This is a genomic window from Sphaerisporangium aureirubrum (genome assembly GCF_042658925.1).
GTDB lineage: Bacteria > Actinomycetota > Actinomycetes > Streptosporangiales > Streptosporangiaceae > Sphaerisporangium > Sphaerisporangium aureirubrum.
Genome location: NZ_JBHSRF010000009.1, coordinates 1 through 57,307, shown reverse-complemented (window position 1 = coordinate 57,307; position 57,307 = coordinate 1). Strand labels below are relative to the sequence as shown.

Below are 57,307 nucleotides of genomic sequence, written 5' to 3'. Positions count from 1 at the left end.
CCGTGGAAGGTGTCCACGGGCACGCCGTGGAAGGTGTCCACGGGCACGCCGTGGAAATGGCCCTCGCTGCGCTCGGACGGTCTTTATTGGGGCTCCCGCCCCAAACCCCAGGGCAGGGGCTCTGCCCCCACACCCCCGACCCCGAAAGTTGCTCACTCATAACCGTCGGCTGAGTGGACCGGCACTGTCCCGTCCATCGACGGGCTCCTGATGAAAAAAGAGATCCACGTCGAGCGGATCGACCGGCTGGCCGTGTCAGCGTGAAGTACCACGCGCGCCTCTGTCCGGCGCCAGCCGATGATCAATGAGATTCGAGGCACCGATGAGTTTGAGCGCCTTCTTCCGGAATGTGAATGCGGCGGCCACTTCAGGGCAATTGATCAACTATGGTGACCGGCCATGAGAATCCTCATCGTCGGTGGCAGTGGTTTTCTCGGCAGGGAACTCGTCCGGCAGTGTTCGGCGGCCGATCACGAGGTGGCCGCGACCTACCTGACCCACCCAGGCGAGACCTCGGGTGTCGAGTGGTTGCCGCTCGATGTGCGCCGGCGGGAGGACGCCGAGGCGCTGGTCGGTGCGTGCAAGCCAGAGGTGGTCGTCAACGCCGCCTACCGGCAGGCGGATTGGACGACCACGGCGGTCGGGGCCGTGAACGTGGCTCTCGCCGCCTCCGCGGCAGGTGGGCGGCTGGTCCATGTGTCCAGCGACGCGGTCTTCTCCGGGGTCGCGATCCACTATGACGAGACGTGCGTGCCCGACCCGATCACCCCGTACGGTGCGGCCAAGGCCGCTGCCGAGACGGCGGTGAGCGCGATCGTGCCGGCCTCGGTCATCGCCAGGACGTCGCTGATCATCGGGGACGGCGACTCCCCGCACGAGACCCTGGTGCGTTCCCTGGCCAGCGGCAGGACGAGAGGAATGCTGTTCACCGACGACGTACGATGCGCCGTCCATGTCGCCGACCTGGCCGCGGCTCTCCTCGAACTCGCCGAATCCGAGTACCACGGCATCCACCACGTCGCCGGCAGCGACGCGATAAGCCGGTACGAGCTGGGACTGCTCATCGCCCGGCGCGACGGGCTCGACCCGGACCGATTGCCCTCGGGACGGCGAGCGGACGCCGGCGTCCCCGGCCCGCTGGATGTGCGCCTGGACTGCGGCATGACCCAGCGGCGGCTCAAGACCAGACTGCGTGGCGCGCGCCGGTTTCTGGGGTGAGGTCCGGCCCTCAATACTTCACCTGGAACCAGACGGTGCGATCGGTGGCGTACTGGCGTACACCCCAGCCGGAGGCGAGCGCCTGAACGATGCGAAGGCCCCGCCCGCCCTCGCCGAATTCTTCGTCACGCACCTGCGGGACCTCGTCGCCCCCCGCGTCCACGACGTCGACGTGCACGAAATCGCCGCTGTCGGCGATGGTCATGGTGATTGTTCCGCCGTTCCTGGAATCGGAATGCACCACCGCGTTGGTGACCACCTCGGACACCAGGAGCGTCACGGTATCCAGCACCGCGTGATCACAGCCCAGTTTCTCCCGCACAAAGTCACGGGCGATTCCGGCCGACCTGACCTCACCGGCCAGTTCGATGACGCCTGGCTGTCTTCCGGCCCGCATGCGCTCACCTTTTCGTCCGACACAAGGACCGCGCGTCTTGGAGACTTCGCCTCATCAGAGTGGCGTCACTTGACTACGATCGGTAGCGATTAGTACCCACATCGCGCCACATTTTTGCGTGAGCACGTCAGTGAGCACGCAGATATTTCTGATATGCGCCGGGAAAGGAGTGAGTTGTCCCCCATAAAGAACGCAGATCCCCACGAGTCCCCACGCGCCCTGTTCACCGCAGAATTGCGCCGGTACCGGCAGACAGCCAGGCTCTCCCAACGTGCACTCGCGTCACGAATGGGTTTCTCGGACTCCCTGATCGCCATGGTCGAAACCCTCAAACGCGCGCCGACCGAGGACTTCGCCAGGGCATGCGACAGGGCCTTGGGCCTGGACGGCACCATGTTCGGCCTCTACATCGCCACCAGGTGGGACAGGGCACCCGAGCACCTCAGACCCTGGCTCGAAGAGGAGGAGGAAGCCGAAGCACTGCGCACCTGGGAACCCATGCTCATCCCCGGCCTCCTCCAGGCCGAGTCCTACGCACGCGCCATGTTCTCGGTGGCCCCCGGCATCACCCCCGACCAAATCGAGGAACGGCTGGCGGGCCGCATGCGGCGTCAGTCGATCCTGCACAAGGACAAGCCCCCGACGATCACCGTCCTCATGGACGAGGCCGTGATCCGACGCCGGATAGGCAGCGAGGAGGTCATGCGGGAACAACTCCAGTTCCTGCTGGACGTCGCCAAGCGGCCCAACGTGACCATCCAGGTCGTCCCCTACGACGCCGGGGAGCACTGTGGCCTGGCAGGCGGTTTCATCATCGCCGAAAGGAATGGTGCAGCGTATGCCGCCTATTCGGACGCGCAACCCAGTGGACGCACCATAGAAGACCGGCAGGTCATCGCAGAGCTAGCAGCCAGGTATGACGCGATGCGCGCCGAGGCTTTACCGTTCAAGCAGTCACTCCGACTCATACAGGAAGCGGTGAACCAAAGTGGGTGACCTTCAAGGCGCACAATGGCGCAAGAGCACCTACAGCACAGACAACGGCAACTGCGTCGAGGTCGCGTCGAACCTGCCAAGCCTCGTCGCCGTCAGGGACAGCAAGAACCCGGCCGCCCCCGCACTGATCCTCGCGTCGGCCGAGTGGTCCACGTTCCTGAGCGGCCTCAAGGGCGGCGAGCTGGGCGGCTGAGCCCGCGAACCCCGTGGGTGGCCGCGCGCCTACCGTGTTCACCTGGAGGTGTTCGGGAAATACCCATGTTCCGCCGGGCAGCGGAGGTGGAGTATTTCCCGGACACCGACAGGACCGGACCGCCGGTTTCCGCGCGTGCCGACCCTCTGGTGGCGCTGCCGCGGCGGGTGCGGCACGGTCTCCCGGCGGACGTCGAGCACGGCGTGCGGGATAGCCTGCCTGCGGTGCCTCGAACCACGTGACCGGAGGAGTCGATGCTGAGATGACGGCAGGGCGGCCGATGCCAGCACAGGACGACGTGCTCGGGTACTTCGACACGCTGTCGAACTGGGGACGGTGGGGCGACGACGACCAGCTCGGCACTCTGAACCACATCACCGACGACGTCCGGCTGGCGGCGGCGCGGGCCGTGCGCCACGGCAGGAGCGTGTCGTGCGCATGGGAGGTCGCCGTACCGCAGGACATGGAGCGGTCGACGACGACGTGCCCGTGCGCCGCCGACATGCCGGGTGCCGAGAACATGCCGGTGCCCACGTTCCACAACGACCGGCGCTGGGGCTTCTCGTCCGAGCGGCTCGGCATCACGTTCCACGGCAACACCCTCACCCACGTCGACTCGCCGTGCCACATCTTCTGGGACGGCACGATGTACAACGGCCGGTCGCACTCGCTGGTCGACGCCGCGACGGGATCGGCGTGGGCGGCCGTCACGGCGGCGGCGAACGGCATCATCACGCGCGGTGTCCTGCTGGACATCGCGAAAGTCCGCGACGTGCCGTGGCTGGAACCGGGCCAGGGCGTGTTCCCCGACGACCTCGAAGAGGCCGAGCGTCGCCAAGGTGTGCGGGTGGGACCCGGCGACGCGGTACTCCTGCGCACCGGCTACGGCCGCGCCCGGCACGAGTCCGGTGAGTCCGGCGGTTTCGCACAGGCCGGCTGGCACGCGTCCTGCCTCCCCTGGCTGCACGAACGCGAGGTCGCCCTGATCGGCGCCGACACCCCCCAGGACGTCCAGCCGTCAGGATACGAAGACGTACTGATGCCGGTCCACGCCGTGAGCCTCGTAGCGATGGGCCTGTGGCTGCTCGACAACTGCGACCTGGAGGCGTGCGCCACCACAGCCGCCGAGCTAGCCCAGTGGGACTTCCACCTCACAGTCGCCCCGGTCCGCTTCGCCGGCACATCCGGCAGCCCCGTCAACCCGATCGCCACATTCTGACCGGAGCCGCGAGTACATCCGCGGGCATCATGGTCGTCATGCCAGGGTTCATCGATCCAGCGGCCGAGTTGCGGACGTCTTTTCTGTCCGCGGTGGCGGAGTTCCGGACCGGCCGTGACTACCCGGTTCCCTGGTTCGTCGACGACGTCGACCGGCAAGCCCTGGAAGACTCAAGGGCTTTCGAGGCGTATGTCGCGCGTGTGCTCGGCGAGCGGACCCAAGCAGGCGTACGAAGCGGATTCGTGCCGATGACCACGCTGTGGTGGGTCGACGGCGAGCATTTTCTGGGCAGACTGGCCATCCGCCATCGGCTCACCCCGGCGCTGATGGAGATCGGTGGTCATATCGGCTATGACGTGCGTCCCAGCGCACGTCGTCGGGGACACGCGACGGCGATGCTCGCCGCAGCGCTGCCGATCGCGCGGTCGCTGGGCCTCTCCCGGGCTTTGGTGATGTGCGACCGGACCAATACCGCCTCGCGGCGAGTCATCGAAGCCAACGGTGGCGAACTTCTCGACATCACCGCGAGGAAGCGCCGCTACTGGGTGCCGACCACGTAAAGGGGTCTGACGAGCGTCCGCACGACTTCGGGCCCGTGATGTGTTGAACGCGTCGCCGTCTGACCCAAAAGCGTTGGCGTCGCGATTCTCGAACGGACTAGCGTTGCCTCTGTCGTGCGCCGGGAGGGCGTGCCCTCTGTGCCTGTGCGTCAGCGGATTGGAGATGCCGGATGACTTCCCAGCTCGTCGCGCTCTGCTTCGATGCGAACGATCCGCTCGGTCTCGGGCGCTTCTGGGCCGGGGTCCTGGGCTGGGAGATGGTCGACGACCCCCACGATGGCGTCACGCTGCTGCCGAGTGATGACACCGGGTTCCGGATTCGATTTCTGCCGACCCAGGAGAAGAAGACCGGCCCGAACCAGATGCACTTCGATCTGAAGAGCACGTCACTTGAGGAGCAGCAGCAGACGGTGGCGAGGGCGCTCGAACTCGGCGCGCAGCACATCGACATCGGGCAACGCCCGGAGGAGGGTCACGTGGTGCTCGCCGACCCCGAAGGCAACGAATTCTGCGTGATCGAGCCGGGCAACAAGTTCCTCGCTGACTGCGGGTTCATCGGAGCGCTCTCGTCGGACGGTTCACAGAAGGTCGGTTACTTCTGGAGCGAGGCGCTGGGCTGGCCGCTGGTCTGGGACCAGAACGAAGAGACCGCCATCCGCTCACCGCACGGCGGCCCGAAGATCACATGGGGCGGCCCACCGATAAGGCCGAAGACCGAGAAGAACAGGCTGCACTTCGACCTCGCCCCACCCGCGCACGGCGACCAGCAAGCAGAGGTCGACCGTCTCGTCTCCCTCGGAGCGACTCGAATCGACACCGCCCAGTGCGGGCCCGGCGGGGTGGCGATGACCGATCCCGACGGCAACGAGTTCTGTGTGTCGAGTCCCCGATAGCGTGACCGGACCGGGATCGGCGCGACTCCGACTCGCCTCTGTCGGCTCACGCGAGAAGAGGGTCGGGGGTGCGGGGCGGAGCCGGGGGCCACAGCCTAGACCTTGACCGGTGGCGGTTCATCCTCGACGAGGCGGTGACGCGTGTCGCTGGCCGGTTCGTGCGGGCGGAGCCACGACGGACCGCGGGGCAGATCGTGGAAGGACTGCTGCCGGAGGCGGATCGCAAGACCTGCTGGTCGTTGGCCGAGCGAGCTGGCCACGCCGATCCGCAGGCGATGCAGCGGCTGCTGCGCACGGCGGTGTGGGACGCCGAAGCCGTCCGCGACGATGTGCGTGACTGGCTGGTCGAGCAACGCGGCCATCCTGACGCGGTCCTGGTCACCGACGAGACCGGCTTCCCGAAGAAGGGCGAATGCTCAGTCGGGGTGCAGCGGCAGTACACCGGCACCGCCGGTCGGATCGAGAACAGCCAGGTCGGGGTGTTCCTGGCCTACGTGACACCCGCGGGGCGCGCGCTGATCGACCGCAGACTCTACCTACCCGAGACGACCTGGTGCGACCAGCCCGACCGCCTCGCCGCCGCAGGTGTTCCAGACGACATGGGGTTCGCCACGAAACCGGGCCTGGCCCGGCAGATGATCGCCGCCGCTACCCGACCCGGTGAGCATCGGTGGCTGCTCATCCGCCGTAACCGCACCACCGGCGAACTGGCTCGTCCTGGCCGTCCTGACAATCCTCGCCGCCACCACCGCCCAGCAGCCTGACGCCGACCCGGAGATGATCGCGCTGACCGTCGCCGAGATCCGCCGACTCCTCAACGCCTTCGTCCTGGCCGTGGCGCTACCGCCAGAGCACACCCTGCACTGGTCAACCTGGCGACGGACATCCCAAGCCCGAGCCCGACGATCCCACTACCAGCGCAGACTCGGCCACTTAGCTTGAGACTTACTCGTCTAGGGCTCGAGCGTGGCGGGCATGCCGAAGGCGGCGACGTGACGGGCACCGATGAAGGCGTTGCTCTCTACGATCTTCCCGTTCTCGATCCGGAGTACGTCGACGACCAACGCCTCGTAGTGCGGGCTGCCGGGCCGGCGGAGATAGTTGATCAGTGCCGGGCGCCCGTTGGCCGAGGTGGGGAACGTACGCCAGTCGAGCGGTCGGCCGAGGAACTCCACGGCCGCGTCGATCCCGACGACCGGCGGCTCGGGCGGCATCGTGATCCGTACGTCCTCGGCGAGCAGTGCCCGGATCGTCTCCGGGTCCTTCGCGTTGGCGTAGCGGCGCAGGATCTCTTCGTCCTTACTGGTGAGCTGCGGGCGGCGCCAGTCCTTCGGGTCCGACGGAGCGCGCCGCCGGAGGGTGTGGCGGGCCCGCTGGAGGAGGCTGTTGATGGCCGCTACGGCGGTGTCGAGCGCGGCGGCGATCTCCTGCGGCGTCCAGCCGTAGACGTCGCGGAGCACGAAGGCCGCCCGCTGCCGCGGCGGCAGGTACATGAGCGCTGCGATCACGGCCAGCTCGACGGTCTCCCGGGCGGCGAGACCGGTTTGCGGATCGTCGGCCAGCAGGGCGTCGGGATAGGGACCGAGCTCGGTGGACCACTCCAGCGGATCACCGTACGGTACCGTCCGGTGACCGGCCGCCTTGCGGCTGTCGAGGAAGACGTTCGTGGCGATCCGGTAGAACCAGGTGCGCGCCGACGCCCGACCCTCGAAGCGGTCGCGAGCCCGCCAGGCACGCAGGAAGGTCTCCTGCACCAGGTCGTCCGCGTCGGTGACGTTCCCGGCGAGGCGGTAGCAGTGGACGTGTAGCTCACGCCTGTGCTCGTCGAAGGCGCGCTGCAGCCAGGCCGCCTGCTCATCGGGCGAGTCGGACATGTGATTTCCCCGGGGATGAGTGGTCCTCACAACCGTACTGACGACCGCGGACCCATCCGTCATCGGTCACCGATGACGATCGCCGACTCGGTCGTCTGTACCTGTGACCGATCCCCACTCCACGAAGGAGATAGCCATGACGGCAACCCCCGCGTCCAGCGCCGCCGCGCCCCCGGTCGTCGACCGGGAGACCTGGCTGCGCGAGCGCGACGAACTGCTGGTCCGGGAGAAGGCCCATACCCGCGAAGGAGACGCGATCGCAGCCGCTCGTCGACAGCTGCCGATGACCTTGATGCCGACGGTGACGGTGCGGGGCCCTGGCGGGGACACCCCGCTGGTGGAGGTGTTCGAGGGCCGCCGGATGCTCATCGCCTACTTCCACATGTGGCACGACGGCAAACCGTACGAGCATCAGTGTGAGGGGTGCACCTTCTCGACCTGTCACATGCAGATGCTGGACTACCTGCACGCTCGGGACGTCACCTACGCCGTGTTCTGCGAGGGTCCCTACGACGAAAGTGCCCCGTTCGCGGAGTTCATGGGCTATAGGTTCCCCTGGTATTCGGCGAAAGACTCCGACCCGGCTCTGGCCGACGGTCGTGACTTCGGGTTCATCGCGTGCTACCTGCGCGACGGCGACAAGGTCTACGAGACCTACTGGACCACCGGGCGGGGCGTGGAGGCGTTGATGACCACCTACCACGCCCTGGACCTCACGGTGTACGGTCGGCAGGAGAACTGGGAAAACTCGCCTGAAGGCTGGCCGCGGGTCACCGGGCACCCGTGGCGTCTCAACGGCCGCCCCACCGCGCAATGGTCACGCCCCGGCGTCGCACCGCGATGACGTCCTGACGATCGAAGTGATCATGCTCGGGTCGGCCGCGGTGTAAGCCTGCTGCTGCGTCGTGCCGCGCGGGCGGGCGCTTCCCGCAGAGCCCGAATGCTTGCGGGTGCGACAGTGGCTGTCATGGTCGCGGTGACCCTCGACAAGCACCGGTTGTGCAGCACGCGGGCACGCTGCTGCTCCTGGCCCTTGGCGGTGGCAATCGCCGTCGGCGGTCCGACCGAGCGCGGCCCGGAGCTGGAGTGGCACCGTATGGCCGGGGCCGTGCTCATGGCACTCGCCGTGCTGATGCATCAACACGGCGAGTCGATGGCTACCCACCACATGACCGCCGGGCCCCGGACGGACCACGGCACCGTCACCGGCCATGACGCGGCGCTCGTGTTGCTACGCGCCGCCACGGCGGCTTACCTCTGTTGGATGGCGACCGCACTCGTCCGGCTGCGCAATCGACCGATCACGGACCTGCTCCGTTGGGAGCACCTGGCCATGGAGGCAAGCCTCGCGGCCATGATCTTCTTCATGAGCTAGCCGAGCAAGCCAGTCGGCAGATCAAATGACGTTGGAGTACTAGGAGGGGGTCGCGTTGGGGAGGGGTAGTGCGGGGGAGGCTTCGGTGAACTCGAGGGGGGCGGGGCCGTAGCGTTCGGGGAGTTCGGCGGTGGCCTTCTGGAGGTCGGTGGTGCCTATTTCCACGGCGGAGCCGTCGAAGCGGGCGGCCACTGTGGTGATGGGGACGCCCTTGCGGGTCCAGTAGTCGATGTCGTCGGTGATGCGCTGGGCCAGGGCCTCCAGGCGGCGGGCCGAGTGGGCGGCGTCGCGGAGCTCGACGGGGGCGGTGGGGAACTTGGTGCGCAGGGCTCCGTCCAGGGTGGTGGACGGGACGCGGTAGACGATCAGCTTGGCGCCGTCGATGGATATCCCGGCGTACTGGTCGGGGTAGGTCTGGCGTAGGTACTCGCCGACGCGGTCGGCCAGGACGGCCGCCTCGACCTGGCCGGGCCGGCCCGTGGGGGCGGAGCTCGCGGCGGTGGGCTGGGGGGCGGGGGGCGTGGGGCCTTCGGGGGAGGCGGCGGTGTCGCCGCCGGGGGCCGCGCATGCCGCCATGGTGACGGCCAGGCAGAACGCCGCGCCGAGGACGGTGGCGGTGGTGCGGATGTGATACTTCGCATTCATGATGACGCCTCCGATCACATTGCCCGACAAGCAGTAAAACGAAAAGTGACCGCGATGCGTTCGAACCGGTCGCGAAAACGCGTCCCACCGGCCCCGGGGAAACGATCAGATCATGGCGTAAAAGAGGGGCCGGCGCCGAGCGCCGACCCCTTTTCGGTCATTTCATATTATAAATCGGCGCCGATCATCCGGGGATGATGGCGATCCCGGGGAAGGCCGTGGTCGCGTTGCTCCACGGCGAGTAGTAGACGCGCCGGGAGCAGATACGGCTGCCGATGACGTAGCCGGTGCACGCCACCGTGGCGCTGCCGTCGATGGCGCTGAGCGAACCGGCCGCGTACACCTGGGCGGTGTTGCTGGGATTGACGACCTCGACCGGGGCGCCGCTGTCGCCCTGGCCGGCCGCGTTGGTCCCGGCCGCCTGGTCGAGGCGGACCATGCCCTGGAGCAGGTAGCCCACGTTGATGGTCATGTTGACCGCCGTGACCCGGTTGTTGCACGTGGTGCCGGAGAAGGCGCCGGAGACGCAGACGAACATGCCGATGACGGAGCCGGTGGTGCCGATCACGGCGTTGCTGTACTCCGTGGCCACGTTCCCGACCGGGTTGTTGAACACCCGGCCCGCGGAGCTCGTGCCGATGAGCAGCAGGTCGCGGGGGTCGTTGGTGTGCGTGACGGGACCGATGACCTGGCCGGTCGGGTCATTGGCGATCTGGCCGACGTTCGCGCAGTGCCTGCCGGACAACAACTTGGTCGCGCCCTGATAGGTCACCGCGAAACCGGTCGTGCAGAACGCAGTGCCGCCGACACCCCACGCGCCACCGCCCCACCACGGCGGGCTGTCGTCCCACCGGCTGGCCGGCGTGGGCCTCGCGCCGTACTCCAGGGTGACCGGCACCGCCGCGCCGGAGACCGCCGAGCGGGCCGTGCCGAGCGAGGCGGTGGAGGCGGTCAGCCCCGAGCCGTCCTGCGACGGCGCGACGGAGGTGATCAAACCGGTGTTCTCCCGGATGAGGCGGTTCGCCTCGCGCTCCAGCTCACGGGCCGAGTACGGCGCGGGCAGGACGCTGATCGCCACGTCCCGCCGCAACGAGCCCACGAGAGCGTCGATGCGCGCGGGGACCTCGCCCTTCCAGTACACGCGCAGCTCGTGGCTCTCCGGCGCCGCGACGACACCGGCGTAGCCGTCACCGCTCCGCCCCAGCGCGGCGGTGATCCGGTCGGCGGCCCTGACCATCTTCCGCTGATCGAGCAGCAGATCCTTCCAGGACGCGTAGCCGCCCGGCACCGGCCCGGTGTGCTCGACGGACCCGGTGACCCAGGGTTTGACCGGGTCCGGCGCGCTCGCCGCCTGGACCGTGCCCGTCCCGGCGGTGGCGAGCACGATTCCCGTCGCCATGGCGAGATGGCGTAATCGCGGCACTCTGCGGGTTCTTCGGGGGATATTCACCATTGCGGTCCTTAATAGGGGGATGTGTTCGCGCGGTGGGATGACACAAGGGCGCCGGTCACCCGGTGACGACGGTCATTCCGGGATAGGCCGCGATCAGGTTGCTCCACGGGGAGTAGTACATGCGCCAGGCGCAGATACGGCCGGAGGTCACGTAACCGGTGCACGGCACGAGGGCGTTGCCGTCGAAGACGGAGGCCACACCGGCGGCGTACACCTGCGTGGTGTTGCTGGGGTTCACGACCTCGACCGGTCCGCCGCTGTCGCCGGCGCCCATCGCGTTGGTGAAGGCCTGCTGCTCGGCCAGGACCATGCCGAGCAGCCACCCCCCGGGAAGGGTCGGGACGATGAGGGTCACCCCGACCGCGGTGACCCGGATGTTGCAGTTGGTGCCGGAGTAGGCGCCGGAGGTGCAGACGAACAGGCCGACGTAGGAGCTCTGGGTGCCGATCACCGGGTTGGCATACTCCGTGAGCACGTTGCCGACCGGGTTGTTGAAGACCCGGCCTCCGCTACTGGCGCTGATGAGCAGCACGTCGCGGTTCGGGATCTTCGCGGTGATCGGGCCGATGGCCTGGCCGGTCGGGTCGGCCGCGGCCTGGCCCGGGACCCCGCAGTGCCCGGCGGTCCATATCCCGGTGGCGCCCTGTGACGCCACCGCGAAGCCGGTCGAGCAACTGGCACCGGTCACGGTGTTGCGCCACGCGCCGCCGCCGTACCACGGCGGGTAGTCGTCCCAGCGGCTGGCCGGCACGGGCCGCACGCCGTGCTCCAGAGTGACCGGCACCGCCGCGCCGGCGACCGCCGTGCGGGCCGCGCCGAGCGAGGCGGTGGAGGCCGTCAGCCCCGAGCCGTCCTGTAGCGGCGCGATCGAGGAGAGTGTTCCGCTACCGGCGCGGATCAGGCGGTTCGCCTCGCGTTCCAGCTCACGGGCGGAGTACCGCGCCGGCAGGACGCTGATCGCCACGTCGCGCCGCAACCGGCCCACGAGATCGCCGACCCGCGCGGGCGGCTCACCCTTCCAGTACACGCGCAGCTCGCGGCTCTCCGGCGCCAGGACGACGCCGGCGTACCCGTCGCCGTCTCGCCCCAGCGTCGCGGTGATGCGGTCGGCGGCCCTGACCATTTTCTGCTGATCGAGCAGCAGATCCGTCCAGGAGGCGTAACCACCCGGCACGGGCCCGGTGTGCTCCACGGGCCCGGTGGCCTTGGGCTTGACCGGATCCGGCGCGCTCGCCGCCCCGGCGGTGCCCGTTCCGGCGACGGCGAGGACGATTCCCAGCGCCACCGACAGGTGGCGTAATCGCGGTGCCTTGAAGATGCGAGGGGGATTGTTCATGGGGCGCGATCCTTCTGGATGGGGTGCTACCGGGACATACGGGGATCGGCCGATCATCCGGGGATGATGGCGATGCCGGGGAACGCGCCGGTCACGTTGCTCCACGGGGAGTAGTACATGCGCCAGGCGCAGATACGGCCGCTGGTCACGTAGCCGGTACAGGCCACGGAGGTGCTGGTGTCGATGGCGCTGACCGAGCCGGTCGCGAACACCTGGGTGGTGTTGCTGGGGTTCACGACCTCGACCGGGCCGCCGCTGTCGCCCTGGCCGGCCGCGTTGGTGTGCGCCTGCTGCTCGGCCTGGACCATGCCGAAGAGCAGGTAGCCCACGTTGATGGTGACGTTGACCGCGGTGACCCGGATGTTGCAGTTGGTGCCGGAGAAGGCACCGGAGGTGCAGACGAACAGGCCGACGACCGAGCTGGAGGTGCCGATCACGGGGTTGCTGTACTCCGTGCTGACGATCGCGTTCCCGTTCGCGTTGATCGGGTTGTTGAAGACACGCCCCCCGGAGTTGGTGCCGATGAGCAGGAGGTCGCGGGGGAGACTGACGTGCGTGACGGGGCCGATGACCTGGCCGGTCGGGTCCGTCGCGGTCTGGCCGACGCTCGCGCAGTGCGCGGCGGACAGCAGCTTGGACGCACCCAGATAGGTCACCGCGAAACCGGTCGAGCAGATGGCCGGGCCGCCGTTGACGCCCCACGCGCCGCCGGCCCACCATGGCGGGCTGTCATCCCAGCGGCTGCTCAGCTCGGGCCGCACGCCGTGTTCAAGGGTGACCGGCACCGCCGCGCCGGAGATCGCCGTGCGGGCCGCGCCGAGCGAGGCAGTGGACGCCGTCAGTCCCGAGCCGTCCTGCGACGGCGCGATGGAGGTGAGCACGCCGCTGTTCTCCCGGATGAGGCGGTTCGCCTCGCGCTCCAGCTCACGGGCCGAGTACCGTGCCGGCAGGACGCTGATCGCCACGTCGCGCCGCAACGAGCCCACGAGGCCGTCGATGTACCCGGGGGGCTTCCCCTTCCAGTACAGACGCAGCTCGCGGTTCTCCGGCGCGGCGATGACACCGGCGTACCCGTCGCCGTTCCGCCTCAGCGCGGCGGTGATGCGGCCGGCGGCCTCGACCATCTTCCGCTGGTCGAGCAGCAGGTCCTTCCAGGAGGCGTAACCACCCGGCACCGGCCCGGTGTGCTCCACGGGCCCGGTGACCCGGGGCTTGACCGGATCCGGCGCGCTCGCCGCCCCGGCGGAGCCTGTACCTGCGACGGCGAGCACGATTCCCATGGCCACGGCCAGTCGACGTAATCGGGGGGTGTTCATCGGTAGGGCCCTCCTTGGCGTAGGTCGATGGAACGGAAGACGAAAAGGGACCGGAGCCTTGGCCCCGGTCCCCCATCGTTTGAATCAGAAAATCGTCGGATCGATCATCCGGTGATGATGGCGATGCCGGGGAACGCGGTGGTCGCGTTGCTCCATGGGGAGTAGTAGATGCGCCAGGTGCAGACGCGGCCGCCGGGGCGGTAGCCGGTGCAGGGGACCTGGGTGCTGAAGTCGGTGGCGGTGACGGTGCCGGCGGCGTAGACCTGGTTGGTGTTGCTGGGGTTGGGGACCTCTACGGGGCCGCCGCTGTCGCCGCCGCCGGCGGCGTTGGTGAACGCCTGCTGCTCGGCGCGGACGGTGCCGTTGATCAGCCAGCCCACGTTGATGGTGACGTTGACCGCGGCGACCCGGATGTTGCACAGGGTGCCGGAGAAGCCGCCGGAGGTGCAGACGAACATGCCGACGACCGAGCTGGTGGTTCCGATCACGGGGTTGCTGAACTCCGTCGCCACGTTGCCGACCGGGTTGTTGAATACCCGGCCCCCGGCGCTGGTGCCGATGAGCAGCACGTCACGAGCGGAGTTGCTGTGGGTGACGGTGCCGATGGCCTGGCCGGTGGGGTCCGCGGCGGTCTGGCCGACCGACGCGCAGTGCCCCGAAGAGAGGATCTTGGTGGCGCCCTGGTAGGTCACCGCGAAGCCGGTCGTGCAGGCGGGTGACGGGGTGCCCCACACCGAACCGCCCCACCACGGCGGGCTGTCGTCCCAGCGGCTGGCCACCTTGGGCTGCACGCCCTGCGAAAGGGTGACCGGAACCGCCGCGCCGGCGATCGCCGTGCGGGTCGCGCCGACCGAGGCCGTGGTGGCCGCCAGGCCGGAGCCGTCCTGGAGGGGCTCGATGGAGGTGATCAGGTCGCGGTTGGCGCGGATGAGGCGGTTCGCCTCACTCTCCAGCTCGCGCGCCGTGTACTGGGCCGGTAGGACGCTGATCGCCACGTCGCGCCGCAACTGACCCACGAGATCGTTAATCGCCTTGGAGGGCTTGCCCTTCCAGTACACGCGCAGCTCGCGGTTCTCCGGCGCCGCGACGACACCGGCGTAACCGCCGCCGTTCCGCGCCACGGCCGCGGCGATGCGGTCGGCGGCCTTGACCATCTTCTGCTGGTCGAGCAGCAGATCCTTCCAGGAGGCGTAGCCACCCGGCACGGGCCCGGTGTGCTCCACGGGCCTGGTGGTCTGGGGCTTGACCGGGTCCGGCGCACTGGCCGCCTGAGCGGTGCCCATACCGGCGGCGGCGATCACGATGCCCAACGCCACGGCAAGATGACGGAATCGGGGTGACCTGGCGGTTCTTGGGGGGGTATTCACCGTTAAGATCCTCCTTGGTGAATTGCACGGACACACCTCGGTAATGCGAGCGCGTCAGGTCCGATCTCCGAGACAGCCACTTATCGGAGGAGACAGATCCGGCCGGAGGGCTGAATGATCACCAGCGCGCCACGAAAAGGGGCCGGCGCCTGAGCACCGGCCCCTGATCGCTCAAATCAGATCATTCGGATCTCGTCGATCATCCGGGGATGATGGCGATGCCGGGGAACGCGGTGGTCGCGTTGCTCCACGGGGAGTAGTACGTGCGCCAGGCGCAGATACGGCCGGTGAGAACGTAACCGGTGCAGGCGACGGAGGTGCTGGTGTCGATGGCGGTGTTGACGCCGGCCGCGTACACCTGGGAGGTGTTGCTGGGGTTCACGACCTCGACGGAGCCGCCGCTGTCGCCCTGGCCGACGGCGTTGGTGTGCGCCTGCTGCTCGGCCTGGACGGTGCCGTTGATGATGTAGCCGACGTTGATGCTCACGTTGACGGCCGTGACGCGGATGTTGCAGTTGGTGCCGGAGTAGGCGCCGGAGGTGCAGACCCACAGGCCGACGGCCGAGCTGGAGGTGCCGATCACGGGGTTGCTGAACTCCGTGCTCACGATCGCGTTGCCGTTCGCGTTGGTCGGGTTGTTGAAGACCCGGCCACCCGCGCTGGTGCCGATGAGCAGCACGTCACGGGAGTTGTTGTCCTGCGTGATGGAGCCGATGGCCTGACCGGTCGGGTCGGTGGTGGCGTTGCCGACCGCCCCGCAGTGCCCGGCGGAGAGGATCTTCTGGGCACCACCGTAGGTCACGGCGAAGCCGGTCGAGCAGCCGCCGCCGGTGCTGGCGTTGCGCCACGCGCCGCCGCCCCACCACGGCGGGGAGTCGTCCCAGCGGGTGGCCAGCTCGGGCTTCGCGCCGTACTCGAGGGTGACCGGGACGGACGCGCCGGTGATCGCGGTGCGGGCCGCGCCGAGCACGGTGGTGCCGGCCGTCAGACCCGAGCCGTCCTGCAGCGGCGCGATGGAGGTGAGCGTGTCCTTGTTGGCGTGGATCAGGCGGCTCGCCTCACGCTCCAGCTCACGCGCGGAGTACTGGGCGGGGAGGACGCTGACCGCTACTTCGCGCCGCAACTGGCTCACGAGGTCGTTAACCGCTCTGGGGGCCTTGCCCTTCCAGTACACGCGCAGTTCGCGGTTCTCCGGCGCCGCGATGATGCCGGCGTAGCCGTTCGCGTACTGGCCCGAGATGGCGGTGACGCGGTCGGCGGCCTTGACCAGCTTCTGCTGGAACAGCAGAAGATCCTTCCAGGAGGCGAAGCCACCCGGGACCGCACCGGTGTGCTCGATGGCCCCGGTGGTGCGGGGCTTGACCGGGTCCGGCGCGCTGGCGGCCTGGGCGGTGCCCATACCGGCGGCGGCGAGCACGATTCCCATCGCCACGGCTAGGTGGCGGAACCGTGGAAGTTTCAAGGTGCTGGGGGGGTTATACACCGGGGTGATCCTCCTTGGATGAATTACGGTGACAAACCCCGGTATTTCATGCCAATAAGGGCCGATCAATACCTTGACCCTCTTGGTCAGTGATGGTAAATGCTGATTGTTGACCGCCCACATGCCCAGATTCCGGCCATGCGATTATCAGCGGCAGGGAAATGTGATCTCGCTCATCACCTGGGCACACGCATTCACGGCATCCGGAACTGCGCGAAACGGACAGTTACCGAATAATGTCCACATCCGGACATGTCTAAAGTCGCTGGGAGCGCTCCATCAGGACCCGCCGAAACCCCGTCCAGGGAGCCTTCACGCATCCGGCCAGGGACCTGTGCCGTCCGTCCCAGGGACACGGCGCGTCCGGCCAGGGAGGCCGTCGACCGAGCCCAGGGATCCCCTGTCCCCCCGTGGGCAATCGGTATGGAAAGGGGTGGTCACCCGGTGAGCACCCGGGTCTCGCCGATGGCCAGATCCCACAGGTCGGACCGGTCGCGGCCCGCGGATTCCCACGCCTCCCGGGCCTCCTGGACCGGCGCCATCAGCGGCTCGCCCGACAACACGAACGTCCCCCAGTGCATGGTCGCCATCCGCCGGACGCCGATGTCGTCGCACGCCTGCACGGCCTGCTCGGGGTCCACGTGGCTGACGTGCATGAACCACCGGGGCTCGTACGCGCCGACCGGCATCAGGGCCAGGTCGATGCCGGGGTAGTGGTCGCCGATCTGCTTGAAGCGGTCGCCGTAGGCGGTGTCGCCCGCGAAGTAGACCCGCTGGTGCGGCGAGGTCAGCACCCAGCCGCCCCACAGGCTCCGGCAGGTGTCCCGTATCCCGCGGCGGCTCCAGTGGTGGGCGGGCACGAAGTCGAAGGACACCTCGCCGATCCGCGCGCTCTCCCACCAGTCGAGCTCGGTGACGTCGGTGAAACCCTTGCGGGTGAACCAGCTCCCGAGGTTGGCGGGCACGAACATCGGGGTGTGCCGCGGCAGGCGCCGGATGGTCGGGGCGTCCAGGTGGTCGTAGTGGTTGTGGCTGATCACGACGGCGTCGACATGAGGCAGGTCGCTCCACGCCAGGCCCGGAGGGGTGAGCCGCTGCCGCACGCCGGGGATCTTCCTGGACCACACCGGGTCGGTGAGCACCGTCAGCCCGCCGATCCGCAGCACGTAGGTGGCGTGGCCCACCCAGGTCACGGCGGTGTCCCGGGGCCCCACCGGCGGCAGGCCCGCGCGCAGCACGGGGATCTGGTCGGCGTCGCCGATGTCAGGCCGGATGCCGCCGTGCCAGGCGACGCTGAGCACCTCGCGGAAGTCGGGAAGCGGGCAGGTCAGCCGGTCCTTGAAGTCGGCGGGCCAGGTACGCCTGCGAGGTGGAGCCGAGGGGGAGATCTCCGGGCTGACCGTTTGCGACATACGACCCCTCCTGTTCGTCGACCCAGGGCAGGCGAGTGTCATGCGGCGGATATAGCGATCACACTCTGGAATCTGATAATCCCCCGTGGGCGAAAATCATGCGTCGGCCGTACGAGGTATCCGTCATGTCCTTCTTGAAGTGGAGAAATCCCCCGTTCGGAGTAGGTCGTACCCAGACCCGGCCCCGCCGGTCCTCTACTTCAGGGTGCCCCGTCGCCAGCGGGAGGACCGCCGCGGGTAGCCTCCGTCGTCCAGATCGGCCAGGCGTTCGAACACGTTCCACGCGGCGGGATGCCCGCTCAGCGCCCACGACAGCGCCACGGCGAGCACGTACAGCGGCAGCATCGGCAGGCCGACGCAGAAGGCGTACTGCGTGGCGTGGCGGGCCTCGTGCCGCAGCAGCGCGCCGGTGAGGTGGCCGTCGGGATGGGCGGTCAGCACGACGTTGCCCACGGTGAACGCCCCGGCCACCGGGAAGCGCAGGCGGTAGCCGTGCGCGTACAGCAGGCCGTCATCCCCGCGGCGGACGGAGGCCCGGCCGGCCAGGGCGATCAGCAGGCCGAGCGGGGTCGACAGGTTGACGAGATTGACCACCTGTCTGGCCCGATGCCGCCGGAGCATACTTCGATTGTCACCCCGCGCGGCCGTTCCGTCACTCCCTCACGGGCCCGGATCCGGGGGCGTCCCAGGAGGCGCGCCGGGGGCGAGATGACGGTAGTGGCCCTCGTGGTAGACCAGCGGCGGCGCGTCACGCGGGAGCGTCGCGGTGACCACCGCCCCGACGACGATCGAGTGGTCGCCGCCGTCGTGCACGGCGGTCGTGCGGCACTCCAGGGTGGCGATCGCCGTGTCGAACAGCGCCAGGCCGAGGGTGCCCCGGCGGTGCGACCAGCGGTCCAGCCAGCCCTCCAGGGTCCGGCCGCGGGTGGCGAAGGCGCGGGACGCCGCCTCGCCGTCCTCGCCGAGGATCGACACGCCCCACACCCCGGCCGACAGGACGGCGTCGTGGAACCTCGCCACCTTCTCCACGCAGACCAGCACGAGCAGGGGCTCCAGGGACACCGAGGCGAAGGAGTTGACCGTCATCGCGTGGTCCACGCCGTCGGCCAGGGTGGTGACGACCGCGATGCCCGTGGCGAACCGGCCTGCCACCGCCCGGAACACCGACTGGGTCACCTGGTCGTCCACAGATCGCACGGCCGCCAGCTTAAGCCGACATCCCGTCCGAGAAGTTGACCGGGTGCTTGCCCGGATAGGACCCCTGGTGGAGCAGCCATGACCCGGAGGAGGGGATGAGCAGCACCGCGGCCACCAGCGCCACCGCGCCGGTCGCGAGGTACCAGTAGCCCGCGGAGTTGGCGGCGATCACCAGGTCGCCCTCGGGCCGTTCGACCGAGAACACCAGCGCCACGAGCATCCACCCCACGCCCGGCACGAACGCCCCGAGCTTGGACGACATCAGCCGTCCCGCGCCGTACAGCAGGCCGAAAAGCACCAGGCACAGGCCGATCGGGACCAAGGGGATCAGCGGGATGCCGCCGCCGGGGTCCCAGGAGTGCTCCAGCCCGGCCACCACGCCGAACACCAGGCCGAACACGAAGAGCACGGCGTACGCCAGGCCGCCGACGACGGCCGCGGCCACCGGGTGCGGCCGGCCGGCCTGCTCCTCGTCCATGACTCAAAAGGCTAGCCGATGCCCGCGAAGAGATCGTCTTCGCGGTCGAAGGGCTCGCCGAGCCCCCAGTCCTCGGGGGAGAGCTGCCGCCCGGCCGGTCCCCGCTCGCCCGCGACCAGCCGGAAGTACTCCAGGCCGAGCCCTTCTGGACCGAATCGCTCCGACAGCACGAACCACGGCATGTCCTGGCTGATCTGCGAACGGTGGGCACGCAGCGCGTCCAGCTTGGCCGCGCCGTACTCCCTGCCGTCGATCACCGTGCTGATCTCGTCGTCCTGAGACCCGAAGGGCACCTCGTCGATGCTCTCCTCGGTGAAGAAGTCGAAGTCGGTGCCCCGCATCTGCTCGGCGATCCGCCGCATGCTGGACTTGGCCATCGCGAGGAAGTAGAACTTGGCGACCTGCCACGGCTCCCCGGTCCCGAACGACGGGTCGCCCGACAGCTCGAAGGCCCGCCACGCGACGCGGTACGCCTGGATGTGGTCGGGGTGCCCGTAGAAGCCGTTCTCGTCGTAGGTCACGATGACCTGCGGCCGGACCTCACGGATGATCTCGACGAGCTCCCCGGCGGCCTCGTCGAGATCGGCGCGCCAGAAACAGCGGGGGTCGTCGTTGGTGGGCTCGCCCATCATCCCGGAGTCGCGCCAGCGGCCGGGGCCGCCGAGGAAGCGGTGGTCGTCCACACCGAGGGCCTTGCACGCGGCCTCGAGCTCCCCGACGCGGTGCTCGCCGAGGCGGTTCTCCTCGCTGGAGGCGAGGTGGGCCAGGTCGGGCACCACGATCTCGCCCTCCTCACCCAGAGTGCAGGTCACGAGGGTGACGTGGGTGCCCTCCGCGGCGTATTTGGCCATCGTGGCGCCGGTGCCCGACGACTCGTCGTCGGGGTGGGCGTGCACGAGCAGCAAGCGGCGATCAGTCATGACCCGAGACTACGTCCAGGCTCGGCGGGGCCGCGTACCGGCGGCCGATGGGCTGGCAGGATGAGAGGCATGAGTGAGAGCTTTCCCCGCATGTACGCACGCACCCGCCGTTTCACCCTGGGGGTGCCGAGAGGCTTCACCGTCGCCCCGGGCGGCGAGCGCGCCACCTTCCTGCGCAGCCGGTCGGGCACCGACGCCGTGACCTGCCTGTGGGAGCTCGACCTCGGGTCCGGCGCCGAGCGGCTGCTGGTCGACCCGGCGGACCTCGGCCCGGCCGACGAGGAGCTGCCGGCCGAGGAGCGGGCGCGCCGCGAGCGGGCCAGGGAGTCGGCGGGCGGCGTGGTGGCGTACGACGCCGACGCCACGCTGACCACGGCCGTCTTCGCGCTGTCCGGCGCGCTGTACGTGCTGGACGTCCCCTCCGCCCGGGCCCGCGCGCTCACCACCCCCGGGCCGGTGATCGACCCGCGGCTCTCCCCCGACGGCACCCGTGTGGCGTACGTCACCGGCGGCGCGCTGCACGTCCAGGACCTCGCCACCGGCGCGGACCGCGCGCTGGCCACCCCCGAGGCCGAGGGCGTCACGTACGGCCTCGCCGAGTTCATCGCCGCCGAGGAGCTGGAGCGGCTGCGCGGCCACTGGTGGTCCCCGGACGGCACGGCGCTGCTCGCCGAGCGGGCCGACGAGTCCCCCGTGGACCGCTGGCACATCGCCGACCCGGCCAACCCCTCGCGGGTCCCCGCCACGGTGGCCTACCCCGCGGCCGGCACGGCCAACGCCGTGGTGGAGCTGGTGGTGCTGGGCATGGACGGCTCGCGCACCCCCGTGCCGTTCTCCGACGAATACCTCGTGTCGGCCGTCTGGGACCGGCACGGCCCGCTGATCGTCACGATGTCCCGCGACCAGCGCACCATGCGGGTGCTCGCCGTCGACCCCGCCACCGGCACGACCGCCGAGGTGCGTACCGACACCGACCCCGCCTGGGTGGACGTCGTGCCCGGCGTGCCCGCCCGGCTGCCCGACGGCCGGCTGGTGTGGACGGCCGTGGACGGCGACGCGCGGCGCCTGCTGGTGGGCGACGTCCCGGTCACCCCGCCGGACATGCAGGTCCGCGATGTGGTCGGCGTCGAGGACGGCACCGTGCTGTTCCGGGCGAGCACCGACCCCGCCGAGATCCACCTGTGGACCTGGTCCTCCGGCACCCTCACGCCCGTCACCGGCGACACCCCCGGCGTGCACCACGGCCGGATGAGCCACGGCGTCCTCGTGCTGGTCAGCCAGACCCTCGAATCCCCCGCCACCACCGTCCGCGTGGTGAACGGCGAGCGCCGCCTGCCCGTGCGCTCCCTCGCCGAGCGCCCGCGCCTGGAGCCCCGGGTGTCGCTGGTGCGCACCGGCACCCGCGAGCTGACCACGGCGGTGCTGCTGCCCAGCGGGCACGTGCCCGGCTCGGCGCGGCTCCCCGTCCTCATGGACCCCTACGGCGGGCCGCACGCCCAGCGCGCTCTCTCGTCGGGCCGCTCCTACCTGGAGCCGCAGTGGTTCGCCGACCAGGGCTTCGCGGTCGTGGTCGCCGACGGCCGCGGCACCCCGGGCCGGGGTCCCGCGTTCGAGCGCGAGGTGCTGAACGACCTGGCGACCCCCGCCCTGGAGGACCAGGTGGACGCCCTGCACGGCGCCGCCCGCCTGTACCCCGACGACCTGGACCTGTCCCGGGTCGCCATCAAGGGCTGGTCCTTCGGCGGCTACCTCGCCGCCCTGGCCGTGCTGCGCCGCCCCGACGTCTTCCACGCGGCCGTGGCGGGCGCCCCCGTCACCGACTGGCGCCTCTACGACACCGGCTACACCGAGCGCTACCTCGGCCACCCCGGCGAGCAGCCGGACGTCTACGAGCGCTCGTCCCTGCTGGCGGACGCCGAGAAGCTGGAGCGTCCCCTGCTGCTCATCCACGGCCTCGCCGACGACAACGTGGTCGCGGCGCACACCCTGCGCCTGTCCTCCGCGCTGCTGTCCGCGGGCCGCCCGCACACCGTCCTGCCGCTGTCCGGGGTCACCCACATGACGCCGCAGGAGGTCGTGGCGGAGAACCTGCTCCATCTCCAGGTCGACTTCCTGAAGAAGGCCCTGTCCGCCTGATCCCCGCCGCGAGCCCCGCCACGGTCGTGGCGGGGCCCGTTCTTCAGCGGGTGGTGCCGTGCCAGCTCTCCCACAGGGCGGCGTACGCGCCGCCCGCGGCGACCAGGTCGTCGTGGGAGCCGAGTTCGCTGACCCTGCCGTCCTCGACGACGGCCACGCGGTCGGCGTCGTGGGCGGTGTAGAGGCGGTGGGCGATGGCGATCACCGTGCGGCCGTCCAGCACCGCGGCGAGCGAGCGCTCCAGGTGGCGGGCGGCATGCGGGTCGATCAGCGAGGTGGCCTCGTCCAGCACGAGGGTGTGCGGGTCGGCCAGCACCAGCCGGGCCAGCGCGATCTGCTGGGCGTGCGCGGGGGACACCGCGAAACCGCCCGAGCCGACCACGGTGTCCAGGCCGTCCGGCAGCGCCTCCACCCACTCCCACGCGTCCACCGCGACCAGCGCGCCCTTGACCTGCGCGTCCCCGGCGCCGGGACGGCCGATCAGCACGTTGTCCCGCAGGGTGCCGCGGAACACGTGGTGCTCCTGGGTGACCAGCGCGACGTGGCCGCGCAGGTCGTCCAGGGGCAGGTCGACCAGGGAGACGCCGCCGACGGTGACCTCGCCGGTGCGCGGGCCGTGGATGCCGGCCAGCAGCCTGCCGAGCGTGGACTTGCCCGCGCCGGACGGGCCGACGATGGCGAGCCGCTCCCCCGGCGCCACGTCCAGCGAGACGCCGTGCAGCACGTCGCGGCCCTCGCGGTAGGCGTACCGGACGTCGTCGGCGACCAGTTCCTCACCGTCGGGACGGCCCTCGCCCGCCACACGGTCGTCCGGCACGTTGGCCACGCCGAGCAGGCGCGCCATCGACGCGGCGCCGACCTGCAACTCGTCCACCCAGGACAGCAGCCGGTCCAGCGGGTCGATGAGCTGCTGCACGTACAGCGTGGCGGCGGTGACCTGGGCCAGCGACACCCAGCCGTTCAGGTGGAACAGGCCGCCGAACAGCAGCGTGGACGCCACCGGCAGCACGTAGCCGATCTCGACGGCCGGGAACCACACCATGCGCAGGCCAAGGGTGTAGCGCTCGGCGGCCCACGACCTGGCGATGTCGGTGTCGGTGCGGCGGTGCCTGCGGGCCTGGAGGCCGAACGCCTCGACGGTCCGCGCGCCGTCGACGGTCTCGCTCAGGCCCTCGGTCATCTCGGCGTACGCGGCGTTCTCCCGCAGGTAGCCGTCCCTGGCCCGCCGCAGGTACCAGCGGGTGAAGAACCACAGCAGCGGCACGGCCAGCAGCGACGGCAGCAGGAGCAGCGGGCCCACCAGGGCCAGCGCGCCGAGCACGAACGAGCCGGCCACGACCGCGATCAGCGTCTCCGGCACGGCGTGCCGCACGGTGCGCGACAGCGAGTCCACGTCGCGGGAGGTGCGGGTGACCAGGTCGCCGGTGCCCGCGCGTTCCACGGTGGACAGCGGCAGGGCCAGCACGCGGTCCACGAACTCCTCGCGCAGCTCGGCGAGGACGGCCTCGCCGAGCTTGGCGGAGTTGTACACCGCGAAGCGGATCAGCACGGCCTGCGCGACGACGAAGGCGGCGATGCTGATCGCCACCGTGTCCACGCCGATGCCGCCGGTGCCGTCGCGCACGCCCTCCACCAGCTCGCCGAGCAGGCGCGGCGCCGCGAGGCCCGCGACCGCCGCCAGGGCGTGCAGGCCGAGGGCCAGGCTCAGGCGGCCGGGGTACTTCAGGGTCAGCCGGCGCGCGTAGGCCCGGACCTGGGCCTCGTCGGCGACGGGCAGGATTCTCGAGTTGCTCACGGTCAGCCCTCCCCTCGGGTCACGGTGGCGGTGTAGGCGGGTTCGGTGGCGATGAGGGTGCGGTGCGCACCCTCGGCGAGCACCTTGCCGTCCTTCATGAAGATCACGTGGTCGGCGCGGTCCAGCATCAGCGGGCTGGTGCTGCACACCAGGGTGGTGCGCCCGGTGCGGGCCTTGGCGAGCCGGTCGGCGATGCGCGCCTCGGTGTGCGCGTCCACCGCGCTGGTCGGCTCCACCAGGATCAGCACCTCGGGGTCGGCCAGCAGCGCCCGCACCAGCCGCAGCCGCTGCTGCTGGCCGCCGGAGAACTCCCAGCCGCCCTCGGCGACGTGCGACTCCAGGCCGTCCGGCAGCGCCTCCACGATGTCCTCGGCGCCCGCGGCGTGCAGGGCGTCCGCCACCTCGTCGTCGGAGGCAGAACCCGTGGGGTCCAGCTCGTCGCGCAGCCGGCCGCTGAACAGGCGGGCGGCGTTGTCCGCCACCAGGATGCGCCGCCTGACCTCGGCGGGCGCCATCTCGGCCAGCCGGACGCCGCCGTAGGTGACGTCGGCCTCGGCGTAGCGGCCGAGGCGGTCGGCCTCCGCGATGGCGTCCTCGGGCACCGCGCACGCCAGGGCGGTCAGCCGGCCCGGCCGGACGACCACACCCGACTCGCGGTCGGCCAGGTCGCCGCCGGGCTCGGGCGTCGCGTCCGTGGCGCCGGTGCCGCCGATCTCCGGGTCCAGGGACAGGATGCGGACCACCCTGCGGGCCGCCACGTGGCCTTTGGTGAGCTTGTCGGCGGCCTCGGTCATGGTGCGCAGCGGGCCCACCAGGAACAGCGCGTAGCCGTAGAAGGAGACGAGCTGGCCCACGGTGATGGTGCCGTCCAGGGCGTAGCGGGCGCCCTGCCAGGTGACGAAGGCGATGAGGATGCCGGGCAGCAGCAGCTGCGCGCCCTCCAGCGCGGCGTCCACCGAGGCGACCCGCACGCCGGCCTCCCGTACCCGCTGGGACTCCTCGCGGTACCGGTCGGTGAAGACCTGCTCGCCGCCGATGCCGCGCAGCACGCGCAGACCGGCCACGATGTCGCCCGCCCGGGTGGCGAGGTCGCCCTGCAGGTCGCGCTGCACGTGCTGCCTGCGGTGCAGCGGGCGCAGCAGCGGCGCGACGGCCAGGGCCATCAGCGGCACGCCGATCAGCACCATCATGCCGAGCCGCGTGGAGGTGCTCAGCAGGATCACGGTGACCGCGCCGATCGCCACCACGGCGCCGCTGCCGCGCAGGACGATGTCCACGGCGTTGCCGATGTGCGCGATGTCGGAGTTGCCGACGCTGATCACCTCACCGGTGGACAGGCGTTTCGGCAGGGTGGCACCGAGCCGGGTGGCCTGGCGGGCCGTCACCTGGACCGTGCGGTAGGCGGCGCACAGCCAGTTGTAGACCGCCGAGCGGTGGCGCATGACGCCGCCGAACGAGGCCACGGCGCCGAGTCCGAGCACGACGAGCGACCAGCGGACCAGCCCGCTTGCGTCGTGGGCGGTGAGACTGTCGATGGCCCTGCCGATGGCCGCGGGGACCAGGGCCTGCGCCAGCCACCACAGCACGGCGAAGCCCATGCCTGTCAGCAGCGGGGCGGCCTGGCCGCGCGCGATCCACCACAGGTACCGGAACGGGCTGCGGGCATCGGGAACGCCGGGGTCGGCGAGAGGAAGGGAGCGCATGGCCCACTCAGGCTGACCTACCGGGACCAGGGGCGGCAAACCATTTTCCGGGACAATTGGGGTCGTACCAGCGGAAACTCCTGCCACATCGGGTCTTCCCCGATGATCTTCTATTTTCAGGCGTCAACTGTGGTTGACACCGTCCCAGGCGTCAACCTATATTGACACCTATGAGCGACACCGCCCAACTGGCCTCCGACGCCGGCAGCCGCGACCCCGCCGTCGGTCTCCGCGCCGTACGAGCCCTGCGCGTCCTGGTCGAACGCCTGGAGGCCCTCCAGGTCGACAGCGCGCGCGAACAGGGCTGGTCCTGGCAGGAGATCGCCGTCCTCCTCGGCGTCAGCAGGCAAGCGGTCCACAAGAAGTACGCCGGCGGCCGCGGCCTGCTGCGACGCGAGAAATGAGACCCCCGATGTCACCACGACAGGAGAAGTAAGCACATGTTCGAGCGATTCCGCGAGGACGCCCGCCACACGGTCAAGCTCGCCCAGGAGGAGACCAAGCCGTTCGGCCACGACTACGTCGGCACCGAGCACCTCCTGCTGGCCCTCCTGCGCCAGCCCGACAGCGTCGCCACCCGCGTCCTCGCCCGCCACGGCCTGGACCACGACAATGTCGGCGACGCCGTCGCCCGCCTCCTCGTCACCCCCGACGACCTGGACGCCGAAGCCCTCGGCAGCATCGGCATAGACCTCGACGCCATCCGCGAAAAAGTCGAAGCCGCCTTCGGCCCCGGCGCCCTGGACCGCAAACCCGGCTCCCCCCGCCGCCCCTGGCGCCCAGGCGGCCACATCCCCTTCACCGGCCGCGCCAAGAAGGTCCTGGAACTCTCCCTCCGCGAAGCCATCGCCCTCAAACACAACTACATCTGCAACGGCCACATCCTCCTAGGCATCCTCCGCGAAGGCGAAGGCCTAGCCGCCAAGGTCCTCTCCGACGCCCACCTCGACTTCCCCACCCTCCGCCAGGAAATCAAGTCCGAACTCAACTGATCCGACCCGGATCACCCCGACCGCGCGCGCGGTCCCCGACGAACACCGTATTTTCTGTAGTATCGGCAAATATCGCGATGAGCACGGGGGCGTTAATCAGATCCAAAGTAATGGATCTACTAGAGATTTCTACCGATTTATCCCACGATCCGCGAAAGAACGCGCGCCATGCCAACTGGAGCCAGGGACCGACGCATACGGGTCAAGCCCGCGACCGTGCGCGTCACCGGCTTCCTGCTCAGTCTGATCTTCGCCTTCGTTTTCCTGGGGCTGATTTTCGACGCCAGGCAGGCCGCCGTCTTCACGTCGTTGCTGATCGTGCCGTGGGGACTCACCGCGTGGCTTCTGCACCGGCAGGCCAACCGCGTCCTCTGGACCAGTCGCCGCGAACTCCTGGGTCTCACGCTGCTCCGATTCCTTCCCTTGCTCCCTCCCATGTGCTCCTTCATCACGGATCACGACGCCGGGATCGGCTACACCATCGCGACGGCGGCGGTGCTCGTGCCGATCACGGCCGCCGGCGCGTACATCAGTCTTCGCGGGGAAGAGCGATTCCGTCTGCGACAAGGCCTCGCCGTCGCGCTGAGGTCCGGCGACAGACGGCGGATGATCGCCGCGTGCGAGGCGGAACTGCGGAAAGCCGGTGCTCCCGCTCATCGTTCCTGGTTGACCATGAACCTGGCCTACGCGCTGTACAACCTGTCGCTGGAGAGCTATGACCGGCATGCCCTCGAACGAGCGGCACGTCTCCTCACGAGCGTCGCCGAAAACGACACCGATCCCGAACGCCGATTCTCCGCCGCGGATCTCCTGGTGGACGTCACGGACTCGTTCGAGCGATCCGAAGGCGACAACCTGGCGATCGAGCAGGCGACGGAGCGAATGATCGCCGCCGCCGAAGGCCTGCTACATATTCCAGAGGTGCTCCATGCCGTCAACCTTCGGCGCTTCGACATGGCTTTCATCCGTTTGTCGGTGGACCTGGCCCGCATGGCGAGTGGCCTGTCGCCCTCGATGCGCTTCGTGGACGACTTCAAAGGACTCATACGGCAGGGCGAACAGTACTTGGAGGCCGTTCCATCCTCTTTACACACATCTCCACGCGTTAACTTTCTGATCGCACAGTTGGCGGTACTGAGGTCGTTCATCGCCCAGATGGAAGAAAGGGCACCGTCTGCTTCGCGCATCGACGACCTGCGCAGGGTGCTCGACGAGACACCCTCCTATCTCAGAATGGCCGCCCATGCCTGGCTACCCGCGCTCGTCATCCTGGTGGACATGAATGATGCCACTCTCGCCGACGTGACCGATGCCGAACGCCGGATCCGCGCGGCACTGGCGGCAGGGATGGATAACTTTTCCTCCGTGGCCCTGCACAGAGGGCTCGCCAAGCTGGCCGCGATCGAGGCTGACCTGAGCCCCGGACGGCCCGGGTATCTGGTCTCCGAAATCATGAGACGACACAGATCCGCCTACGAACTGGCCATGGCGAATTCATTCACGGAGGCGACAAGCATCGCCATGGACTGGGGCGAAGTGGCGGCGCAGCATGATCTCGCCGATCAGGCTGCGGAGGCTTATCTCATCGCCTTGCGGACGGCGCGGCGTTTCGCGCACGGGTCGCTGACGCGCGGCGAGCGGACCGCGCGCGTGCGCGAGGCCAACGGCGCGGCGGTGGAGGCCGCGTACTGGCTTACGGCCTGCCACAAGAACCACGAGGCCGTGCTGGCGCTGGAGACGGGCCGGGCGCTGCTGATGAGTGAGGTCATCGAGAGAGATCAGATCGAGGAGCGGTTGCGCGAGTACGGGCACACCCGGCTGGCCGACCGATACCGCGAAGTGATCGCGGAGTTGCGGGCGCTCGAACCCGGCGGCCGTGACACCGCGTGGATGTTCACTCCCGAAGGGCGGGCCCGGCGCGCCACGCTGGACGCGGCCAGGTCGAGATGGGACGGCCTGGTCCAGGAGATCCGCGGGCTTCCGGGCTTCGAAAGCTTCTCGCCGACCCTCGCCAAGGACGACTGAATCCCGTGGCCGGCTCCTCCGATGTCCGGCGCGCGGCCGGACGGGTGAGGTCTCAGACGAGTTCCGCGGCCGGTCTGCCGCCGCGTGTGGCCAGCCAGCCGGCCACCTCCTCGGCGCCGCTGCGCCGGGCCGCGTCCAGGGGGGTCAGGTGGTCGTAGCCGATCCAGTTGAGGTCCGCGCCATGGGCGAGGAAGTACTCGGCGGCTTCGCGGCTGCCGCCGTGGCAGGCCGCCCACAGGCCGGTGGTGGCGTCCTCGCGGGTGAGGGGCGGGGCGGCGGCGATGCGGTCCATCAGGCCGAGGGCGGCGGACTCCCATAGGTTCGTCGTGGCGCCGCGGGCCAGAAGGCGGCGGGCGGCGTTCCACTGGGCGAAGGCACAGGCGTCCGAGATGGCGGTGCCGTCCGCGATCACCGCACCCCGGGCCTCGATGTCGGCACCGGCGTCCAGGAGGGCGTCGAGGACGCCGATGTCGTCACAACTCGCCGCCCACATCAACGGCGTCTCGCGGTGCGGCCCTTCGAAGCGCCCGTCGACGTCGGCCCCCGCCTCCACCAGCAGCCTGGCGGTCTCCGGTCCGTTGGGGAAGTTCCCGGGCCAGTCGGTGAGCACGTGCAGCAACGTACGCGACATGCCGCCCTCGTCCCCCAGCCGCACGGTGACCAGCTCGGGATGCGCGCTCAGCAGGCGCCGCAGCTCGCCGGTGTCACCACCGTGGATCGCGTCCGTCACGGCTCGCGCGAGGGGAGTGTCGGTGTCCAGATAGGTCATGCCGACCATCCTGCTTCACGGTTCGGGAGGCGAACCGGCTCACGGTGGTGCGCATGCGTCGTATCGCCAAGGGAAGGGAGCCGTCACCCAGTCGACACCGGACGTCGCGCGCACGCCGACGAGCCCCTTTTAGGGTGGAATTCATGATCCTCGCATCGGCAGTGAAGCGTCTGCGTCGGTTAGGCGTGCGTGCGCTCCGGGCGGCCAACCGCCGCAGGGCGCGTGGTGCCGCGGAGCCCGGCACGCGGCAGATCACGTTCCTGCTGCTGCACGCGCACGGGATGGGCGGGACCATCCGCACCGTGTTCAACCTCGCCGGCATGCTGGCGGCCGACCACGACGTCGAGATCGTCAGCGTCATCAAGACCAATGAGGATCCGTTCTTCGAGGTGCCGCCGGGGGTCCGCGTCACCTTCCTGGACGACCGTGTGGGCCGCCGCGACCTGCCCGCCTGGCTCGCCCGGTTGGGTGCCAGCAGGCTCATCCCGCGCGAGGAGGCGGCCTACGCGACCTTCACCCTGCGCACCGACCTGAAGATCCTTCGTTTCTTACGCGGCCTTCGCGGTGGCGTACTGATCACCACCCGCCCCGGCTTCAACCTGGCCGCCGCCCTGCTGACCCCGCCCGGGGTGATCACCATCGGCCAGGAGCACGTCGGCTTCGCCTCCCACCAGCCCGACCTCCAGAAGCTCATCGTGCGCCGCTACGGCAGGCTCGACGCCCTCGTCACCCTGACCGAGGCCGACCTGAAGGCGTACCGCAAGGCCCTGCGCGGCCGCCGCCGCCCGCACCACCTGTCGCGTATCCCCAACGCGGCCGTCCCCTTCGCCGGGGGCCCCTCCCCCCTGACCGGCAAGACCGTCCTCGCCGCCGGCCGGCTCACCAAGGTGAAGGGCTTCGACCTGCTCATCAAGGCCTGGGAGCAGGTCGCCGCCGCCCACCCGGGCTGGACCCTGCGCATCGTCGGCGCCGGCCCCCAGCTCGAACGCCTGCAGGCCGCCATCGAGGAGCGCGGCCTCACCGGCTCGGTCCAGCTTCCCGGCCCGAGCTCCGACATGGGCGCCGAGTTCGACGCCGCGTCCGTCCTCGTCCTCAGCTCCCGCCACGAGGGTTTCCCGATGACGATCCTGGAAGCCTTGGGCAAGGGCGTCCCCGTCGTCAGCTTCGACTGCCCCCACGGCCCCCGCGAGATCCTCACCGACGGCCACGACGGCTTCCTCATCCGCCGCCGCGACATCGACGGCCTCGCCGCCGCCATCGGCCGCCTCATCGAGGACGAGCCGTTACGCCGCCAGATGGGCACCCGGGCACTCCACACCTCCCGCCGCTACACCCCCGCCACCATCCACGCCGAATGGAACGCTCTGCTGGCCGAGCTGTCCGCGGCCGCCTCAACCCCCACCGCCCCGGCACCCTGATCGGCACGATGGCGCCCCGGTGACGGACGCCCGGAAATGTCGGCGGCGTCGCCTAGCCTCGGACCATGGACATCATCTTGATCCCCGGGCTCTGGCTCGACGGCACGTCGTGGGACGAGGTCGTTCCCGCCCTCCGGCAGGCCGGGCACCGCACCCATTCCCTCACCTTGCCCGGTATGGAGTCCAAGGACGCCGACCGCTCCCAGATCACCCTGCGCGACCACGTCGGCGCCGTCGTCCAGGCGATCGACTCCGTCTCCCCGTCCGGCGGCGAGATCGTGCTCGTCGGCCACTCCGGCGGCGGCGCCATCGCCCACGCCGCGGCCGACGCCCGCCCGGACAAGATCACCCGGGTGGTCTACGTCGACAGCTGGCCCCTCGGGGAAGGCGGGGCCATCAATCCCTACTTCCCCGCCGAGAACGGCGAGGTCCCCCTCCCCGACTGGTCCCTGTTCGACGAAGAGGACCTCATCGACCTCGGCGACGAGTCGCGCGCCGCGTTCCGCGCACGCGCCATCCCCTCACCCGCCGGGGTCGCCCGCGGGCAGCAGCACCTCACCGACGACCGCCGCTACGACGTCCCGGCCACCGTCATCGCCTGCGAGTTCCCGAGCGCCCACCTCAAGAAGTGGATGTCCCAGGGCGAGCCGAACCTCCTGGAACTCTCCAAACTCCGCGACGTCGAGTACGTCGACCTCCCCACCGGCCACTGGCCCCAGTTCACCCGCCCCGGAGACCTCGCCCAGGCGATCCTCCACAGCATCACCCCGGCCTGATCACCCGGCGCGCCGTTCCTCAGGACGCGTGAACGGGGATCACGCCGCCAGGACGCGCGCGCGGGTGCCGACCCCGGTCAGGGAGGTGGCGTCGAGGGAGTGGATGCCCCTCGCGTCCAGGGTGCTGACGAGGTCGTCGCGGACGCGACGGGTCGCGTCGGCGTCCAGGCCGCGGATGACACCGCGGAAGCCGGTGCCGAGGACCAGCAGCCAGGCCAGGTCGGCGGTGAGGGGGACCGACAGGGGGATCCGGCGTACCGAGACCTCCTTCAGGGCGAGACGGGCCAGCCAGTTGCGCATGCCGTCCTCGGAGCCCAGCCTGACGACCGGGCCGCGGGCGGGCGGGGCGGCGAGGGGGCCGCGCTCGCGTTCGGCCGCTCCGTAGAGCGCGACGCGGAACTCCTCCAGCGCGCCGTTCGCCCAGGTGGTGACCGCGAAACGTCCCCCCGGGCGGACCAGCTCGACCAGGCGCGCGGCGGAGGCGTCCAGGTCGGGGAGCAGGAGCACGCTGTGCACGCACAGCACGACGTCGTAGCGGGAGCCGTCGGCGGGGCGCCAGCGTGACGCGTCGGCCCGGACGAACCGCAGGTGATCCATGCCTTGCCGTGCCGCGCGTTTTCGCCCCTGCCTGAGCAGGGACTCGGCCAGGTCGACGGCGTCCACCCGGCCGCCGGGGCCGCTCGCGGCGGCGGCGGGCAGGGCCGAAGCACCCGCGCCGCAGCAGACGTCGAGCACGCTGTCACCTGGCTCGACGCCCGCGACCCTCGTGGTCGCCTCGCCTATGGGGTCCCACAGGACAGGACTCAGCTCGGCGAAATCGCTGTCGGTACTGTCGAAGAGTGCGCCGATCTCGGCGGGATTCACGCGTCCTCCGTTCGCATTGACTTCGAGGCTCTGACGCGAGTTCTTCTTCCAGTTGACACGACATCACCCCCGTCCGCGAACTCGGACGGGGGTGAGCCGGGGATTCGGTCAGGCGTCGAGGCGGCAGCCGTCAGTGGTCTTGCCGTTGTTGCAGTGGTTCAGCTGGAGGCTGTCCAGCAGGTAGGCGAAGGTCTGGCCCGAGGGGGTCATCACCGAGAGCTGCACGGTGGTGGCGCCGGTGGGGGCCAGGCCGGAGACCGAGTACTCCTGCCACCCGGAGTTGAGGGCGATCAGCGAGCTGTCGGTGCTCGACAGCAGGGTGCCGGACGAGTTGTACCAGGACATGCGCAGCCTGACGTTGCCCGAGGTGCCGGTGGTGGCGCGGGCGAAGAACTTGTACCGCTGCCCCGCCGTCACCGGCGGCCTGCGCGTGAGCGAGACGAACCCGTCGGCGTACGACTGCACGTTCATGGTCAGCGACCGCCGGCCGTCGTAGTAGCGCGCCGACACCTGGTTGTCCGGCCCCGGGGGTGTCACCTGCATCCACCCGCCGCCGGACACGGTGAACGACGACGGGTATCCGTACGGCGCCTCCGCCTCGATCGTGCGTTCCTGGGCGGTCAGCAGGTCGTTGCTGTACCCGACGTCACAGCAGGTGGGTGTGGTGAACACCGAGTAGCCGGCCACGTTGAGCTTGCGCGGGTCCGGGTACTTCGACGTGTAGAGCATCGCCGCGGGCTCGCTCGGGTCGTAGTAGTTGTTGAAGTCCGCGTCCAGCTGCCAGTCGTTGTACTGGCTGGTCATGACGTCGCTGATCTCGTCGATCCCCGCCTCGGTCACCTTGGCGTGGTCCACCTCGTGCAGGTGGATCAGCTCGTGCAGCAGCGTGCCGCTGTCCCATTCGTCGGCGGTCCCCACGCAGACCGGCCCGCAGTGGGCCGTTCCGGTCCCGTCGAAGTCCTCGAAAACCACGTACCGGCGGTTGGCGTTGTCGTACCCCGCCGCTCCCAGGTCGTCGGCGATGACGTCCGGGGGCGTCTCGCCGCCGATCACGCCGTTCTCGATCTTCTCCGGTATGACGAGGGCCTGGGCGTAGCCGGCGTAGGTGCTGGTGTTGTATCCGGTCCGGCAGCTGAGGTTGATGTGCTGGTCGTAGTTGGTCGACTCGTCGACCGACCAGTCCATCCGGTCCACTATCTTGGCGATCCGCTCCACGAAGGCCGCGTAGTTGTTCCCGTTCCCGTCATGCCAGGCGTAGATCACCTGGACGGCCGGGATGCTCGACGAGGCGTTCGTCGGGTCGGACAGCGTCGTGGTGCAGCCCCGCTTGGGGACGTTCGCGTCCACCGGCTGCGCGTAGGGGCCGGTGGGCTCGGTGCCGATGGGGTCGAACACGGCGTGCGCCGGATTCGCCATCATCGAGATGACGAGCGCCGTCGTCGCCATGACGGCGGCGACACGCCTGGGTCGTAAAGACAAATTGAGCTCCTCCCGTTATTTGCCATTAACCCATATCAAATCGATCATGGCGTTAAGGGATCATTACGGACGGAGCAACATCAGCGCAAAACCGCAGCTCACGATGAACATCAGTTGTCGAAAACATGTCATCCACAATTTGAGATGCGATCCTTTTGGGCCCCCGGGAACAAACAGGACGAATAATCCTTATAGCGGAAACCAACCTGAATATCGGTAGTGTTTGCTCCAGCCATGACGTCCCCCGTCGAAACTCGTCAGGCGCCTCGCCGACGGTGATACGGGACGGCGCGCTCAGCTCCCGAAGATGAGCCGCTGCCGACGCCGGTAACCGGGCCTGACCAGCATCAGCAGCACCCCGAGGACCGGACCGGCGACCTCGCGGACGCGCGCCATCTCCTCCGGACCGGCGTACCGGTCCACCCAGGCGAGCTCGAAGCGTCGGTGCTCTTGAGCGACTTCTCCATCGCCTTCCAGTCGGCACGGGACACGTACTGCTCGATGACCGGGAAGATGGTCCGCTCCTCCTCCTCGGTGTGCTCGTCGATCAGCTCGGCGACCGTACGGATCGCGGCCGCCAGCCCTGCGGCGTCACCCTCACCGCTCGCGAAGCGGCCCGCCGCCGAACGGACCCTCTCCAGCAGGCGATCGAGCTCGGAATGGTCCTCGGAGAGGTCGCCGAGGAACTCCGCCAGCCGCCCGAGCACCAGCCCGGCGGGGCCGAGCGTGATCCCCGCGGTGTGCAGGCCGATCATCTCGCCCTCCGCCGGGAGGACGAGCCGGTAACACTCCTCCGCCACCTCGCGGGCCCCGAGGGCCATGGCGTTGCCCCCGCGCAGCGCGAGGTCGATCGTCGAGAACACGCTCGGTGTCGTCATGCGCTCGGCCGGCCAGACGGACCGGGCCGCGTCCAGCCGCCCGGCGGCGACCAGCGCGCTGACGTAGAACTCGTCGATCGCCCGCGGTATGCGCTCGCGGGCGGCAGCCAGCTCGTCCACCGACTCCTCGGCGCGACCACTGGCCAGCCGCACCGTCAACCGCGCCAGGCTCCGGAAGACGGCGACGTTGGGCCCTCCCGCCTCCCCCATCCGCTCGGCGAGAACCGTGTACGCCGCCAGGGCCAGCTCGAACTCCCCCTTCACCACCGCGTCGACGGCGTCGCTGCGCCGGCTACCCGCCTTCTACACCGCGTCCTGATCCCGCCGCGCGAGACGACGACGCACCGTCGGGAGCACGGTGCCAATCGTCGCCGAGTGATCCGCTGATTCGCTGATCCACTGATCCACTGATCCGCGAACGAGCGCGGCGGGACCGCACCGGCCCCGCCGCGCTCACCCCGGTCCGCAGCTCAGGCTGGCAGCCCGAGCAGATCGGTGTCCCCCGTCATGAACGCGGTGAGGAACCGCTCCCGCCCGAGGATCTTGAAGATCTCGTCCGCGTGCACCCCGTTCTGCGCGTAGCCCAGAGCCACCTTCCTCTTCGGTTTCACCAGGTCCCCCGACACCCCGATCATGAGCCGTGCCGTCGTCCCCTCGTCCCCGTGGTCGATCATCCAGTTGAACACCTCCCGGGTGACCACCTCGACGAACCCCTCCAGGATCACCAGCGGCCTCGTGACCTTGCCCGACTTCAGCTTGATGTCCGGGTGGAGAAGCGTGTGCACCATCTCGTGCACGATCACCTCGACGAGCTCCCACCGATGCTCCGACTGCGGCCGATCGGTCTTGAACTCGGTGACCAGCCCGACCCCGCCCCCCGGCTGCCCGTGGGAGTTCGACCCGATGTGCCGGCAGAAGAAGACCGCGGCCCTCCTCGGCTTGTCCTCGATGATCCACTTGCTCAGCAGGTCCCACAGGAAGACCCTGTCCTCCTGGCGGGTGGCGTCGTACGCGGCGGCAGCGAAGATCGACTGCCCCGCGGAGTCGTCCTCCCCCAGCAGATGGGCGCGATTCATCAGATGCTTGACGATGTCCTCGTCACTCGGCATGGTCGCCGTCTTGTCGAAGACGTTGTCGAAATAGTCGAACCCCGTGAAGAACGGGCTGTTCTCGTTGGCCGCCGCGTACGGCTGGAGCATCTCCCACGCCGTGAACTGCGCCAGCTCCGCGATCGCCTTGAAGTCCCCCAGCCGCTGATACGCCGCCGGCACCTCCGCCGGACGCATCCACTGCCGAACGTGATCAGCCATGTGCGCGTACAACTTCGGCAGAAGCTCCTTGAGCACCTCCCCCTTGAGCGGCGCCCCCTGCCCGCCCTGCGCCCCCGACGGCGGCGGCCCGTAGAGTGCGACGACCCGGTCACGCTCCCCCTGCGTCAACCGCTGCGCGCTCGCCCGCAACGCCGCCCGCAACCACCCCGTCCGGCCGAGCACCATGAGCTCGAACTCCCGCCCGGACGGCGACGGCATCACCGGCCGCACCTTGCCGACGTTGGCCACCAGCCACGCCAACGCCTTCTTCACATCGAACCCCGCACCCGGATTCCCGAGCACCATATTGGCCGCGTACACCAGCCATAACCGCAACTGCCGATCCGTCAGCCCCAGAGCCAGAGCCGGATCCTGCCCCCCCGCCTTGAAGAGCCGCCCGAGCGTGTCCGTCACCTGCGTCTCGTTCCAGCGCGCCACATCCCCATGCTTGACGACGACCTGCACCGGCCCGAGATTCACCGTCCGATTGACCGGCACCTCCTGCTGAGCCACGGCGATGAGGACGTCGTCGATGGAGGACTTCGGAGCGAACATGACTTTCCTCCGTAACTACCGGTCTTCTGCGACGCCCCCCATCAAATCCGCCCCGCGCCGAAATCGCGATAGCAATCCGCCCCCGCGAAGGCCCCGCCCCGCCCGATCACGACGGCAGGACGGGGCGTATGCCGTCCGGCGACTAGATCCGCACGAAACGCAACGAGGACGTCCCGCCCTCGTCATTGAGAATCTCGGCGATGGCGGCCGCCCCCTCCAGGTTGGCCCAGAGGACCTGCACCCGGATGGCCGTCGGCCCGGTCACAAGAATGTCCTCATTGATCGGCGCAGTCTCCCGCCGGCCGATCTCATCTCGAGCCGGGTTCTGATCGGCCACATGAACAACGGTCCGGACGCTCCCCGGCACGGCGGAGTTCGCCGTGACATTGAAAAGCCGCGCCCGGATGAGCGTGTTGAACGGAGGCTTCCCCCAGACCCGTCCATGGATGTTCGCGTCGAGCGCATAGCTGCCAGGCAACGGAAGGGTGACCTCCAGCGGGATGTCGATCCACGTACCAGCCGGCAAGGTCAGCAGATCGACGGTCTTGGCCAGATGCACGGTGTCCCCCGGCAGGTCCCCCGCACACGGCTTGGCAACCGGCGGCACCGAGCCGGCCCCGGCATGCGCCGGAAGGACACCAATCCCGAGCAGCGCGGTCACAGCGGCAGCAACGAAGAGTCGACGCATGGATGTTCCCCCTGTTGAGAGTGCTTGTAGCCGGAACGATCACTACCCAAAGATCTTGCCTCCCCCACACCCACAGCGATCAATCACCTACGCAATGCGTACCCACCCATGCCCAGCTGCTTGCCAACGCCCCCAGCAACGATTCCGACGCCCCCCAGGGCATTCGACCCTGGACACCCCACCCCACCAGCCGGAAGGACACCGATGTCCGAGGGCTTCACCACCGAAGCGATCCAACTCAAGGACTCACCGGTCTTCGTCCGCCACACCGGAACCGGCCCCCCGGCCCTCCTCCTACACGGCCCCCCAAGAACCTCCGCCACCTGGCACCAAATAGGCCCCCCGCCTGGTAACCGAAGGCTTCACCGCAATCTGCCCCGCCCTACGCGGCTACGACCGCACGGCGCGTCCCGTCGTCCGTCGGTGTGCGTCCCGGGACCATCCCCGCGTGCGCGGGGAGCACCTGGTTGGCGGCGGCCTGGCCGTGGTCGTGGTCGTGCTCGGACCATCCCCGCGTGCGCGGGGAGCATCGGCCGTGCAGCAGCGCGTCGAGCTCGCGCTCGGGACCATCCCCGCGTGCGCGGGGAGCACAAGGGGAGCGCGAACACGCTGTAGTCGTAGCCGGGACCATCCCCGCGTGCGGGGGGAACACGAGTCGTACCCCGACAGGTCGGCGGAGGTGCCGGGACCATCCCCGCGTGCGCGGGGAGCACGCCGACGCGATCAACGGTTTGGACACGGGCGTGGGACCATCCCCGCGTGCGCGGGGAGCACTCCGTCCCCCGATCGGGCCGCCCTGGGTGCTAGGGACCATCCCCGCGTGCGCGGGGAGCACAGGTGCCCTCGGGCAGCCTCTCCAGCTCCGCGAGGACCATCCCCGCGTGCGCGGGAGCACACGACCGACGAGAACTCGCCCTTGACACCCTCGGGACCATCCCCGCGTGCGCGGGGAGCACACGTGCGGCACCTCGGTTCGGCTGACCTGAAGGGGACCATCCCCGCGTGCGCGGGGAGCACGAAATACCTGACGCGTCCACACGCGCCGTGTTATGGACCATCCCCGCGTGCGCGGGGAGCACCTCGAGCGCGACCTGCTTGCGCTTGCACGTCAGGGACCATCCCCGCGTGCGCGGGGAGCACCTGGGCCCTTCGTCTCTCTGGTCCTCGTGCCAGGGACCATCCCCGCGTGCGCGGGGAGCACTCGAAGCCGCCGGTCTTGTGCCAGGAGTACAGGGGACCATCCCCGCGTGCGCGGGGAGCACGGCACCGCCATGGCCCAGTCCGGGTTGACCCAGGGACCATCCCCGCGTGCGCGGGGAGCACTCCGCTGGCGGGCTGGGTGAATGGCAGGGCGCTGGACCATCCCCGCGTGCGCGGGGAGCACCCGGCAACCCCCCTCGCGCTGAGGGTCGCCATGGGACCATCCCCGCGTGCGCGGGGAGCACCTGCTCTTTGCTGGTCAGGCCGCTGCTGGTGAGGGACCATCCCCGCGTGCGCGGGGAGCACTTCGCCCCCCGGTCGATGCTGCGCGCGGCGCCGGGACCATCCCCGCGTGCGCGGGGAGCACGCGGCACTTTCGGCGCCGCGTCGAACTTCCGAGGGACCATCCCCGCGTGCGCGGGGAGCACACGCCTCTGGGCTGACGCATCGCAACGACCTAGGGACCATCCCCGCGTGCGCGGGGAGCACGAGGGGGTCAGCGCCCCGATTGATACCCCGGACGGACCATCCCCGCGTGCGCGGGGAGCACACTCGCTGACCTGCGGGTCTATCTGGCGTTGGGGCCTGTTTTTATTACTTTCATCGAATCAGACTTTCCCGCCTTGGAGAGGCAAACACCTCTAACACTTCCCAGGCACCAACAGACCGCACCTGACGTCACGATGATCATCTCTCGCTTCCCCCACCTACCCTGACACCTGGCTCGACACTGTGACCCAAGTCGCCAAGCGGGTGGCGTCCCTAATCATCACCACCCCAGCGGGCCTGGTCCGCGTAGCAAGCGTCTACATCCCTCCCGCGACGCCAGACCCGCCAAGATCGAGTGTAAACGCCGTTTCCTCGACACTTTTGTCGTCGTCGCTATCTGCAAGGCCACCGCCGATATCCCCCTCATCCTCCCCGGCGATCTCAACATCCTCGAACCAACCCGCCAACCCAGATATCCCTCTTCCAGCCCTTCGAATACGATGCCTATCGCCACCTCATCGAAGCCACGCTGATCGACGCCTTGCGCCTACTCCACCCCGACGGCAACCAATACTCCTGGATCGGCAAAAACGTGCAACAGCCACCGCTACGACCACCCCATGACATCCACCGCCTAGCCATCCACATCACCACTGCGACTAATTGCACAGCTGCCGATCCGGCCCTGAAGCCTTTAACGACCATTCCGCCATGACCCTCAATTTCACCCACTCCCGGTGATCACACCCCAACCCCCACCACCCAACAAGAGCTGTTCTGAACCATCGCCCCACCAGCCGCGCTAGCCTCACGCCCATGACCCTGGACATCTGGCAGCCCATCGAGGACCTCGTGACCTGGCTCGACACCCACACCACACAACCCGCCGACGTTGAGCTACTGCTCCGCCTAATGAAAGTGGTCGGCGAAGCCGGCGAAGTAGCTGACGCCATAGACGGCGTCTACGGCCACAACCCACGCAAAGGCATCACTCACACCTGGGAGGACGTAGACAGCGAGCTTTGCGACGTCATCCTGACCGCCATGGCCGCCCTACGCTCCCGCACACCAGACGCCGCACAGACCTTCAAAAACCACCTATCGAGAGTGACCGCCCGCTCCATAGCCACATCCGTCGAAACCTGACCACTGGGCTACCGCCCCGGTGCTCGGGTGGCCGATTTCCGGAAGACCGAACCCAGCTGTGGTTACACTTGTTGCAGATAGCCGCTGAGCATCGTGAGGTGGTCATGGCCCGTACCGGCGTCCTGGCTCGTGCCACTCATGTCGAACCTGTCAGCTCCGACCATGACGTACTCGCCGAACTGCAAACCACCCATCCGCGTGCGCAACTGGTACTCCGCGAGTCCGGTGGCCACGACATCGTCCTGCCACAAGGACTTGTGCGGCTGGTCCTAGCCGTCGCCGAGGATCTCGCGGCAGGCAACGCCGTACTGGCCCTGCCACTGGAAACCCTCCTCACCCCACAAGAGGCCGCACAGTTGCTGGGCCTGTCGCGCCCCTTCGTCTCCCGACTCCTTAACGACGGCGAGATCCCCTCCCGGCATCTTCCTGACAGCCGCCACCGCTTGATACGCCTCACAGACCTGCTGGAGTTCCAGACCCGTCGCGAGCAGCGAGCCGAAGGCCGTCGCAGAATCATGGAGATCGCAGAGGAGGCAAATCTGCCTTACTGATCTCCCCGGAAGTACCGCCCGATGGCACGGGTCTGCCCGGGACCATCCCCGCGTGCGCGAGGAGCACTCATCCCACGGGCGGCGCGGAGCAGCCGCCAATTGGGACCGTCCTGGCTTTGTTCGCGAGCGCTGACCGCAGTTGCTCGTCAGGAGTGACCGCACCCGTATTCCGGTGAAGTCGATGTTCATGAGAGATGACCGCACTGGGACGGCTTGCCGCGAGAGGAGCGGTGCGTTTGAGATCAACGTACTTGAGGTCAAGGATCTCAGGGATCTTGGTTCGCGCGGCGGGTCCTCTCCTGGATAGGTGGTGGCGCCTCGGGGTCGATGCCAAGTGCGCTGAAGCGCGCCGCCAGGTCGTCAATCCACTGCGGTGGCGTCCGGTGATCCGGCAGCGGGATGCCGGCTTCGCTGCGCCACAGTGCGTCGCCGAGGGCGTTGCGCAGATGCCAGGCCATGACCCGCTCACGGGACAACTGGCGGCCGGTGAACTGCTGGTAGTGGCGCATGGTGGCAGTCAGTAGCTCCACGCCGGGGCCCATCCCCGGACCGGGAAGGGCACGCAGCTCGTACTCCGGCTCGGCGGCTGCGACGGTCTCAAAGTCCACCACCAGCCGGAGCTGGTCACCGTCCCACACCTGGTTGTCGCCGTGCAGGTCGCCGTGCACGAGCACGGCCGGGCCAGGGGAGGCCAGCGTGGTGTCGGCCCAGTCGCACCAGCGTGCGACGGCCCGGCGCTGATCCGGCCGGGCCCATCGCCCGAACTGGTCGCGCAAGGTGCCCGTCGTGGCCGGCGGCAGCTCCACTACGGTGAGCCTGTCGACGGCGGCTCCGGCGCGCTCGCGGACTGAAGGGTGGTGCAGGGCCGCCAGGAACGAAGCGAGCTGCCTTCCGGCGAGGTCCCTGTCGATCGAATCGACGATCTCGAACAGGGACTTCCCCGGCACGCGCCTGGTGATCAAAAGCAGGGGGTCGGTGCCGCCGGCGACGACCTCGGGCAGGAACGGGACCACCGGCTCGCGCGACAGCGCGGTCAGAACGCTGATCTCGCGCGCCAGGCGGAGCGCCGCCGGACGCGACCACGCAAACTTCACGATGAACTGCTCACCGATGACCACGCTGGATTTATGCCACAGCGGGTCGCCGCCTGCCGTCAGGGAGACCGCGATCGGATATCCGCTCAGCTCCGGCGCCACGGCTTGCAGTGCCTCGCCGAGCGAACCGGCCGAGCACTCAGCCAGCCATCTCATCTCGGGTACCCGGCCACGCCAACACAGTAGAGCTTCCCGCTTCCGGACGGTCGCATGTGGCTGGCGGCGCTCGCCCGTTTCACCGAGGCGCGGTCAATCCCCCGCGAACATCGATCATGATCCGTCCCGCAAGCATCCCAGCGTGCTCAGGGGGAGCACTCGCCCGTTGACGTCCTACGGTCGCAGCGGGAGGGACCATCCCCACGTGCGCGGGAGCACAGGGCCCGGATCGTTGGGCACGGATACGGCGCGGGACTATCCCCGCGTGCGCGGGGAGCACTTTACGCGCGCCGCGCGGAAGCACCCGAAATGGGACCATCCCCGCGTGCGCGGGGAGCACCCGGTCACGAGCACGGTGTACAGGTCCGTCGTGGGACCATCCCCGCGTGCGCGGGGAGCACTTCTCCAGGGAGAGCGCGAGGTAGGGATCGGTGGGACCATCCCCGCGTGCACGGGGAGCACATCCCGAAAAAGGCGAAGATCGTGAAATTCCAGGACCATCCCCGCGTGCACGGGGAGCACAGCACCAGGCTCCGGCCGCCGAACGCCGGGATGGGACCATCCCCGCGTGCACGGGGAGCACCGTTCTTCTGGATGTTGGCGAGAAAGTGGTCGTGGACCATCCCCGCGTGCACGGGGAGCACCAGGTGTACCACCCGGGCACGCGGGCACAGCCGGGACCATCCCCGCGTGCACGGGGAGCACTCCCGGTTGGCATCGCGGAGCGCGGGAAGCGAGGGACCATCCCCGCGTGCACGGGGAGCACACGGACTCGATGGTCGTCACCACGGGGAGCCCGGGACCATCCCCGCGTGCACGGGGAGCACACGGCGACCGGGACTTCGCCCTCACGGGCTCGGGGACCATCCCCGCGTGCACGGGGAGCACGCGGGGCCACAGCGCACCGGCGCCCGTGCTGAGGGACCATCCCCGCGTGCACGGGGAGCACCCGCTCAGGGGCGATGCTCATCCCGAGGTTCCGGGACCATCCCCGCGTGCACGGGGAGCACACTCGTTGACCTGCGGGTCTATCTGGCACAGGTGCCTATTTTTATTACTTTCATCGAGTCGGGCCTTTCCGGCCCGGAGGGGTAAATACCTCTAATGTCTTATCGGCAGGACAGAACGGACTATAAGGGCATAGCCGCTTAAGAGGATGTGAAGGCGACAGTTGGATCATGATTTAAGGGAGCGATCAGTTTTTGCGGTAGCGGCGGCGTTTGGAGGCGTTGCTCCAGCCGGAGGGTGGGGGTGTGGCGGCTACCTTGGGGGTGTCTTTGGGGCGGTGGATTAGGGTTAGGCCTTCGTGGTCTAGGGGGTGCCATTTGTGGTCGTGGGTTGCGAAGGTGAAGCCCTGTTCGTTGTTTGTGGTGTGGGCCATTAGGGCTCGGCCGGTGTTGGCGTATTGCTGGACTTCGGTCCATAACGCTTCTCGGATTCGGGTTGAGGGGGAGCCTATGAAGACGCCGGGGGAGATTTCCATCAGCCAGCGGGTCAGGAAGCCTCTTAGGCCTGAGGGGCAGTTGGTCAGGACGATTATCGTCACCAGTCGACCTCGTAGATGTCGGCGTGGTTGTGGCCGGATTCCACTTCGGTGCCGTGGTCGGATTGGAGGGTGACGCGGTCTGCGTCCTCTTGGATCGGGGTGTCGGGGAGGAGGAGGTGTTTGATGTCCTCTACGCAGCGGCGGAGCAGGCCTGCCTTGTTGACGTGGTCGCGGATGGCGCGGCGGGTGCGGGAGCCTACGTCTTCGGGGTCTTCGGCTGCTACGTCGAAGGCGATCGGGAGGGCGATCTCGGTCTTGTAGAGGTCGGCGATGTCCAGGACGAAGGACAGTTCGTGGCCGGAGTGGATGAAGCCCAGGCCGGGGGCGCAGCCCAGGGCCGTCACGGTGGTCTGGGCGATGCCGTACATGCACTGAGCGGCAGCGGTCACGGCTTGGTTGACCGGGTCGCCGGCGGTGAAGTCGCCTGGCTGGTAGATGCGGCCGTTCCAGGGCAGGCCTACGCGCTGCGCGTGGGTGCGGTAGCAGTCTTTGACGCGGCGGCCTTCTCTGCCCAGGAGTTCCTGGCGGGTGAGGCCGGTGACGTCTTCGCCGGGGAAGCGCATCTGATACATGGTGCGAGCCACCTCCAGCCGGGTTCGGCGGTTGGCCCACTTGGTGGCCTGGGCTTCGACCAGGGCGGACGAACGGTTGAGGGATCGTCCGCCCGAATAGAAGCGCACGCCCTGTTCGCCTACCCAGACCACGCCGGCGCCGCTGTCACCGAGCACGCTCATCGCCTGGTGGGTTACCCGCGTGCCGGGGCCGAGGAGCAGAGTGCCGATGGTGGCGGAGGGGATGTGGGTCACGCCGGTGGCGTCCTCGGCGGTGAGGGCGTTGTCGTCGCGGTGCAGGGTGCACCGCTCCAAGTAGATGAAAGAAATGCGGTCGCCCATCCGGGTGAGCTCGCGCGGCGAGGACGCGCCGCGCCGGCCGACGGTGCTCACGGTTGCTATGCCTCGGCCAGGGTCATGAGCCCGCAGCCATACGCCTTGGCCTTGCCGAGCCCGGAGATCAATGTGCGGCGGAATGCGTCGGCGTCGGTGATCTGCAGGCGCCCGTCGTAGGTGACGGTGACCAGCGTCACCGGCTTGCTCTCGCGGCTCTTCCTGAAAGAGAGTTGCCGTCGGTCCTGGATGACGAGTTCGTGTTCGTCCTGGGGGGCAAGGCGCCGCTCCTCAGGCTTCTCCATCACTTTGAAGCCGGCGTTCTCCTGGCGCTTGAGCAACCAGTCTCGCTGGTGGTGCAGACCGACGTGCGCGGTCAGCTTCGTGGGCTCATCGTCGTTGCGCCGGACGGTATGGACGGGGTTCGCGGTGAGCCGGAAGGCCCACTGGTCTCCGGTGGCGAGCCGGGACAGGAAGCCTCCGTAATCGAAGGTCTGCCAGCCCCCGGTATGGGGCCAACCGGCCTGCTCAACCAGATGCGTGAGGTCAGGCTTGTCCGGGCTGACGAGGTAAAGATACGTCTCGGCCCTGCTGTTGCGGTCGACGCGCCATAGGACGCGTGCGCCATCCTCGCCGGGCTGGGGTATCTCGGCGAAGGACGACATGACCGCGGCGTGCAGGATGTGCGGCGAGGAGAGTACGCGACGGGCGCCGACGCGCGCGGTGTTGAACCGGAAACGGGTCAGATGCATCATGCACTTCCCAGTACGGACGTCGGGTCGTGATCGGGACGCGCGCTCCGGGGAGCACTGAACGCGGGGTTGGGCACCGGCCATCGCCTGCTGCGCACGCCGCGAAGGGCGTACTGGCGGTGCAGCGGGTCGAAGCTGAGCGGCTGGTCGCGCAGCGCGTCCACCGAGCCGTCGGCGGATGTGGCCTCTTCTACGATCATCAGGTCGACGTGGGCGTCGCCGCGACGGCGGCGCTGGTACCAGGGGGCGGCACGCCACGGTTCGTCGTCCAATGCCTGGCTGAGCGTGAGTTCGTGATGGACACTCAGATCCACGGGGCGTGACGGCGGACAGGAGCGGCGGCCTAGGTAGGGCAGGAAGCAGGGCTCCCGCACCGCCCGGTGCAGGTCTTCGATCAAGTTACTGTCATCGCCTTCGACCGCCGCCACGAAGACGGCATCGGCCAGGTAGAAACGCTCCGAGATCGGAAACTTCTCTTCGCTGACGAAATGATGCGCGGTCTGGAAGTCCCGTAGCGGCGTACCGGGCTGGTCGACCCGTACACCGAAGCGCAGCGCCGCGAGATCGCTCACGTCGTCGGTACGGGCGCGTCCCAGCGCGGCGGCCAGGAGCCCGATCACTCCGCTCTTGGTGGGCGAGGCCTCGGTGCCACGCCGGGCGAAGCGCGAGGACGACCCCCAGGACTGCAGAGGGCCGGCGAGTTGCAGGACGAGGACGCTCATGCGCCGTCCTGCCGGGAGGCGACCTCCGCGCCCACGGCAGTCACGAGTTCGCGCAGCGACAGCTTGGTGCCGAGGTGTTCCACGCTCTTGGTGCTCTTGCCCACCTGCATGACCCAGGTAGGTGTGTCCTGGGCGACGTCGTACGCCTCCTCGATGGCGGGAACGTACTCGGCCAGCCGTTCACACGCCTCGCGCATATGCCCACCGAGGTCCGGGTCGGCGAGGCACGGCTCCTCGAAGGCCCCTACGAGGCTGATGGGCCGCGACGTACGTAGCTTCACCACTACCGCCTCCGGCATCGTGTGGTTGCCGAAGGTGTTGACCTTGCCGGTGGGCAGCGAGGTCAGGAAGCACTCGACGAACACCTCCGCGGCCCGGCGGACGGGCTCGGTGAGCGGCTCGTCCTCACGCAGTCCTTTGCCGAGGTTCTTGCGAAGCAAATCGATGTCGACGGCGGCGTAGCGGTAAAGGGTGGCGGAGTTGAACTCCACGGTGCCGATCATCCCGGCGCCGAGGTCGTCGGACTCCCGCGTCTTGTAGTCGTCCACCGCGGTGTAGTAGTCGGACTCGTTCTCCGCCCGGTGCACGCTGATGGCGTGCGCGACCTGCGCGGCGGCGTCGACGTTGATGTCCGCGCCGTCGGCGACCATGCGGCCGAACAGAGCGATGTCGACGGAGTGGCGGCTGTTGGCGAGCTGCTTGGCCAGGTCCTTGATGCCCTTGTCCTTGAAGTAGTCCTTACCGCCGCCGTGGGCCTTGACGGCGAGCTCCGCCAGGCCGTCCAGCTGGTGGGCGCTCAGGAACATCAGGTATTTGGACTCGGGGGCGGGTGGCGGGCCCTGCTTCTCCTTGGACGCGTTCCGCTTGGGGGGCTCGATCTTGGAGCCGGTCGCGGTGTAGATCGTCTCCGCGGCCAGGGCCCACGCCTCCGTCTGCTCGATCGAGCCGTCGAGGTCGGTGATCCTCGCGGCGAGCAACTCGGCGACCCTGCGAGTCCGGACCCCGAGGTCGCTGGGGTCCAGCAGGTTGTGGAAGTCGCGCCGGGTGGCTCGCTTCCACGCCTGGCTGGAGACCCGCGCCCGGGGCACCCCGCCGTAGATGGCGGTCTTGGGGGAACCGGTGTCGTCACGGTTCAGGCAGCTGGGCGGGACCGTCTGCAGGGCGTGGACTTCGAGGATCGTCCGCGTGCGGGTCATCACACGTCCTTTTCGGGGGTGTCGGCTTCGGGGCGGTCGGTGTCGGCAGGCTTGGCCGGCCGGTAGGTGTGGAAGCTGCGGCCCCAGCTCTGGCGTACCTTGCGCATGCCACCCGGGAGCTGGGCCTGGTAGAGCTGGCTCGCGAGAAGCGCGTAGTCGAGCGGAAGGGACTCCCGGCGGAGCAGGGTGACGATCACGCGCAACCGGTCCGCTAGTGCGCCGGGGGTGGTGGCGGTACCCACTCGGACGAACCGGCGGCGGATCGCGTCGTCGATCTCGCCGGGAGGCATCAGTTGGCGTACGGCGGCCCCGAGTTCCACGCCGTGGCGGTGCATCCCTCGCTCGGGCCTGGACTGCTGGTGAAGCGCGTACAGAGTCACCGCGAGGAAGTGAGCGGCTTCGGCGCGTTCCTTCTCCTGCTCGGGCACCTCGTCGTCGGCGAACAGACCCTCCATGCCGGTCACTCCCCACAGCTCGGGCACCTCCTCGGGTACCTTGCCCGCGCCTCGGCGAAGCTGTGCCAGTGCCGCCACCGCGGCAGACTGGTCGGCGAGGTAGCCCTTCTGCAGCCCAGAGATGTATGTGCCGGTGGTTTCGCGGATCACCGCAGTGGTCGGCCGGCGATCCGTAGCGGGGGGTGACGTCATGACAGAACCTCCACAGGGGGCTGCTCGCTCTGGCCGGACGCCGGCTCGGGGTTGGTGCCGTTCAGCATGGCGGCAGGCAGGGCCTTCCGTAGCCGGGTGTGGAAGGTCAACTCCGCCTGTGAGGCGTTAAGCCACATTTCCTGACCTTTAGAGGTTTTGATGACACGTCCCTCCCAGCTGCCATCACTCGCGCCCCTGATCAGGTCGTATCCCAGTCGGCGGACGATTTGATAAGCCTGTGTCTGCCAGGCCGCTCGCTGTCTCTGCGAGTCCTCACCGGGGTTCAGCCGGGCGAGCCAGGCACAGAACGGCTCGTCCAGAGTGGCGCAGCCGACGTAGCGCGCGGCGTCCTCGGACGGCTCGGCCTCAGAGCCAGCGGCGCGTGCCAAGTCGGCGGCGAAGCTGCCCAAGGCGTTCACCGCGCCCTCGGCGTCTCTGACGGCGCCGATCGCCGCATGACCGAGGTCGGTGTCGCGCTGATGCAACAGCACGACGGGCATCGTCACGGCGTCGTCGACGACCTCGTCGATGACCGACTGCTGGGTGCCGTACACGACGCCGACCAGCCGGGCTCTGATCAGGAAATTCCTGGGGAGTTCGCCCTCGACGGTAGTGCGGGCCACCCAGTCCAAAATCCGGGGCCGGACGATCGCCGCGGCCTCGCCGCGCTGCTCGCCCCCCTGCGTATGGCCGGCGACCAGCGCGCCGAGTCCACGCCACGCACTGCGGCTCGGATCGTGTTCACGGGGCATGTACACCTGAGCCTGGCCGAGCTTCTTCTCCTGCGCCGCGCTGCGACGCCACCCTGTCATCGGCTCGCGGTCATGCCGGTTGTGCGGGGTGAGAGCGTCACCGTAGGCGAGGATCACACCGTGCACGCCTTCGTCGTCGTAGGCGTACCGCACTCGCCGGGACTGCCATGTGTAGAGATCCCGGACTCCGGCCGGACGACGGCTCGACTCCAATGCGTCCATGGGCCTGGCATCGGCCGGTGGCCGCCGCCACGCCGGAAGGTCACGTTCGGGGGCGAGACGGAGATTCTCGGTGTCGAAGGCGATGAGATTGAGCAGCAGTGTCTCGCGTAAGTTGTCGCCCTCGGCGCAGACTCCGCCCAGGTAGCCGGCCCAGCCGACGCCCTGCGGGTACACCTTGCCGCCCTTGACGCGGGGGTCGCCCACCGCGCCGGTCTTGATGCCGGAAGTGTCGTAGGCGTGAGCGTGGACGAGCCAGCGCGCCGCCTCCGCGAAGGTGAGCCGCGGGGTGCCGTGGGCGCGCATGGTGAAGAAGCGCGCGCCGTTGGGCACGTCGGCGACCATGCGCTCCAGCGAGGTGAACTCGCCCGTGGCTGTGCGCAGGTCCACCGTCTGGAAGAACGGCGTCTGCGGGTGAAGCAGGTCGAACCGCTCGCGGTACTCGTCCAGGTAGGCGGTGATGCGGGCGACGGGGAGGCCGCCGTCCCACAGCTCCTGCCATTCCCCGATGTCCTCCGGCCCCTCGATGGCGTCGTGCAGGATCGCCAGCAGCAGGCGGAGCAGGGCGAACTCCTGGGTGGGCACCTCCCCGACCAGCCGCCGCAGGGCATGAGCCTGCTCGAAGACCTCGCGCAGGGACAGTTCGTCCGCTGTGCCGTCTTCGCGCAGGACCGGCAGCCACTTGCGGTCGGTCAGGTCGAAGGACGGGGCGATTGGCTCACTCGGCACTGGTCACCTTCAGCCCGTCGTCGGGGGTGTAATGCAGGTTGTAGCCTGCCAGCTGGGTCCGACAATCCTCGTCGAGCATCAAGATCAGCTCACCGGCCAGCCAGTGACTCTCCTTGGACTGCCACGCCGGGACGCAGTCGGCCTCCAGCTCCTCGATGGCACGATCCATGACCTGCGGGATGGAGAAGTGGTACGGCAGCCGCAGACCGGACGCGGCCACGATGCGTGCCAGCCGATGATCCGGCGCCGACTCGGTTGGGAGCTCCAGCGCGCCCCGCCCTTCGGTGAGGTGGGGGAGGGTCCGCAACGTTCCGTCGACGCGACGTTGCACGACCAGCACCTCAAGGGACTCCTGGCTGTCGCGGACCTGGGCTCGGCCCTTGCGAGTGTCGTCGGCGTCGCCCACGCCCGCGTCCACCCAGCCGATCAGTGCTCGACCGGCCTTGCCGACGCCGTTGAGCCGGAACCTTTCCGCCTTCTCCGTCTGCGCGGCGTGATGGCTCTCCTGGCCGGCCCGCGCCAGGTCCATCGCTTCGTGCCACTCCTGAGGCCCGATCCGCTCGTCGCCATAGGCGAGTTGCACCAGAGGGCTGATGTCTTGGGGCAAGCGCACCACATGTCCCGTCTCCGCTGTGCCGGAGAGGTACGGCTCCAGCGCCGCGGCCGAGCGCAACAACGGGTACCTCCGGTAGACCCGCTGCGACCCCCGTACCGGCTCGACCGGAACGGTTTGCCAGTCCGCGCCTGTCACCAGGCAACGGGCCGTACGCAGCCGGAGCGGGCGCTCGCACTCCCCTTCTCCTCGCCGGTGCCGGTGCAGCCGTCCCACGCGTTGCAACAGGAGGTCGATGGGGCACAGGTCGGAAACGAGGATGTCGAAGTCGATGTCCAGGGACTGCTCCGCCACCTGACTGGCCACGACGATATGCCGGTTGGTTGGCCTGTCCCCGGTGCTCTTGCCGGTCGGGCCGAAACGCTTGAGAAGGTCGGCGTCCTTCTCGGCCCGGTCGAGGTCGAGGAAGCGGGCATGCGCCACCGAGACCTGCTTCGCGCCGAACCGTTCCCGCAGGTATTCGGCGGTCTCCAGGACGCGATCCACCGTGTTCCGCACCACCAAGGCGCAACCGCCATCGGCCATTTCCTCGTCCAGACGGTTGCCCAGCTCGGAGAGCTCATCGCCCAGGCGCTCTAGATGCACGTGGACCTCGCGGCCCGAGGGCCCTACGGTCTCGATCACCGGCTGCCGGCCCGGCTCGACGACCGTCAGCAGCGGGTATCCGTCCGCTTTCTCCACCTCGGCGAAGTCGGCGCCACCCGCGTACGCCTCAGCCAGCTCACGGCGACGCCGGGCCGGCAGTGTCGCCGACAGGACGACGACCGGAACGCGGTAGTGGCCCAGCCACGACAACACCATGTCGAGGTAGGCGTTCATATAGGTGTCGTAGGCGTGTGCCTCGTCGATGACGACGACCTTGCCCGCCAGCGCGAGGTGCCGCAGGGCCAGATGGCGGCTCTTGAGCCCCATGAACAGCAGCTGGTCGATGGTGCCGACCACGAACGAGGCCAGCATCGCCTTCTTCTTACCCCGCAGCCACTGATGGGCGATCAACTCGGCGGAGACGCACTGACGATCAGCGCGATGCCCCCACTCGTCCCCACCGCCATCCTGCTCGACACCACGCACCGCACGCGCACCGGCCCGCATCAGCCCGGCGAAGTCCTTGTTCAGCGCCGCCTTCGAATGAGCAAGCAACACCGACCTCGGCCCCTGCCCTACCTGCTCATCAGGCATCCGGCGCAACCAGTCCAACAACCGAGGAAACATCGCGTTCCCCGTCGCCATGGTCGGCAACGCGACGAAACACCCCCCGGCCCCCACCCGTGTAGCGAAAATCTCCGCCACCGCGAGAGCCGCCTCCGTCTTCCCCTCCCCCATCGGCGCCTCGATCACCATCAGCCCAGCCCCCACAGACGCCCGCGCCATCGCGACCGCACGCTCCTGCACCGGCCGCACACGCGCTCCCGGCGGCAGTTCGAACCGAGCGGAGAAAAACTCAGCCGCGTCTCCCTCGGGTGCCGAAGCACTCCACGGCGCCGGCAGACCCAGGCCTCGCCACGCCGCCTCCACCCGTTCCTCATCGCTACTCTTCTGAGCCTCGGAAAAATACGGAAACAGGTCGGAATTACTGGCGATCCAGTCGGCGACGATAACCAGCCCAGTCAACAGCACCTGCACCGGCTGAGATAGCCGTACCGCCTGCCACTCCCCCAGTCGATCCTTGACCCCCGTCATTTCCGCACACCGATCAAGAAACTCCCACTGAACACCTCGCCATATCGAGGCACACCCAGGCGTCCGCAGCAACTCCGAATGCCCATTCACCTCGTGAATGTCGGAGAAGGTCGGCGGCACCCCATGATGACCGCCAGCAATGACGCAAAACTGCGGAGAATTCGCTTTGGTCCAGCCGTACCGCTCCGCTAGCCATTCCTGCAGCAAGACCTGCCCCGCCAGCCCATGCGGCGCAAGCTTACGATCGACAAGCCGCTTGAAGTGCGGCATATCCAGCCCCGCAGCACGCATGGCCTCAGCCAGCGATTCTACCTGACAAGCAAAGGCCGGAGTAGCCTTCCCAACGTCATGCGTAATCGCGAGCCACACCATCAGCCGCCGCGCATCCTCACCCCCACCCGGAAGCTTCCCAGCAATCAGCGCTTTCACATGCTCCGGAACCCAGCAATCCCACAACAACCCCACCACCGCGGCACTATCAGCAAGATGCCGCCACAAGGGCAACCACCCATCGGTATCCCGATCATGCTTCGCCCAGACTGAGCGCGCAGCATCAGATAGCCCGTCTACGAACCGGGCATCCCGTGAGGCTCCTTCGCTCATACGTGCTTTCTATCGCCATACCCCTCAGCTACTGCCTACACATCGACCAGATCTTTACCTGACCGAGACATCCAGTAGCGAAAAGCACACTCATGATGCCATTTCATTTATATCCGATATGACGGCATAATCCGGTCATCAGGACACGAAAACCCACCGAGCTGCTCCAGCTACTCACAGTCATGTGGAGGAATTCCCATGCCACCATGCCCGCACGAGCGGGGAGCACGTGGTTCTGTGGCACTGCCTCGACTTCGGCGGGACCCCATCCCCGCGTGCGCGGGGAGCACACCTGTGCCGCCGTCGGGCCGTCCGTGGCGCTGGGACCATCCCCGCGTGCGCGGGGAGCACACGGGGAACGTGTCCCCGTTGTAGTCCAGGCGGGGACCATCCCCGCGTGCGCGGGGAGCATTACCCGTGCAGCACGACGCGCGTGCCGAGGCGGGGATCATCCCCGCGTGCGCGGGGAGCACGAGGTCCGGATGTCCACCACGGGCGGCAGCCCGGGACCATCCCCGCGTGGCGGGGAGCACATCGACACCGCGACGCCGACCGGGAAGCTGGTGGGACCATCCCCGCGTGCGCGGGAGCACCACGGCCGGGGGTCGGGCAGCATGGCCGTGCAGGGACCATCCCCGCGTGCGCGGGGAGCACATGAATGGCTTCCACGCCAGCGTGCGGGTCGTGGGACCATCCCCGCGTGCGCGGGGAGCACAACTTCCTGCGCGTGATCGATCTGGCGTGTCAGGGACCATCCCCGCGTGCGCGGGGAGCACGTCGCCGCGGTGCCGGCGAAGCCGAGCAGGGTGGGACCATCCCCGCGTGCGCGGGGAGCACTCCCGGCGGCGGCGGCCCCGGATCGCCTCTTGAGGACCATCCCCGCGTGCGCGGGGAGCACACGGTGAGCTGCACGCCCTCGTCGCTCTCGGAGGGACCATCCCCGCGTGCGCGGGGAGCACGCCAAGTCGCTGGACGTGGGCAACCCGGCCGGGGGACCATCCCCGCGTGCGCGGGGAGCACGAGATGATCTCGCTTCCTAAGGACTCCAACGAGGGACCATCCCCGCGTGCGCGGGGAGCACTTGACTCCGCTGTGGCCGACTACACGGTCAGCGGGACCATCCCCGCGTGCGCGGGGAGCACACCGTGAGTTTTCGCGACATGTTCAGCGCACGGGGACCATCCCCGCGTGCGCGGGGAGCACCAGGCCGTCCAGAGCGGGACGCAGCGCCCGCAGGGACCATCCCCGCGTGCGCGGGGAGCACTCGGTACTCTGCCATTGGCACTGCTCCATTTCGGGACCATCCCCGCGTGCGCGGGGAGCACAGATCGGATCCTGATCGTCTCCCACACGGGTGAGGACCATCCCCGCGTGCGCGGGGAGCACACGGCGCCCGCGTTGGCGAGCACTCCGGCCTCGGGACCATCCCCGCGTGCGCGGGGAGCACAGCGCCCGCGGCCAGTCGGCCCTGGTCGCAGTGGGACCATCCCCGCGTGCGCGGGGAGCACCTGGAGGCCCGGTGGGCCGTCTTCTTCGACCGGGGACCATCCCCGCGTGCGCGGGGAGCACGGCGGGCTCTGCCGAGGTGGGCTTACTGGCGGGGGACCATCCCCGCGTGCGCGGGGAGCACTCCGGGTCGCGCTGTTCCTCGCGGTGCAGGTCCGGACCATCCCCGCGTGCGCGGGGAGCACTGCTCGCGGATGTCACCGACCTTGTGCACCGTGGGACCATCCCCGCGTGCGCGGGGAGCACTTCACCCTCTCCCCCGGCGTGAACGAGCTGTTGGGACCATCCCCGCGTGCGCGGGGAGCACACTCACTGACCTGCGCGTTTATCCGGCACGGGGGTGAGTTTTCATTACTTTCGAAGGTTCGGACTTAAGGCACGAAAGTGGCGAAGACGGGAAAAACTCTGTATCCATCTGTGAGTGCAATAGGTGCTGCTGCGGCTTCGCTGATCGAACTCGTTGGTCCGCATTCCGGAAGAATCTCCGTCTGCATCGCCGCCTGGACGCGGCACCGCCAGCTCGACCAGAGTCATTTTGGCACCCAAGTCGAACATGGACCAGGCGGAGCCGAACAAACCCACCGACCTGTCTGTATGGCATCGTCGAGCAGGTCGCCTCCCGCCACCCTGGTCGTACGAGGCTTGATGCCGAAGCGAATCTCTAACTGTCCGTGGACGGGTACAGCAAGGACAGGGCAGCTGTGGTTGCGGTTAGTTTTGCGCGGAGAGGTGGGGGTTCGAGCACCTCGCATTCGGCGCCGAGCTTGAGGAACTCGGTGTGGGCGTGGGTGAGCGACTCGATGGGGACTGTCGCAGTGATCCAGCCCAGGTCGTCTGGGGTGGAGGCGGTGTCGCTCACGGCGGTGACCACTTGGGAGCTCATGCATTCGGTCATGCGTATCCGGCCGGCCGGGGAGAGGCGGATGATGGCGTTGCCCTGGATGAGGCCGGCGCGGAAATCGATCAGGTAATCCTGCCAGTAGGTGACGAGGTCGAAGTCAGCGGGGCGGGTGAAGGTTTCCTCGGTCACGTGGAGGTCGAGGATCTGGTTGACACGGTATGTACGTAATGTTGCCTCGCAGCGGGCGACCAGGTACCACTTGCCTGCTTTGAGGACCAGGCCGTATGGCTCCAGCGTGCGCTTGACCTCCTGGGGGTCGCGCCAGCGATGGTAGAGAACCTGAATGATGCGTTTGTTCCAGACTGCGTCGGCAACGGTGGGGAGGTAGGCGGCTTGGTCGCCGTCGTGATACCAACCGGGGGCGTCGAGGTGGAAGTGTTCGCGGACGCAGCGAGAACCTTCTCGTAGGTCCGGTGGGAGGGCTGCTTCGATCTTGAGTTCGGCCGCGGCGGCCAGTGCGCCGAGGCCGAGATCAGTGGCGGGGCCGGGGAGCCCGGCGAGGAACAGCGCCTGGGCTTCCTTTTCGGTCAGGCCGGTCAGGCGGGTGCGGAAGCCGTCGAGCAGCTGGTAGCCGCCATCATGACCGGCCTCGCCGTACATGGGGATGCCGGCGGTGTGCAGTGATTCCACGTCGCGGTAGATGGTGCGCACGCTGACTTCGAGCTCGTCCGCGAGTTGCCGCGCCGTCATGCGGCCACGTGACTGCAGGAGGAGGAGTATCGACAGAAGCCGGGAAGCTCGCATGTTTGCTGACACTACGTGTCAGTGGAGCGCTTCTATCGTGCGGGCATGACATTCGTCCAGAAGGAGATGCGGCCGGCCGGGCCCGTGCGGATCAACGGCCGCCCGTACAAGTGCTATCACGTGGACCGCGCGGGCCATGAGCTGGAGCCCGAGGTGGTGAAGGCCGCAGAGGAGTTCGTTGACCAGCTCGTGCCGCCTCTTGCCGATGATTCTCCTGCGGGGTGGATCGTGATTCACCGGGGGGATGACACCGGCGCTTACCTGCTCGTCTACACCTGGGCATGGGACAACGTGGTGGAGACGCACACGGCATCGGCCGGTCAGCCTGTGCTCGGGTGCCCGGACTCCGATCCCACCCACTTCGTGCGCAACGCCCAGCGTTTCATGGGGTGTGTGTGGGAGCTGGCCGTGCTGGAGCACGAGCGAGCCTCGTTCGTACGGCACGTGCTCGCACCTGACAAACCTGATCTCGACGCGTACCTGGCCGACCTGAGCCCGGCCGGAGAGGTGGGAAGATGAACAACTTCGACTTCTTGGTCGGCACCTGGGATGTGCACAACCTGAAGCTGCTCAAGCGCGGGGTCGGCGACGACCAGTGGGTGGAGCACCCCGCCAGGGCGATCAGCCAAAGCTTTTTCGGCGGCGCGGGCAACTTCGATGAGATCACGTTCCCGACGGAAGGTTACAGCGGGGCAACCGTACGCCTCCACGACCCGAAGACGGATCTGTGGTCGCTGCACTGGATCGACGGCAGGGTGGGCATGGACCCGATCCCCTGCGTAGGGCGGTTCGGGGACGACGGGGTGGGCCTGTTCTACGCCGACGACACCTGGGAGGGACGGCCGATCCGTGTGCGGTTCGTCTGGTCCGCGATCACTCCCACCTCCTGCCGCTGGGAGCAGGCGTTCTCATGGGACGGCGAGTCCACCTGGGAAATCAACTGGATCATGGACTTCACTCGGGCGAACTAGTGCAAGCCACCCCACACGGGACCATCCCCGCGTGCGCGGGGAGCACAGGGCCAGGCCGAGGTGTTCGAAGTGGGCCGCGGGACCATCCCCGCGTGCGCGGGGAGCACATGTGCGGTTCGCCATAGCGTCGCTCCTCACTGGGATCATCCCCGCGTGCGCGGGGAGCACACATCAGCGAGGGTGGCGTCAGGGGCAGGTCTGGGATCATCCCCGCGTGCGCGGGGAGCACCGCTCCAGGTGCTCTCGCACATGCCCTTCGTTGGGATCATCCCCGCGTGCGCGGGGAGCACATCGGGTCACGTCCACGGACGTGGTGTATGAGTCGATCTTCGCGTGATCCTGTTCCTGCAGGTTAAGCGGTGAGTGTCTGCGGGAGCGGGTTGGGTGCTGGTGTGTCGCCAGGGACCAGTCGGATGCGGGCTTTGGCCAGTACGTCCAGGCCCATGTAGCGGCGCGCTTCGACCCATTCGTCGGTCTGCTCGGCCA

49 protein-coding genes, 2 pseudogenes and 4 CRISPR repeat arrays are annotated in these 57,307 nt (G+C 68.8%); of the genes and pseudogenes, 19 read left to right on the top strand and 32 right to left on the bottom strand.

All coding sequences use genetic code 11. The features are described 5' to 3' along the window. Positions 1–399 precede the first annotated feature (399 nt). Entirely contained in the window at positions 400–1,218 is an 819-nt protein-coding gene (locus ACFP1K_RS09380; RefSeq protein ID WP_380749120.1) for an SDR family oxidoreductase, read from the top strand. Between the two features lie 10 nt (positions 1,219–1,228). On the opposite strand, the gene ACFP1K_RS09375 is transcribed toward ACFP1K_RS09380, so the two are convergent. Continuing rightward, positions 1,229–1,615, bottom strand: coding sequence for an ATP-binding protein (locus ACFP1K_RS09375; protein ID WP_380749118.1), 387 nt, complete (start codon positions 1,613–1,615; stop codon positions 1,229–1,231). Positions 1,616–1,768: 153 nt separating this feature from the next. Here ACFP1K_RS09375 and ACFP1K_RS09370 point away from each other — a divergent pair, with 153 nt between their 5' ends. From ACFP1K_RS09370 to ACFP1K_RS09345, 6 genes and pseudogenes are all read left to right on the top strand, one after another. Next, entirely contained in the window at positions 1,769–2,611 is an 843-nt protein-coding gene (locus ACFP1K_RS09370) for a helix-turn-helix domain-containing protein (protein WP_380749116.1), read from the top strand. Beyond that, a complete protein-coding gene (locus ACFP1K_RS09365) occupies positions 2,604–2,804 on the top strand; it encodes a DUF397 domain-containing protein (RefSeq protein WP_380749114.1) in 201 nt (66 codons plus the stop codon). The genes ACFP1K_RS09370 and ACFP1K_RS09365 overlap by 8 nt, the downstream gene beginning before the upstream one ends. A 280-nt stretch (positions 2,805–3,084) precedes the next feature. Then, complete coding sequence (locus tag ACFP1K_RS09360) at positions 3,085–4,023, top strand: cyclase family protein (protein WP_380749112.1); 939 nt, start codon at positions 3,085–3,087, stop codon at positions 4,021–4,023. A gap of 38 nt (positions 4,024–4,061) precedes the next feature. Then, positions 4,062–4,583 (top strand): GNAT family N-acetyltransferase, encoded by a 522-nt coding sequence (locus ACFP1K_RS09355; RefSeq protein WP_380749110.1) that lies wholly within the window; start codon positions 4,062–4,064, stop codon positions 4,581–4,583. Between the two features lie 170 nt (positions 4,584–4,753). After that, positions 4,754–5,476 carry a VOC family protein gene (locus ACFP1K_RS09350; RefSeq protein ID WP_380749108.1) on the top strand — a complete coding sequence of 241 codons (723 nt, stop codon included), beginning with the start codon at positions 4,754–4,756 and terminating at the stop codon, positions 5,474–5,476. 134 nt (positions 5,477–5,610) lie between these two features. Continuing rightward, positions 5,611–6,138, top strand: a pseudogene (locus ACFP1K_RS09345) (IS701 family transposase); the annotation flags it as partial. Positions 6,139–6,429: 291 nt separating this feature from the next. Here ACFP1K_RS09345 and ACFP1K_RS09340 read toward each other — a convergent pair. Next, positions 6,430–7,350 (bottom strand): RNA polymerase subunit sigma-70, encoded by a 921-nt coding sequence (locus tag ACFP1K_RS09340; RefSeq protein WP_380749106.1) that lies wholly within the window; start codon positions 7,348–7,350, stop codon positions 6,430–6,432. Between the two features lie 136 nt (positions 7,351–7,486). On the opposite strand from ACFP1K_RS09340, the gene ACFP1K_RS09335 reads away from it, so the two are divergent. Beyond that, positions 7,487–8,194 (top strand): DUF899 family protein, encoded by a 708-nt coding sequence (locus ACFP1K_RS09335; protein ID WP_328369129.1) that lies wholly within the window; start codon positions 7,487–7,489, stop codon positions 8,192–8,194. 123 nt (positions 8,195–8,317) lie between these two features. Further along, entirely contained in the window at positions 8,318–8,725 is a 408-nt protein-coding gene (locus ACFP1K_RS09330; RefSeq protein WP_380749104.1) for a hypothetical protein, read from the top strand. A 39-nt stretch (positions 8,726–8,764) separates the two neighbouring features. Here the strand turns inward: ACFP1K_RS09330 and ACFP1K_RS09325 are convergent, their stop codons facing one another. The 11 genes from ACFP1K_RS09325 to mshB form a co-directional block, all read right to left on the bottom strand. Beyond that, positions 8,765–9,370 (bottom strand): hypothetical protein, encoded by a 606-nt coding sequence (locus tag ACFP1K_RS09325; RefSeq protein ID WP_380749102.1) that lies wholly within the window; start codon positions 9,368–9,370, stop codon positions 8,765–8,767. 184 nt (positions 9,371–9,554) lie between these two features. Beyond that, a complete protein-coding gene (locus tag ACFP1K_RS09320) occupies positions 9,555–10,769 on the bottom strand; it encodes a hypothetical protein (protein ID WP_380749100.1) in 1,215 nt (404 codons plus the stop codon). Positions 10,770–10,878: 109 nt separating this feature from the next. Next, entirely contained in the window at positions 10,879–12,159 is a 1,281-nt protein-coding gene (locus ACFP1K_RS09315) for a hypothetical protein (RefSeq protein ID WP_380749098.1), read from the bottom strand. A gap of 53 nt (positions 12,160–12,212) precedes the next feature. Further along, positions 12,213–13,475: a hypothetical protein gene (locus tag ACFP1K_RS09310; RefSeq protein ID WP_380749096.1), complete on the bottom strand. Its 1,263-nt coding sequence runs from the start codon at positions 13,473–13,475 to the stop codon at positions 12,213–12,215. 104 nt (positions 13,476–13,579) lie between these two features. After that, positions 13,580–14,791 (bottom strand): hypothetical protein, encoded by a 1,212-nt coding sequence (locus tag ACFP1K_RS09305; protein WP_380749094.1) that lies wholly within the window; start codon positions 14,789–14,791, stop codon positions 13,580–13,582. Positions 14,792–15,041: 250 nt separating this feature from the next. Beyond that, complete coding sequence (locus ACFP1K_RS09300) at positions 15,042–16,274, bottom strand: hypothetical protein (RefSeq protein WP_380749092.1); 1,233 nt, start codon at positions 16,272–16,274, stop codon at positions 15,042–15,044. A gap of 488 nt (positions 16,275–16,762) precedes the next feature. Next, the gene (locus ACFP1K_RS09295) at positions 16,763–17,737 is read right to left on the bottom strand and encodes an MBL fold metallo-hydrolase (protein WP_380749090.1); all 975 of its coding nucleotides are present in this window, start codon (positions 17,735–17,737) and stop codon (positions 16,763–16,765) included. 195 nt (positions 17,738–17,932) lie between these two features. After that, entirely contained in the window at positions 17,933–18,358 is a 426-nt protein-coding gene (locus tag ACFP1K_RS09290) for a hypothetical protein (RefSeq protein ID WP_380749088.1), read from the bottom strand. Positions 18,359–18,397: 39 nt separating this feature from the next. Further along, the gene (locus ACFP1K_RS09285; RefSeq protein WP_380749086.1) at positions 18,398–18,934 is read right to left on the bottom strand and encodes a flavin reductase family protein; all 537 of its coding nucleotides are present in this window, start codon (positions 18,932–18,934) and stop codon (positions 18,398–18,400) included. A gap of 10 nt (positions 18,935–18,944) precedes the next feature. Continuing rightward, positions 18,945–19,412 (bottom strand): DUF6113 family protein, encoded by a 468-nt coding sequence (locus ACFP1K_RS09280; RefSeq protein ID WP_380749084.1) that lies wholly within the window; start codon positions 19,410–19,412, stop codon positions 18,945–18,947. An 11-nt stretch (positions 19,413–19,423) separates the two neighbouring features. Next, positions 19,424–20,332 carry an N-acetyl-1-D-myo-inositol-2-amino-2-deoxy-alpha-D-glucopyranoside deacetylase gene (gene mshB, locus ACFP1K_RS09275; RefSeq protein WP_380749082.1) on the bottom strand — a complete coding sequence of 303 codons (909 nt, stop codon included), beginning with the start codon at positions 20,330–20,332 and terminating at the stop codon, positions 19,424–19,426. Between the two features lie 69 nt (positions 20,333–20,401). On the opposite strand from mshB, the gene ACFP1K_RS09270 reads away from it, so the two are divergent. Next, complete coding sequence (locus tag ACFP1K_RS09270) at positions 20,402–22,468, top strand: S9 family peptidase (protein WP_380749080.1); 2,067 nt, start codon at positions 20,402–20,404, stop codon at positions 22,466–22,468. Between the two features lie 43 nt (positions 22,469–22,511). Here the strand turns inward: ACFP1K_RS09270 and ACFP1K_RS09265 are convergent, their stop codons facing one another. Both ACFP1K_RS09265 and ACFP1K_RS09260 read right to left on the bottom strand, forming a co-directional pair. After that, on the bottom strand, positions 22,512–24,263 hold the full coding sequence (locus ACFP1K_RS09265; RefSeq protein WP_380749078.1) for an ABC transporter ATP-binding protein: 1,752 nt from the start codon (positions 24,261–24,263) through the stop codon (positions 22,512–22,514). 2 nt (positions 24,264–24,265) lie between these two features. After that, complete coding sequence (locus ACFP1K_RS09260; protein WP_380749076.1) at positions 24,266–25,966, bottom strand: ABC transporter ATP-binding protein; 1,701 nt, start codon at positions 25,964–25,966, stop codon at positions 24,266–24,268. Between the two features lie 170 nt (positions 25,967–26,136). On the opposite strand from ACFP1K_RS09260, the gene ACFP1K_RS09255 reads away from it, so the two are divergent. From ACFP1K_RS09255 to ACFP1K_RS09245, 3 genes are all read left to right on the top strand, one after another. Then, positions 26,137–26,370: a helix-turn-helix domain-containing protein gene (locus ACFP1K_RS09255; RefSeq protein ID WP_184612090.1), complete on the top strand. Its 234-nt coding sequence runs from the start codon at positions 26,137–26,139 to the stop codon at positions 26,368–26,370. A 36-nt stretch (positions 26,371–26,406) separates the two neighbouring features. Continuing rightward, positions 26,407–26,958 (top strand): Clp protease N-terminal domain-containing protein, encoded by a 552-nt coding sequence (locus tag ACFP1K_RS09250; RefSeq protein ID WP_380749074.1) that lies wholly within the window; start codon positions 26,407–26,409, stop codon positions 26,956–26,958. A gap of 216 nt (positions 26,959–27,174) precedes the next feature. Further along, complete coding sequence (locus tag ACFP1K_RS09245; protein ID WP_380749072.1) at positions 27,175–28,983, top strand: hypothetical protein; 1,809 nt, start codon at positions 27,175–27,177, stop codon at positions 28,981–28,983. A gap of 52 nt (positions 28,984–29,035) precedes the next feature. Here the strand turns inward: ACFP1K_RS09245 and ACFP1K_RS09240 are convergent, their stop codons facing one another. Then, complete coding sequence (locus ACFP1K_RS09240; protein ID WP_380749070.1) at positions 29,036–29,752, bottom strand: ankyrin repeat domain-containing protein; 717 nt, start codon at positions 29,750–29,752, stop codon at positions 29,036–29,038. A gap of 161 nt (positions 29,753–29,913) precedes the next feature. Between ACFP1K_RS09240 and ACFP1K_RS09235 the strand changes: the two genes are divergently transcribed. Both ACFP1K_RS09235 and ACFP1K_RS09230 read left to right on the top strand, forming a co-directional pair. Next, complete coding sequence (locus ACFP1K_RS09235; protein ID WP_380749068.1) at positions 29,914–31,170, top strand: glycosyltransferase family 4 protein; 1,257 nt, start codon at positions 29,914–29,916, stop codon at positions 31,168–31,170. 65 nt (positions 31,171–31,235) lie between these two features. Beyond that, a complete protein-coding gene (locus ACFP1K_RS09230) occupies positions 31,236–31,946 on the top strand; it encodes an alpha/beta fold hydrolase (RefSeq protein ID WP_380749066.1) in 711 nt (236 codons plus the stop codon). A gap of 39 nt (positions 31,947–31,985) precedes the next feature. Here the strand turns inward: ACFP1K_RS09230 and ACFP1K_RS09225 are convergent, their stop codons facing one another. The 5 genes from ACFP1K_RS09225 to ACFP1K_RS09205 form a co-directional block, all read right to left on the bottom strand. Further along, positions 31,986–32,810 (bottom strand): class I SAM-dependent methyltransferase, encoded by an 825-nt coding sequence (locus ACFP1K_RS09225; RefSeq protein WP_380749064.1) that lies wholly within the window; start codon positions 32,808–32,810, stop codon positions 31,986–31,988. 108 nt (positions 32,811–32,918) lie between these two features. After that, positions 32,919–34,289, bottom strand: coding sequence for a hypothetical protein (locus ACFP1K_RS09220; protein WP_380749062.1), 1,371 nt, complete (start codon positions 34,287–34,289; stop codon positions 32,919–32,921). A gap of 347 nt (positions 34,290–34,636) precedes the next feature. After that, positions 34,637–35,434 (bottom strand): hemerythrin domain-containing protein, encoded by a 798-nt coding sequence (locus ACFP1K_RS09215; RefSeq protein ID WP_380749060.1) that lies wholly within the window; start codon positions 35,432–35,434, stop codon positions 34,637–34,639. Between the two features lie 203 nt (positions 35,435–35,637). After that, positions 35,638–37,032: a hypothetical protein gene (locus ACFP1K_RS09210; RefSeq protein WP_380749058.1), complete on the bottom strand. Its 1,395-nt coding sequence runs from the start codon at positions 37,030–37,032 to the stop codon at positions 35,638–35,640. Between the two features lie 142 nt (positions 37,033–37,174). After that, positions 37,175–37,720, bottom strand: coding sequence for a hypothetical protein (locus ACFP1K_RS09205; RefSeq protein WP_380749056.1), 546 nt, complete (start codon positions 37,718–37,720; stop codon positions 37,175–37,177). Between the two features lie 434 nt (positions 37,721–38,154). Continuing rightward, positions 38,155–38,555: a CRISPR direct-repeat array (repeat unit 29 nt; unit sequence GGGACCATCCCCGCGTGCGCGGGGAGCAC). 91 nt (positions 38,556–38,646) lie between these two features. Beyond that, a CRISPR array of direct repeats spans positions 38,647–39,470; the repeat unit is 29 nt; unit sequence GGGACCATCCCCGCGTGCGCGGGGAGCAC. A gap of 755 nt (positions 39,471–40,225) precedes the next feature. On the opposite strand from ACFP1K_RS09205, the gene ACFP1K_RS09200 reads away from it, so the two are divergent. Together ACFP1K_RS09200 and ACFP1K_RS09195 are read left to right on the top strand one after the other, a co-directional pair. Then, positions 40,226–40,555: a MazG-like family protein gene (locus tag ACFP1K_RS09200; RefSeq protein WP_380749054.1), complete on the top strand. Its 330-nt coding sequence runs from the start codon at positions 40,226–40,228 to the stop codon at positions 40,553–40,555. A 104-nt stretch (positions 40,556–40,659) separates the two neighbouring features. Then, a complete protein-coding gene (locus ACFP1K_RS09195; RefSeq protein WP_380749052.1) occupies positions 40,660–41,106 on the top strand; it encodes a helix-turn-helix domain-containing protein in 447 nt (148 codons plus the stop codon). 266 nt (positions 41,107–41,372) lie between these two features. Here ACFP1K_RS09195 and ACFP1K_RS09190 read toward each other — a convergent pair whose 3' ends face one another. The 10 genes from ACFP1K_RS09190 to ACFP1K_RS09145 all read right to left on the bottom strand — a co-directional run bounded on the left by ACFP1K_RS09190 (position 41,373) and on the right by ACFP1K_RS09145 (position 55,850). Further along, positions 41,373–42,356, bottom strand: a complete 984-nt coding sequence (locus ACFP1K_RS09190) for a phosphotransferase family protein (RefSeq protein ID WP_380749050.1) — start codon at positions 42,354–42,356, stop codon at positions 41,373–41,375. A gap of 251 nt (positions 42,357–42,607) precedes the next feature. Further along, positions 42,608–43,366: direct repeats of the CRISPR family, unit length 29 nt; unit sequence GGGACCATCCCCGCGTGCACGGGGAGCAC. Positions 43,367–43,551: 185 nt separating this feature from the next. Beyond that, complete coding sequence (gene cas2e / locus ACFP1K_RS09185; protein WP_380749048.1) at positions 43,552–43,902, bottom strand: type I-E CRISPR-associated endoribonuclease Cas2e; 351 nt, start codon at positions 43,900–43,902, stop codon at positions 43,552–43,554. Then, complete coding sequence (gene cas1e, locus ACFP1K_RS09180) at positions 43,899–44,846, bottom strand: type I-E CRISPR-associated endonuclease Cas1e (RefSeq protein ID WP_380749046.1); 948 nt, start codon at positions 44,844–44,846, stop codon at positions 43,899–43,901. The genes cas2e and cas1e overlap by 4 nt, the downstream gene beginning before the upstream one ends. Positions 44,847–44,851: 5 nt before the next feature. Beyond that, on the bottom strand, positions 44,852–45,538 hold the full coding sequence (cas6e, locus tag ACFP1K_RS09175; RefSeq protein WP_380749459.1) for a type I-E CRISPR-associated protein Cas6/Cse3/CasE: 687 nt from the start codon (positions 45,536–45,538) through the stop codon (positions 44,852–44,854). Then, positions 45,538–46,260: a type I-E CRISPR-associated protein Cas5/CasD gene (gene cas5e / locus ACFP1K_RS09170; RefSeq protein ID WP_380749044.1), complete on the bottom strand. Its 723-nt coding sequence runs from the start codon at positions 46,258–46,260 to the stop codon at positions 45,538–45,540. The genes cas6e and cas5e overlap by 1 nt, the downstream gene beginning before the upstream one ends. Continuing rightward, entirely contained in the window at positions 46,257–47,456 is a 1,200-nt protein-coding gene (gene cas7e / locus ACFP1K_RS09165) for a type I-E CRISPR-associated protein Cas7/Cse4/CasC (RefSeq protein WP_380749042.1), read from the bottom strand. Before cas7e ends, cas5e begins: the two co-directional genes overlap by 4 nt. Then, positions 47,456–48,103 carry a type I-E CRISPR-associated protein Cse2/CasB gene (gene casB / locus ACFP1K_RS09160; RefSeq protein ID WP_380749040.1) on the bottom strand — a complete coding sequence of 216 codons (648 nt, stop codon included), beginning with the start codon at positions 48,101–48,103 and terminating at the stop codon, positions 47,456–47,458. Before casB ends, cas7e begins: the two co-directional genes overlap by 1 nt. Continuing rightward, entirely contained in the window at positions 48,100–49,803 is a 1,704-nt protein-coding gene (casA, locus tag ACFP1K_RS09155) for a type I-E CRISPR-associated protein Cse1/CasA (RefSeq protein ID WP_380749038.1), read from the bottom strand. Before casA ends, casB begins: the two co-directional genes overlap by 4 nt. Then, positions 49,793–52,699, bottom strand: coding sequence for a CRISPR-associated helicase Cas3' (gene cas3, locus ACFP1K_RS09150; protein ID WP_380749036.1), 2,907 nt, complete (start codon positions 52,697–52,699; stop codon positions 49,793–49,795). Before cas3 ends, casA begins: the two co-directional genes overlap by 11 nt. 564 nt (positions 52,700–53,263) lie before the next feature. Continuing rightward, positions 53,264–54,512: a CRISPR direct-repeat array (repeat unit 29 nt; unit sequence GGGACCATCCCCGCGTGCGCGGGGAGCAC). A 354-nt stretch (positions 54,513–54,866) separates the two neighbouring features. Beyond that, positions 54,867–55,850 carry a helix-turn-helix transcriptional regulator gene (locus tag ACFP1K_RS09145; RefSeq protein ID WP_380749034.1) on the bottom strand — a complete coding sequence of 328 codons (984 nt, stop codon included), beginning with the start codon at positions 55,848–55,850 and terminating at the stop codon, positions 54,867–54,869. 45 nt (positions 55,851–55,895) lie between these two features. Here ACFP1K_RS09145 and ACFP1K_RS09140 point away from each other — a divergent pair, with 45 nt between their 5' ends. Both ACFP1K_RS09140 and ACFP1K_RS09135 read left to right on the top strand, forming a co-directional pair. Next, positions 55,896–56,369 carry a hypothetical protein gene (locus tag ACFP1K_RS09140; RefSeq protein ID WP_380749031.1) on the top strand — a complete coding sequence of 158 codons (474 nt, stop codon included), beginning with the start codon at positions 55,896–55,898 and terminating at the stop codon, positions 56,367–56,369. Further along, positions 56,366–56,821 (top strand): hypothetical protein, encoded by a 456-nt coding sequence (locus ACFP1K_RS09135; protein ID WP_380749030.1) that lies wholly within the window; start codon positions 56,366–56,368, stop codon positions 56,819–56,821. The genes ACFP1K_RS09140 and ACFP1K_RS09135 overlap by 4 nt, the downstream gene beginning before the upstream one ends. A 352-nt stretch (positions 56,822–57,173) precedes the next feature. On the opposite strand, the pseudogene ACFP1K_RS09130 reads toward ACFP1K_RS09135, so the two are convergent. Beyond that, positions 57,174–57,307: pseudogene (locus tag ACFP1K_RS09130) on the bottom strand (IS256 family transposase); the annotation flags it as partial.

Coding starts and splice junctions, on each gene's coding strand:
- ACFP1K_RS09355 (WP_380749110.1), top strand. CDS start 4,062: ATGCCAGGGTTCATCGATCCAGCGGCCGAGTTGCGGACGTCTTTTCTG.
- ACFP1K_RS09280 (WP_380749084.1), bottom strand. CDS start 19,412: ATGGACGAGGAGCAGGCCGGCCGGCCGCACCCGGTGGCCGCGGCCGTC.
- ACFP1K_RS09340 (WP_380749106.1), bottom strand. CDS start 7,350: ATGTCCGACTCGCCCGATGAGCAGGCGGCCTGGCTGCAGCGCGCCTTC.
- ACFP1K_RS09250 (WP_380749074.1), top strand. CDS start 26,407: ATGTTCGAGCGATTCCGCGAGGACGCCCGCCACACGGTCAAGCTCGCC.
- ACFP1K_RS09240 (WP_380749070.1), bottom strand. CDS start 29,752: ATGACCTATCTGGACACCGACACTCCCCTCGCGCGAGCCGTGACGGAC.
- ACFP1K_RS09270 (WP_380749080.1), top strand. CDS start 20,402: ATGAGTGAGAGCTTTCCCCGCATGTACGCACGCACCCGCCGTTTCACC.
- ACFP1K_RS09195 (WP_380749052.1), top strand. CDS start 40,660: ATGGCCCGTACCGGCGTCCTGGCTCGTGCCACTCATGTCGAACCTGTC.
- ACFP1K_RS09380 (WP_380749120.1), top strand. CDS start 400: ATGAGAATCCTCATCGTCGGTGGCAGTGGTTTTCTCGGCAGGGAACTC.
- ACFP1K_RS09290 (WP_380749088.1), bottom strand. CDS start 18,358: ATGCTCCGGCGGCATCGGGCCAGACAGGTGGTCAATCTCGTCAACCTG.
- cas7e (WP_380749042.1), bottom strand. CDS start 47,456: ATGACCCGCACGCGGACGATCCTCGAAGTCCACGCCCTGCAGACGGTC.
- ACFP1K_RS09350 (WP_380749108.1), top strand. CDS start 4,754: ATGACTTCCCAGCTCGTCGCGCTCTGCTTCGATGCGAACGATCCGCTC.
- cas5e (WP_380749044.1), bottom strand. CDS start 46,260: ATGAGCGTCCTCGTCCTGCAACTCGCCGGCCCTCTGCAGTCCTGGGGG.
- ACFP1K_RS09330 (WP_380749104.1), top strand. CDS start 8,318: ATGGTCGCGGTGACCCTCGACAAGCACCGGTTGTGCAGCACGCGGGCA.
- ACFP1K_RS09370 (WP_380749116.1), top strand. CDS start 1,769: ATGCGCCGGGAAAGGAGTGAGTTGTCCCCCATAAAGAACGCAGATCCC.
- ACFP1K_RS09210 (WP_380749058.1), bottom strand. CDS start 37,032: ATGTTCGCTCCGAAGTCCTCCATCGACGACGTCCTCATCGCCGTGGCT.
- ACFP1K_RS09135 (WP_380749030.1), top strand. CDS start 56,366: ATGAACAACTTCGACTTCTTGGTCGGCACCTGGGATGTGCACAACCTG.
- ACFP1K_RS09260 (WP_380749076.1), bottom strand. CDS start 25,966: ATGCGCTCCCTTCCTCTCGCCGACCCCGGCGTTCCCGATGCCCGCAGC.
- casB (WP_380749040.1), bottom strand. CDS start 48,103: ATGACGTCACCCCCCGCTACGGATCGCCGGCCGACCACTGCGGTGATC.
- ACFP1K_RS09205 (WP_380749056.1), bottom strand. CDS start 37,720: ATGCGTCGACTCTTCGTTGCTGCCGCTGTGACCGCGCTGCTCGGGATT.
- ACFP1K_RS09335 (WP_328369129.1), top strand. CDS start 7,487: ATGACGGCAACCCCCGCGTCCAGCGCCGCCGCGCCCCCGGTCGTCGAC.
- ACFP1K_RS09310 (WP_380749096.1), bottom strand. CDS start 13,475: ATGAACACCCCCCGATTACGTCGACTGGCCGTGGCCATGGGAATCGTG.
- ACFP1K_RS09230 (WP_380749066.1), top strand. CDS start 31,236: ATGGACATCATCTTGATCCCCGGGCTCTGGCTCGACGGCACGTCGTGG.
- mshB (WP_380749082.1), bottom strand. CDS start 20,332: ATGACTGATCGCCGCTTGCTGCTCGTGCACGCCCACCCCGACGACGAG.
- ACFP1K_RS09315 (WP_380749098.1), bottom strand. CDS start 12,159: ATGAACAATCCCCCTCGCATCTTCAAGGCACCGCGATTACGCCACCTG.
- cas3 (WP_380749036.1), bottom strand. CDS start 52,699: ATGAGCGAAGGAGCCTCACGGGATGCCCGGTTCGTAGACGGGCTATCT.
- ACFP1K_RS09200 (WP_380749054.1), top strand. CDS start 40,226: ATGACCCTGGACATCTGGCAGCCCATCGAGGACCTCGTGACCTGGCTC.
- ACFP1K_RS09360 (WP_380749112.1), top strand. CDS start 3,085: ATGCCAGCACAGGACGACGTGCTCGGGTACTTCGACACGCTGTCGAAC.
- ACFP1K_RS09295 (WP_380749090.1), bottom strand. CDS start 17,737: ATGTCGCAAACGGTCAGCCCGGAGATCTCCCCCTCGGCTCCACCTCGC.
- ACFP1K_RS09320 (WP_380749100.1), bottom strand. CDS start 10,769: ATGGCGACGGGAATCGTGCTCGCCACCGCCGGGACGGGCACGGTCCAG.
- cas6e (WP_380749459.1), bottom strand. CDS start 45,538: ATGCATCTGACCCGTTTCCGGTTCAACACCGCGCGCGTCGGCGCCCGT.
- ACFP1K_RS09255 (WP_184612090.1), top strand. CDS start 26,137: ATGAGCGACACCGCCCAACTGGCCTCCGACGCCGGCAGCCGCGACCCC.
- ACFP1K_RS09375 (WP_380749118.1), bottom strand. CDS start 1,615: ATGCGGGCCGGAAGACAGCCAGGCGTCATCGAACTGGCCGGTGAGGTC.
- ACFP1K_RS09140 (WP_380749031.1), top strand. CDS start 55,896: ATGACATTCGTCCAGAAGGAGATGCGGCCGGCCGGGCCCGTGCGGATC.
- ACFP1K_RS09325 (WP_380749102.1), bottom strand. CDS start 9,370: ATGAATGCGAAGTATCACATCCGCACCACCGCCACCGTCCTCGGCGCG.
- ACFP1K_RS09190 (WP_380749050.1), bottom strand. CDS start 42,356: ATGAGATGGCTGGCTGAGTGCTCGGCCGGTTCGCTCGGCGAGGCACTG.
- ACFP1K_RS09145 (WP_380749034.1), bottom strand. CDS start 55,850: ATGCGAGCTTCCCGGCTTCTGTCGATACTCCTCCTCCTGCAGTCACGT.